This is a genomic window from Mesorhizobium sp. 2RAF45 (assembly GCF_052115225.1).
Lineage (GTDB): Bacteria > Pseudomonadota > Alphaproteobacteria > Rhizobiales > Rhizobiaceae > Mesorhizobium > Mesorhizobium jarvisii.
In genome coordinates, this window is record NZ_JBFRGG010000006.1 from 1 (window position 1) to 57,157 (window position 57,157).

Annotated in this window: 52 protein-coding genes and 1 pseudogene (1 of these 53 cut by a window edge); 9 read left to right on the forward strand and 44 right to left on the reverse strand. The window is 63.0% G+C overall.

Annotated features, from left to right (window positions below):
• A pseudogene (locus AB4Z43_RS17605) lies at nt 1-127 on the forward strand (IS110 family transposase); the annotation flags it as partial.
• Nucleotides 128-210: 83 nt separating this feature from the next.
• Here the strand turns inward: AB4Z43_RS17605 and AB4Z43_RS17610 are convergent.
• The 14 genes from AB4Z43_RS17610 to AB4Z43_RS17675 form a co-directional block, all read right to left on the reverse strand.
• Nucleotides 211-837 (reverse strand): sarcosine oxidase subunit gamma, encoded by a 627-nt coding sequence (locus AB4Z43_RS17610; protein ID WP_027046593.1) that lies wholly within the window; start codon nt 835-837, stop codon nt 211-213.
• Nucleotides 830-3,811 (reverse strand): sarcosine oxidase subunit alpha, encoded by a 2,982-nt coding sequence (locus AB4Z43_RS17615; RefSeq protein WP_019856853.1) that lies wholly within the window; start codon nt 3,809-3,811, stop codon nt 830-832. The genes AB4Z43_RS17610 and AB4Z43_RS17615 overlap by 8 nt, the downstream gene beginning before the upstream one ends.
• Complete coding sequence (locus tag AB4Z43_RS17620) at nt 3,811-4,086, reverse strand: sarcosine oxidase subunit delta family protein (protein WP_441938618.1); 276 nt, start codon at nt 4,084-4,086, stop codon at nt 3,811-3,813. Before AB4Z43_RS17620 ends, AB4Z43_RS17615 begins: the two co-directional genes overlap by 1 nt.
• Before the next feature lie 16 nt (nt 4,087-4,102).
• Entirely contained in the window at nt 4,103-5,356 is a 1,254-nt protein-coding gene (locus AB4Z43_RS17625; RefSeq protein WP_038645276.1) for a sarcosine oxidase subunit beta family protein, read from the reverse strand.
• Between the two features lie 93 nt (nt 5,357-5,449).
• Complete coding sequence (glnT, locus tag AB4Z43_RS17630) at nt 5,450-6,757, reverse strand: type III glutamate--ammonia ligase (RefSeq protein ID WP_441938619.1); 1,308 nt, start codon at nt 6,755-6,757, stop codon at nt 5,450-5,452.
• 34 nt (nt 6,758-6,791) lie between these two features.
• Nucleotides 6,792-8,120: an FMN-binding glutamate synthase family protein gene (locus AB4Z43_RS17635; protein WP_019856857.1), complete on the reverse strand. Its 1,329-nt coding sequence runs from the start codon at nt 8,118-8,120 to the stop codon at nt 6,792-6,794.
• Nucleotides 8,121-8,126: 6 nt separating this feature from the next.
• Nucleotides 8,127-8,858, reverse strand: a complete 732-nt coding sequence (locus AB4Z43_RS17640) for a GXGXG domain-containing protein (protein WP_019856858.1) — start codon at nt 8,856-8,858, stop codon at nt 8,127-8,129.
• A 4-nt stretch (nt 8,859-8,862) separates the two neighbouring features.
• Complete coding sequence (locus tag AB4Z43_RS17645; protein WP_019856859.1) at nt 8,863-9,759, reverse strand: class II glutamine amidotransferase; 897 nt, start codon at nt 9,757-9,759, stop codon at nt 8,863-8,865.
• An 85-nt stretch (nt 9,760-9,844) separates the two neighbouring features.
• Nucleotides 9,845-10,174: a hypothetical protein gene (locus AB4Z43_RS17650; RefSeq protein ID WP_019856860.1), complete on the reverse strand. Its 330-nt coding sequence runs from the start codon at nt 10,172-10,174 to the stop codon at nt 9,845-9,847.
• Nucleotides 10,171-10,860 (reverse strand): hypothetical protein, encoded by a 690-nt coding sequence (locus AB4Z43_RS17655; RefSeq protein ID WP_064983215.1) that lies wholly within the window; start codon nt 10,858-10,860, stop codon nt 10,171-10,173. Before AB4Z43_RS17655 ends, AB4Z43_RS17650 begins: the two co-directional genes overlap by 4 nt.
• Nucleotides 10,861-10,904: 44 nt before the next feature.
• Nucleotides 10,905-12,302 carry an APC family permease gene (locus tag AB4Z43_RS17660; protein WP_019856862.1) on the reverse strand — a complete coding sequence of 466 codons (1,398 nt, stop codon included), beginning with the start codon at nt 12,300-12,302 and terminating at the stop codon, nt 10,905-10,907.
• Between the two features lie 13 nt (nt 12,303-12,315).
• On the reverse strand, nt 12,316-12,477 hold the full coding sequence (locus tag AB4Z43_RS17665) for a hypothetical protein (protein ID WP_019856863.1): 162 nt from the start codon (nt 12,475-12,477) through the stop codon (nt 12,316-12,318).
• A 32-nt stretch (nt 12,478-12,509) separates the two neighbouring features.
• A complete protein-coding gene (locus tag AB4Z43_RS17670; protein WP_019856864.1) occupies nt 12,510-12,887 on the reverse strand; it encodes a hypothetical protein in 378 nt (125 codons plus the stop codon).
• A 12-nt stretch (nt 12,888-12,899) separates the two neighbouring features.
• Nucleotides 12,900-13,187: a hypothetical protein gene (locus AB4Z43_RS17675; protein ID WP_027046594.1), complete on the reverse strand. Its 288-nt coding sequence runs from the start codon at nt 13,185-13,187 to the stop codon at nt 12,900-12,902.
• A gap of 287 nt (nt 13,188-13,474) precedes the next feature.
• Between AB4Z43_RS17675 and AB4Z43_RS17680 the strand changes: the two genes are divergently transcribed.
• The 4 genes from AB4Z43_RS17680 to AB4Z43_RS17695 are packed head-to-tail and all read left to right on the forward strand — an operon-like array spanning nt 13,475 to nt 17,258.
• Nucleotides 13,475-14,608, forward strand: a complete 1,134-nt coding sequence (locus tag AB4Z43_RS17680; RefSeq protein ID WP_441938620.1) for an aminomethyltransferase family protein — start codon at nt 13,475-13,477, stop codon at nt 14,606-14,608.
• A gap of 41 nt (nt 14,609-14,649) precedes the next feature.
• Nucleotides 14,650-15,246 carry a dimethylamine monooxygenase subunit DmmA family protein gene (locus tag AB4Z43_RS17685; RefSeq protein WP_441938621.1) on the forward strand — a complete coding sequence of 199 codons (597 nt, stop codon included), beginning with the start codon at nt 14,650-14,652 and terminating at the stop codon, nt 15,244-15,246.
• Complete coding sequence (locus tag AB4Z43_RS17690) at nt 15,243-16,208, forward strand: PDR/VanB family oxidoreductase (RefSeq protein ID WP_441938622.1); 966 nt, start codon at nt 15,243-15,245, stop codon at nt 16,206-16,208. The genes AB4Z43_RS17685 and AB4Z43_RS17690 overlap by 4 nt, the downstream gene beginning before the upstream one ends.
• Nucleotides 16,209-16,217: 9 nt before the next feature.
• On the forward strand, nt 16,218-17,258 hold the full coding sequence (locus AB4Z43_RS17695; protein ID WP_019856866.1) for a heme-dependent oxidative N-demethylase family protein: 1,041 nt from the start codon (nt 16,218-16,220) through the stop codon (nt 17,256-17,258).
• Here AB4Z43_RS17695 and AB4Z43_RS17700 read toward each other — a convergent pair.
• Nucleotides 17,255-17,968, reverse strand: a complete 714-nt coding sequence (locus tag AB4Z43_RS17700; RefSeq protein ID WP_064983208.1) for a helix-turn-helix domain-containing protein — start codon at nt 17,966-17,968, stop codon at nt 17,255-17,257. The two genes, AB4Z43_RS17695 and AB4Z43_RS17700, sit on opposite strands and share 4 nt — an antisense overlap.
• Before the next feature lie 263 nt (nt 17,969-18,231).
• Between AB4Z43_RS17700 and AB4Z43_RS17705 the strand changes: the two genes are divergently transcribed.
• Entirely contained in the window at nt 18,232-19,590 is a 1,359-nt protein-coding gene (locus AB4Z43_RS17705; RefSeq protein WP_441938623.1) for an NAD(P)-binding domain-containing protein, read from the forward strand.
• Between the two features lie 141 nt (nt 19,591-19,731).
• Here AB4Z43_RS17705 and AB4Z43_RS17710 read toward each other — a convergent pair whose 3' ends face one another.
• The 6 genes from AB4Z43_RS17710 to AB4Z43_RS17735 all read right to left on the reverse strand — a co-directional run bounded on the left by AB4Z43_RS17710 (nt 19,732) and on the right by AB4Z43_RS17735 (nt 27,806).
• On the reverse strand, nt 19,732-21,711 hold the full coding sequence (locus tag AB4Z43_RS17710) for an ABC transporter permease (RefSeq protein ID WP_441938624.1): 1,980 nt from the start codon (nt 21,709-21,711) through the stop codon (nt 19,732-19,734).
• Nucleotides 21,708-22,781, reverse strand: coding sequence for a quaternary amine ABC transporter ATP-binding protein (locus AB4Z43_RS17715; protein ID WP_441938625.1), 1,074 nt, complete (start codon nt 22,779-22,781; stop codon nt 21,708-21,710). The genes AB4Z43_RS17710 and AB4Z43_RS17715 overlap by 4 nt, the downstream gene beginning before the upstream one ends.
• Before the next feature lie 76 nt (nt 22,782-22,857).
• On the reverse strand, nt 22,858-23,832 hold the full coding sequence (locus tag AB4Z43_RS17720) for an ABC transporter substrate-binding protein (protein WP_019856871.1): 975 nt from the start codon (nt 23,830-23,832) through the stop codon (nt 22,858-22,860).
• 421 nt (nt 23,833-24,253) lie between these two features.
• Nucleotides 24,254-25,018, reverse strand: a complete 765-nt coding sequence (locus AB4Z43_RS17725) for an SDR family oxidoreductase (RefSeq protein ID WP_441938626.1) — start codon at nt 25,016-25,018, stop codon at nt 24,254-24,256.
• Nucleotides 25,019-25,106: 88 nt separating this feature from the next.
• Nucleotides 25,107-25,904: a DUF427 domain-containing protein gene (locus AB4Z43_RS17730; RefSeq protein WP_244748244.1), complete on the reverse strand. Its 798-nt coding sequence runs from the start codon at nt 25,902-25,904 to the stop codon at nt 25,107-25,109.
• 246 nt (nt 25,905-26,150) lie between these two features.
• Entirely contained in the window at nt 26,151-27,806 is a 1,656-nt protein-coding gene (locus AB4Z43_RS17735; RefSeq protein WP_441938627.1) for an ABC transporter substrate-binding protein, read from the reverse strand.
• 116 nt (nt 27,807-27,922) lie between these two features.
• Here AB4Z43_RS17735 and AB4Z43_RS17740 point away from each other — a divergent pair, with 116 nt between their 5' ends.
• A complete protein-coding gene (locus AB4Z43_RS17740; RefSeq protein WP_202360441.1) occupies nt 27,923-28,843 on the forward strand; it encodes a LysR family transcriptional regulator in 921 nt (306 codons plus the stop codon).
• Nucleotides 28,844-28,968: 125 nt separating this feature from the next.
• Here the strand turns inward: AB4Z43_RS17740 and AB4Z43_RS17745 are convergent, their stop codons facing one another.
• From AB4Z43_RS17745 to AB4Z43_RS17780, 8 genes are all read right to left on the reverse strand, one after another.
• Nucleotides 28,969-31,011 carry an ABC transporter ATP-binding protein gene (locus AB4Z43_RS17745; protein WP_441938628.1) on the reverse strand — a complete coding sequence of 681 codons (2,043 nt, stop codon included), beginning with the start codon at nt 31,009-31,011 and terminating at the stop codon, nt 28,969-28,971.
• Complete coding sequence (locus tag AB4Z43_RS17750; RefSeq protein ID WP_019856877.1) at nt 31,004-31,882, reverse strand: ABC transporter permease; 879 nt, start codon at nt 31,880-31,882, stop codon at nt 31,004-31,006. Before AB4Z43_RS17750 ends, AB4Z43_RS17745 begins: the two co-directional genes overlap by 8 nt.
• Nucleotides 31,879-32,832 (reverse strand): ABC transporter permease, encoded by a 954-nt coding sequence (locus tag AB4Z43_RS17755; protein ID WP_441938743.1) that lies wholly within the window; start codon nt 32,830-32,832, stop codon nt 31,879-31,881. The genes AB4Z43_RS17750 and AB4Z43_RS17755 overlap by 4 nt, the downstream gene beginning before the upstream one ends.
• 71 nt (nt 32,833-32,903) lie before the next feature.
• Nucleotides 32,904-34,568 (reverse strand): ABC transporter substrate-binding protein, encoded by a 1,665-nt coding sequence (locus AB4Z43_RS17760; RefSeq protein ID WP_441938629.1) that lies wholly within the window; start codon nt 34,566-34,568, stop codon nt 32,904-32,906.
• 265 nt (nt 34,569-34,833) lie between these two features.
• Complete coding sequence (locus AB4Z43_RS17765; protein WP_441938630.1) at nt 34,834-36,018, reverse strand: mandelate racemase/muconate lactonizing enzyme family protein; 1,185 nt, start codon at nt 36,016-36,018, stop codon at nt 34,834-34,836.
• Nucleotide 36,019: 1 nt separating this feature from the next.
• Complete coding sequence (locus AB4Z43_RS17770; protein WP_019856881.1) at nt 36,020-37,123, reverse strand: mandelate racemase/muconate lactonizing enzyme family protein; 1,104 nt, start codon at nt 37,121-37,123, stop codon at nt 36,020-36,022.
• 37 nt (nt 37,124-37,160) lie between these two features.
• On the reverse strand, nt 37,161-37,853 hold the full coding sequence (locus tag AB4Z43_RS17775; protein ID WP_441938631.1) for a GntR family transcriptional regulator: 693 nt from the start codon (nt 37,851-37,853) through the stop codon (nt 37,161-37,163).
• A gap of 120 nt (nt 37,854-37,973) precedes the next feature.
• Nucleotides 37,974-38,762, reverse strand: a complete 789-nt coding sequence (locus AB4Z43_RS17780) for a HalD/BesD family halogenase (RefSeq protein WP_064983197.1) — start codon at nt 38,760-38,762, stop codon at nt 37,974-37,976.
• Between the two features lie 101 nt (nt 38,763-38,863).
• On the opposite strand from AB4Z43_RS17780, the gene AB4Z43_RS17785 reads away from it, so the two are divergent.
• Nucleotides 38,864-39,778 (forward strand): LysR substrate-binding domain-containing protein, encoded by a 915-nt coding sequence (locus AB4Z43_RS17785; RefSeq protein ID WP_032920999.1) that lies wholly within the window; start codon nt 38,864-38,866, stop codon nt 39,776-39,778.
• A 38-nt stretch (nt 39,779-39,816) separates the two neighbouring features.
• Here the strand turns inward: AB4Z43_RS17785 and AB4Z43_RS17790 are convergent, their stop codons facing one another.
• Nucleotides 39,817-40,971: an efflux RND transporter periplasmic adaptor subunit gene (locus AB4Z43_RS17790; protein ID WP_019856885.1), complete on the reverse strand. Its 1,155-nt coding sequence runs from the start codon at nt 40,969-40,971 to the stop codon at nt 39,817-39,819.
• Between the two features lie 15 nt (nt 40,972-40,986).
• Nucleotides 40,987-44,172 (reverse strand): efflux RND transporter permease subunit, encoded by a 3,186-nt coding sequence (locus AB4Z43_RS17795; RefSeq protein ID WP_171880399.1) that lies wholly within the window; start codon nt 44,170-44,172, stop codon nt 40,987-40,989.
• Between the two features lie 480 nt (nt 44,173-44,652).
• Between AB4Z43_RS17795 and AB4Z43_RS17800 the strand changes: the two genes are divergently transcribed.
• Complete coding sequence (locus AB4Z43_RS17800; protein WP_027046599.1) at nt 44,653-45,243, forward strand: TetR/AcrR family transcriptional regulator; 591 nt, start codon at nt 44,653-44,655, stop codon at nt 45,241-45,243.
• A gap of 448 nt (nt 45,244-45,691) precedes the next feature.
• Here AB4Z43_RS17800 and AB4Z43_RS17805 read toward each other — a convergent pair whose 3' ends face one another.
• The 13 genes from AB4Z43_RS17805 to AB4Z43_RS17865 all read right to left on the reverse strand — a co-directional run.
• Nucleotides 45,692-46,714, reverse strand: coding sequence for a LacI family DNA-binding transcriptional regulator (locus tag AB4Z43_RS17805; protein ID WP_038645303.1), 1,023 nt, complete (start codon nt 46,712-46,714; stop codon nt 45,692-45,694).
• Nucleotides 46,715-46,847: 133 nt separating this feature from the next.
• Nucleotides 46,848-47,639, reverse strand: a complete 792-nt coding sequence (locus tag AB4Z43_RS17810; protein ID WP_202360434.1) for an ATP-binding cassette domain-containing protein — start codon at nt 47,637-47,639, stop codon at nt 46,848-46,850.
• Between the two features lie 3 nt (nt 47,640-47,642).
• A complete protein-coding gene (locus tag AB4Z43_RS17815; protein WP_020628799.1) occupies nt 47,643-48,629 on the reverse strand; it encodes an ABC transporter permease in 987 nt (328 codons plus the stop codon).
• Nucleotides 48,630-48,749: 120 nt separating this feature from the next.
• Nucleotides 48,750-49,685: a substrate-binding domain-containing protein gene (locus AB4Z43_RS17820; RefSeq protein WP_019856893.1), complete on the reverse strand. Its 936-nt coding sequence runs from the start codon at nt 49,683-49,685 to the stop codon at nt 48,750-48,752.
• A 228-nt stretch (nt 49,686-49,913) separates the two neighbouring features.
• Nucleotides 49,914-50,054 (reverse strand): hypothetical protein, encoded by a 141-nt coding sequence (locus AB4Z43_RS17825; protein WP_019856894.1) that lies wholly within the window; start codon nt 50,052-50,054, stop codon nt 49,914-49,916.
• 18 nt (nt 50,055-50,072) lie between these two features.
• Nucleotides 50,073-51,230 carry a fumarylacetoacetate hydrolase family protein gene (locus AB4Z43_RS17830; protein ID WP_441938632.1) on the reverse strand — a complete coding sequence of 386 codons (1,158 nt, stop codon included), beginning with the start codon at nt 51,228-51,230 and terminating at the stop codon, nt 50,073-50,075.
• A 160-nt stretch (nt 51,231-51,390) separates the two neighbouring features.
• On the reverse strand, nt 51,391-52,260 hold the full coding sequence (locus AB4Z43_RS17835) for an aldose 1-epimerase (protein ID WP_069091639.1): 870 nt from the start codon (nt 52,258-52,260) through the stop codon (nt 51,391-51,393).
• 16 nt (nt 52,261-52,276) lie between these two features.
• Nucleotides 52,277-53,032, reverse strand: coding sequence for an SDR family oxidoreductase (locus AB4Z43_RS17840; RefSeq protein ID WP_069091640.1), 756 nt, complete (start codon nt 53,030-53,032; stop codon nt 52,277-52,279).
• Between the two features lie 15 nt (nt 53,033-53,047).
• The gene (locus AB4Z43_RS17845; RefSeq protein WP_010914799.1) at nt 53,048-53,779 is read right to left on the reverse strand and encodes an ATP-binding cassette domain-containing protein; all 732 of its coding nucleotides are present in this window, start codon (nt 53,777-53,779) and stop codon (nt 53,048-53,050) included.
• Between the two features lie 3 nt (nt 53,780-53,782).
• Nucleotides 53,783-54,760 (reverse strand): ABC transporter permease, encoded by a 978-nt coding sequence (locus AB4Z43_RS17850; RefSeq protein ID WP_019856899.1) that lies wholly within the window; start codon nt 54,758-54,760, stop codon nt 53,783-53,785.
• 78 nt (nt 54,761-54,838) lie between these two features.
• Nucleotides 54,839-55,816 (reverse strand): sugar ABC transporter substrate-binding protein, encoded by a 978-nt coding sequence (locus AB4Z43_RS17855; protein WP_069091641.1) that lies wholly within the window; start codon nt 55,814-55,816, stop codon nt 54,839-54,841.
• A gap of 25 nt (nt 55,817-55,841) precedes the next feature.
• Entirely contained in the window at nt 55,842-57,044 is a 1,203-nt protein-coding gene (locus AB4Z43_RS17860; protein WP_019856901.1) for a mandelate racemase/muconate lactonizing enzyme family protein, read from the reverse strand.
• Nucleotides 57,041-57,157, reverse strand: partial view of a FadR/GntR family transcriptional regulator gene (locus AB4Z43_RS17865; protein WP_051726751.1) — the end only. The gene runs 606 nt beyond the window's last position; the window shows 117 of its 723 coding nt (coding positions 607-723); its start codon lies off the right edge, out of view; the stop codon is at nt 57,041-57,043. Before AB4Z43_RS17865 ends, AB4Z43_RS17860 begins: the two co-directional genes overlap by 4 nt.

A 57,157-nucleotide genomic window follows, 5' to 3' on the forward strand; every position in this document is an offset into this window, starting at 1 on the left:
CAAGCAACGGTTGCAGACTGCCGGAAAGGAGAAAATGGTCATCCGCATTGCGCTCGCCCGCAAGCTGCTCGTCATTCTCAATGCAAAAGCACGCGACGCGCGTAACGAATTCGCAAATGCAACTTGACACCTCAGATAGTCGCTCATCCCACCGAGCTTCGCTCGGCCACCTTCTCCCACAAGGGGAGAAGGGAGGAGCGCGCACGAGCGCTACGCCAAATCTTCTGAATGCCCGACAACCACGCCATACTCAGCAGCCGAATCCAGCATCGTGTGCCATAGGCTTTCGGCGAAAGTCGCGAACACCAGCACGTTGAACACAGCCTGCCCATCTGCCTGATCATTTCCGCGCCACAGCGTGACACTGGTGTGATCCATCGACGTGGCCGCCGCCGCACCGACAGCAAACACACTGGGATGCAGATCGATAGACGACATCTTGGCCAACATCGCTCGCGCCTTGGCGCCGGAGACGGCGATCAGCACCCGCGCATGCGATTGGTCGGACAGTGAAGCCGATCCAGCACGGAGAGGAGCGAGCGCCGCCATCGCGTGCTTGCGTCCCTTCGACAGAATGAAAAACTGATCCGGTCCCGACCAGATCAGCGTGGCATCAGCCGTGCCGACCGCCTTCGGCGTTTCTGGAGCGGCAACACCAAAGCGACCTTTGGCGGCCTTGGCCAGCTCCGCCGTCTTGCCGCGCCGCGCCATCACCTGGACGAGGTCGAAATTGCGGATCTCGGTCAGCGTCACGCCGGCATCGCCATGCGCGCCATACCGCCCCACCGCGAGCACGCGATCGAGCGGACTGCGAACGTCCCAGGAAAACTCAGCCACGCTGGCGCCCTCCATCCGGATCGTAGAAAACGGGATTGCAGAGCTCGACGTCATAGTCCTCGCCGCGTATCGGGTCATGCGCATGGACGATCTCGCCGATGCGCTCGCGTCCGCGCTCGACAAGCGCGAGCCCGATCCACTGGTCTGATGTCGGCGAGAAGCAGACCGAGGTGACATAGCCCTGGTCGTTGCCTGGTCCGGGCGTCTGCCCCTTCGGGATGATGTGCGCGCCCGAGCGCAGCCGGCGCGCTCTGTCCGTCGGCTTGATGCCGACCACGACCTGCCGGTCGGGCGCGGCCAGCGCCTCGCGGCCGGCCATGACGCGGCCGATGAAGTCCTTCTTGGTCGACATCATCTTGCCTAGGCCGAGATCGGCGGCCGTTGTCGTGCCGCTCAGTTCCGGTCCGGCGATGTGACCCTTTTCAATGCGCATCACGCCGAGCGCCTCGGTGCCGTAAGGCGTGACGCCGAACGGTTTGCCGGCCAGCATCAGATTGCGCGCCATCGCCTCGCCGTAGCGTGCCGGAACGGAAATCTCGAACGCCATCTCGCCGGAGAAGGAGATGCGGAACAGCCTTGCCTTGATGCCGCCGCGCAAGGCGACTTCGCGCGCGCCCATGAACGGAAAGCCTTCATTGGACAGGTCCTCCGTCGGGTCGACGATCTCCTTCAGCAGGTCGCGGGTCTTCGGGCCGGCAATGGAAAACTGCGCCCACTGGTCGGAGACGGAGGTCAGCTGCACGTCGAGCTCGGGAAACAGCACCTGCCGGCAGAATTCGAGATGCTGCATCACCAGCCCGGCCTTGGCCGTGGTGGTGGTCATGAAATAATGATCCTCGGCCAACCGTGAGGTCGTGCCGTCATCATAGACGATGCCGTCTTCCCGCAGCATCAGCCCATAGCGCGCCTTGCCGACCGCGAGGTTGGAGAAGGTGTTGATGTAGACGCGGTCGAGGAAGGCGCCGGCATCCGGGCCAAGCACGTCGATCTTGCCGAGTGTCGAGACATCGCAGAAACCGACGCCGCTTCGCACCGCCTTGACCTCGCGCGTCACCGATTCCAGCCAGTCCTTCTCGCCGGCGCGGGGGTACCACTGCGCCCGCTTCCAGAGTCCTGTGTCAACGAAAACAGCACCCTGTTCGGCGGCCCAGTGATGCGACGGCGTCAGCCGCGTCGCATGAAAGGTCTCGTCGCGATGATGGCCGGCAAAGGCGCCGATGGCGACCGGCACGTAAGGCGGCCGGTAGATGGTGGTGCCGGTCTCAGGAATGGACTTGCCGGTCACCGCAGCCATGATGGCGAGGCCGGCGACGTTGGACGTCTTGCCCTGGTCGGTCGCCATGCCGAGCGTGGTGTAGCGCTTCAGATGCTCGACCGATTCAAAACCCTCGCGCTGCGCCAGTTCGATGTCGGAGGCGGTGACATCGTGCTGGTAGTCGACGAAGGCCTTGCCCTTGCCGGTGACGTGCCAGAGCGGCGTCAGCGAAAAGGCTTCGTCGTCGGCGACAGGCGCGGTGCCTGCCTTGCCATTGTGTCCGGCATCGTGCGCCGCGCCCGCGCCGGCGGCAAACCCTTGGGCGAGGCAGACGCCAAGTCCGAAATCGCCGTTGGCGGCGCCCGCCGCGACCATGCCGGGAGGCGCGCCGTCGGGCACGAAGGCGGCGATGTCGTCGCGCCATTTCGGCCGGCCGCGATGATAGGAGGTGAGCCCGACCGCCGGGTTCCAGCCGCCGGAAACCGCCAGCCCGTCGGCCTCGACTTCGGCGCGTGCGCCGCCGGTCAGCGACACCGCGATCTTTTTGACGCCGTCCTTGCCGCCATCGACGCCGGTCACGGAGCCGTGCAGCACCGGGAAGCCACCCTTGGAGGCGAGCGAGCGATGTGCGGGCGACACGTCAGGCCGCGCGTCGATCACCGCCGCGATTTGCAATCCCGCGCCGAGTGCTGTCTCGACCGTGCGCCAGCCATCCTCATTGTTGGTGAACAGCCCGATGCGCTTTGCAGGAGCGGCGGCATAGCGTCCGACATAGGTTCGCATTGCCGAAGCCATCATCACGCCGGGGGTGTCGTTGCCGGCAAAGACGATCGGTCGCTCGAGGGCGCCGGCCGCGACCACGCAGCGCTTGGCCACGATGCGCCACATCCGCTGGCGCACCTGATGTTCGGGTGGCGAGGGCAGGTGGTCGTTGACCCGCTCCAGCGCGCCATAGGTGCCGCCGTCATAGACGCCGAACAGCGTCGTGCGGGTCATGATGCGGACATCGGGCATTGCCGCCAGTTCGGCCAGCGTCCGCGACAGCCATTCGGCGGCCGGCAGGCCATCGATCGTGCCGCCATCCGACAGCAGGCGGCCGCCGAACGCAAAATCCTCTTCGCACAGGATGACGCGGGCGCCGCTGCGGCCGGCGGCCAACGCCGCCGCCAGACCGGCCGGACCGGACCCGGCGATCAGCACATCGCAATGCGCCCAGGCCTTGTCGTAGTGGTCGGGATCGGCGACGCCCGCAGCGCGGCCGAGGCCGGCGGCGCGGCGGATCGCCGGCTCATAGATGGCTTCCCAGAACTTCGCCGGCCACATGAAGGTCTTGTAGTAGAAGCCGGCGACGAAGATCGGCGCGAACAGCTGGTTCACCGACATCACGTCGAAGCGCAGCGACGGCCAGCGATTCTGGCTGGCGGCCTCGAGCCCCTCATAGAGTTCGGCCGTCGTCGCCTTGGTGTTCGGCTCGCGCCGTGCGCCGGTGCGCAGTTCGACCAGCGCGTTGGGTTCTTCCGAGCCTGCTGTCAGGATGCCGCGCGGCCGATGATATTTGAACGATCGGCCGACCAGCTTGACGCCATTGGCAACCAGCGCCGATGCTAACGTGTCGCCCTGGAAGCCGGAAAAGCTCTTGCCGTCGAAGCGGAAGTTCAGCGGCGCCGAGCGGTCGATTAGGCCGCCCTTGTCGAGCCGGTTTGTCTGCGCGCCGGCCATCACGCGCCGACCTTCGCCGCACCGGCGCCCGCAGCCGGCTCGACCACAGAAATCTCATGCGTCAGCGTGTTGCGGGTGACCTTCAGCCATGCCCGGCAGCCGCCGCCGTGATACCAGTTCTCGCTCATCACGCCGGCGACATTGTCGCGCAGATAGACATAGTCGTAGACCGCTTCCTCACCGGCATCCGCCGCCGGCCGCGCCGGTTTGGCGTCGCCGAGATAGGTGAACTCGCCGAGTTCGCGTTCGCCGCAGAAGGGACAGACAATGCGCATGATTTTCCGGCCGTCCTCAGTGCAGGTTCGGTTGGGCGCCCTGGCCCTTTTCGTCGATCATGGCGCCAGTCCGGAACCGGTCGAGGCGGAACCGTGCAGCCTCTTCATGCGGCGTGTCGCGGGCCAGAAGATGGGCAAAGACGAAGCCTGAGCCGGGCGTCGCCTTGAAGCCGCCATAGCACCAGCCGGCGTTGAGATAGAGGCCTTCAACTGGCGTCTTGTCGATGATCGGCGAGCCGTCCATCGACATGTCCATGATGCCGCCCCACTGGCGCAAAAGCCGCACGCGCCCGATCATCGGCATCAGCGCCATGCCGCCCTCGCAGACATCCTCCATCACAGGCAGATTGCCGCGCTGGGCGTAGGAATTGTAGCCGTCAATGTCGCCGCCGAAGACAAGGCCGCCCTTATCCGACTGGCTGACATAGAAATGGCCGGCGCCGAAGGTCATGACGTTGGGGATCAGCGGCTTGATCGCCTCGGAGACGAAGGCCTGCAGCACGTGGCTTTCGATCGGCAGGCGCAGGCCCGCCATATCAGCGACGCGCGACGAGGAGCCGGCGACCGCCATGCCGACCTTGCCGGCGCCGATCCTGCCGCGCGAGGTTTCCACGCCGCTCACCTTGCCGTTGGCATCCCTGACAAAGCCGGTCACCTCGCAATTCTGGATGATGTCGACGCCGAGCTCGCTCGCCGCATGGGCATAGCCCCAGACCACGGCATCGTGCCGCGCCGTGCCGCCGCGCCGCTGCAACAGCCCGCCTTGCACGGGGAAACGCGCATTGTCGAAGTTCAGGAACGGCATCATCTTCTTGACCGCCGCGAGGTCGAGCAGTTCGGCGTCGATGCCGTTAATGCGCATGGTGTTGCCTCGCCGCGCATAGGCGTCGCGCTGCGCGTCGGAATGGTAGAGGTTGATGACGCCGCGCTGGCTGACCATCGCATTGTAGTTGAGGTCTTGCTCCATCCGCTCCCACAGCTTCATCGACAATTCGTAGAAGCCGGTATTGCCGGGCAGGCCGTAATTGGAGCGGATGATTGTGGTGTTGCGGCCGGCATTGCCGGAGCCGATCCAGCCTTTTTCCAGCACCGCGACATTCCTGATGCCGTACTCGCTGGCCAGGAACCAGGCGGTGGCTAGGCCATGACCGCCACCGCCGATGATCACCACGTCGTAGCGATCTTTCGGCGTGGCGTCGCGCCAGGTGCGCTGCCAGTTCTTGTGGCCGGACAAGGCGGCGCGGGCGAGCGAGAAGATCGAGTATTTCATCAGTTCATTCCGAGGTCGCTCGCACCGGCAGGGAATTTTCTTGACGCATCGGATTTGCCCGAAAACCGTGTGACACTTTTCGGTCCGATGCGCCTAGATATCCAGCGTGTGGTCGCGCTCCCATTGCGTGAAGTGCGAAGCATAGGAATTCCATTCCTGGTGCTTCAGCTTTAGGTATGCCGACGAGAATTCCTCACCCAGCGCCGCCTTGAGTGATTTGTCCTTGTCGAACTCGCGCAGTGCGTCGAGCAGGTTGAGTGGCAGTTTCGGCGCGCCCTTCACCGTGTGGCCGTGCTGGTACATGTCGATGTCGTAGCGCTTGCCGGGATCGGCCTTGGAGCGGATGCCGTCGAGGCCGGCGGCAATGATCACGGCCTGCAAGAGATAGGGGTTTGCCCCACCATCGGGCAGGCGCAGCTCGAAGCGGCCGGGGCCCGGCACGCGCACCATGTGGGTGCGGTTGTTGCCGGTCCACGTCACCGTGTTCGGCGCCCAAGTCGCGCCGGAAATCGTGCGCGGGGCATTGATGCGCTTGTAGGAATTGACCGTCGGGTTGGTGATCGCGGCGAGTGCGGAGGCATGCTTCATGATGCCGCCGAGGAAGTGCTTGCCCTTGGCCGATAGGCCGAGCTCCATCGAATTGTCGGCGAAGACATTGGTCTTGCCCGCCTTGTCCCACACCGAGATGTGGGCATGGCAGCCATTGCCGGTCAGGCCCTGGAAGGGTTTCGGCATGAAGGTGGCCCGCAGGCCGTGCTTCTCGGCCACCGACTTGACCATGAATTTGAAGAAGGAGTGCTTGTCGGCGGTGGCGAGCACGTCGTCGAAGGCCCAGTTCATCTCGAACTGGCCGTTGGCGTCCTCATGGTCGTTCTGGTAGGGGCCCCAGCCGAGTTCCAGCATGTGGTCGCAGATCTCGGCGATGACGTCGTAGCGGCGCATCACCGCCTGCTGGTCGTAGCAGGGCTTCGAGGCCGTGTCGTATTGGTCTGATATAACGCTGCCGTCCGGCGAGATCAGGAAGAACTCGGCCTCGACGCCGGTCTTGACATGCATGCCGTCGCCAGCCGCCTCCGCGATCAGCCGCCGCAATGTGTTGCGCGGCGTCTGGTCGACCTCCTTGTCGTCCATGATGCAGTTGGCGGCGACCCAGGCCACTTCCTTTTTCCATGGCAACTGGATGACCGAGTCCGGATCCGGCACCGCGAGCATGTCGGGATGCGCCGGCGTCAGGTCGAGCCAGGTGGCGAAGCCGGCAAAGCCGGCGCCATCCTTCTGCATGTCTGATATCGCCTGCGCCGGCACCAGCTTGGCGCGCTGGCCACCGAACAGGTCAGTGTATGAAATCATGAAATATTTGACGCCGTTCTTTTTGGCGAAAGCGGCGAGATCGTTCCCCATTATAGTTCCTCGCTTATGGTATTTGGATGCTGTTTTAGAAGCCGTTCTTCCCCGGTATCCAGTTGGTGCCGGCGAGCGGCACGCCGGCCATGGCGGCTGCCTCGATCGTCAGGGCGACGAGATCCTCGGGTTCGAGATTGTGCAGGCTGTTCTTGCCGCAGGCCCGCGCAATCGTCTGCGCCTCAAGCGTCATCACCTTGAGATAGTTGGCGAGCCGCCGTCCAGCAGCGATCGGATCGACCCGCTTCATCAACTCCGGGTCCTGTGTGGTGATGCCGGCGGGATCGCGGCCTTCATGCCAGTCATCATAGGCGCCGGCCGTGGTGCCGAGCTCGTTGTACTCCGCCTCCCAGCGGGGATCGTTGTCGCCGAGCGCGACGAGAGCAGCCGTGCCGATCGAGACCGCATCGACGCCGAGTGCAAGCGCCTTGGCGACATCGGCGCCGTTGCGGATGCCGCCGGAGACGATCAGCTGCACCTTGCGGTGCATGCCGAGATCCTGCAGCGCCTGCACCGCGGGCCTTATGCAGGCGAGCGTCGGCTGGCCGACATTCTCGATGAACACTTCCTGCGTTGCCGCCGTGCCGCCCTGCATGCCGTCGACGACGACGACATCGGCGCCGGCCTTCACCGCAAGCGCGGTATCGTAATAGGGGCGGGCGCCGCCGACCTTGACGTAGATCGGCTTCTCCCAGTCGGTGATTTCGCGCAGTTCGAGGATCTTGATCTCGAGATCGTCCGGGCCGGTCCAGTCGGGATGGCGCGAGGCCGAGCGCTGGTCGATGCCCTTGGGCAGGGTGCGCATTTCTGCGACGCGGTCGGAAATCTTCTGGCCGAGCAGCATGCCGCCGCCGCCGGGCTTGGCGCCCTGGCCGACAACCACCTCGATCGCATCGGCGCGGCGCAGGTCGCGCAAATTCATGCCATAGCGTGACGGCAGATATTGATAGACCAGTTGCTTGGAATGGCCGCGCTCTTCCTCGGTCATGCCGCCGTCGCCCGTGGTGGTCGAGGTGCCCGCCAGGGTCGCGCCGCGTCCGAGCGCTTCCTTGGCCGGGCCGGAGAGCGAACCAAAGCTCATGCCGGCAATGGTGATCGGTATCTTCAACTCGATCGGCTTCTTGGCATGGCGCGAACCGAGCACGACTGATGTGTCGCAGCGCTCGCGATAACCTTCGAGCGGATAGCGCGAGATTGAGGCGCCGAGGAACAGCAGGTCGTCGAAATGCGGCAGCTTGCGCTTGGCGCCGGCGCCCCGGATGTCATAGATGCCGGTCGCCGCGGCGCGACGGATTTCGGAAAGCGTGTAGTCGTCGAAGGTCGCGGATTTGCGCGGCGTCGTCGGCGGGTTGCGATAGGTCATGCTGCCTCAATACGCGTCGGCGTTGTCGATATTGAAATTGTAGAGGGTGCGCGCCGAGCCGTAGCGCTTGAACTCCGATGGCTTGACGCCGGTGACGCCGGCGCGGTCGAGCAGCCCCTGAAGCAGTTCCAGGTGTTCGGCCCGCATCTCCTTGGCGATGCAGTCGGCGCCGAGGCTGTCGACCTTGCCGCGCACGAACAGCCGCGCCTCGTAGATGGAGTCGCCCAGCGCATCGCCGGCATCACCCAGCACCACCAGATTGCCGGACTGCGCCATGAAGGCCGACATGTGGCCGATATTACCGTGCACGACGATATCGATGCCTTTCATCGAGATGCCGCAGCGCGACGAGGCATTGCCCTCGATGACCAGCAGGCCGCCCTTGCCGGTGGCGCCGGCATATTGGCTGGCGTCGCCTTTCACGATGATCGAGCCCGACATCATATTCTCGCCGACGCCGGGTCCGGCCGAGCCGTGCACGGTGATCGTGCTGCCTGAATTCATACCGCCGCAGTAATAGCCGACGCTGCCGCGCACATCGATGGTGACGGGCTGGTCGACGCCGACGGCGACCGAATGGCTGCCCTTTGGATGCAGCACTTCCCACGCCGTTTCGTTGGAACCGGGCGTCAGATTGTGCAGCGCCTGGTTAAGCTCGCGCAGCGACGACACATCGAGATCGAAGATCCGGGAGGCCTGGTCGTGCGACGCCGCCTTTGAAAGTTTGGTTGCCGGCATGAACTCAATGCTCCCAGAAATAGACGGTTGCGGGTTCCGGTTCCCAGACCCTCGCATTGTCTATGCCGGGCAGTTTGGTCAGCGCGCGATATTCCGAGCCGAAGGCGACATACTGGTCGGTTTCGGCCATGACGGCGGGCTTGCAGGCGATCGGGTCGCGCACCACGCCAAAACCGTTCTTGGTGCCGACGACGAAGGTGAAGAAGCCGTCGAGGTCCGAAAGCGTGCCTTCCAGCGCTTCGCCGAGGTTCTTGCCATGCGCCATCTGCGAGGAGAGATAGGCGGCCGCGACCTCGGTATCGTTCTCGGTCTCGAATTTCATGCCCTCACGGATCAGCTCGCGGCGGACATTGTTGTGGTTGGAGAGCGAGCCATTGTGCACCAGGCACTGGTCGGCGCCGGTCGAGAAGGGATGCGCGCCCATCGTCGTCACCGCGGATTCCGTCGCCATGCGGGTGTGGCCGATACCATGCGTGCCGCTCATCTTGCGGACGTCGAAGCGATCGACAACCGCCTCCGGCAGTCCGACTTCCTTGTAGATCTCGACGACGTCGCCGGCGCCCATGATGCGGATGTCGGGGCGCAGCGCCTGGATCGCCTCGCGCGCTTCGTCGATCTTGGCAGGCGCGGTCCTGACAACGGCATGGGTCGACTTCACCGCAATGCTCACGGGCGCACCGATGGCCTTGGCAAGCTCGGTATCGAGGTCGCGAAAATCGCGCGCGGGCTTCGCCGACTGGATGGTGATCTTGGCCTCATTGCTGGAAGGCGCGCCATAGATGGCGATGCCTGCGCTGTCGGGCCCGCGGTCGCTGAGCGATACCAGCATCTCCGACAGCATCGCGCCGAGCTTCGGCTCCAGCGACTTGTCCTTTAAAAACAGTCCGACAATTCCACACATGTCAGCCTCCCGGCGTTTGTAGCTAGAAGATGATGTATCGGATGAGTCCCGCAAATTCAATCATATGAAAAAAATTTTCCTGTAGTTACGTATGTGGCGCAATGCCGCTTTGCGAATTATCACTGCCCTGCGCGGCATTGTGAACCCATTGGGCATGGCGGATACGGGCGAGCTTGTAGGCGTCCAAGATGGATAGCGCATAGATCAGCAAGCCGCCGGCGTGACGGCCGATGAAGCTGGCGTCGGGCGGCGCGATCTTGGCGGTCACCCAAGCCAGGATCACCATGAAGAAAAGGAACTGCAGCCCGCGCACCGGCACGCCCAGAATGACATGGCCGCTTGCCGGCAGCACGATTGACGCGCCGAGGACGAGATAAGGGCTCACCGGTGCCGGCTGCGTATTCAAACTGGTCATGCGGCTTGCCGTTCGCTTTGGTTGATGGCGTCGCGCAGTGCCGAGAGCGAGGTGAGCAGCCGCTCGATCAGCGCTGGATCGATCTGTGCCTCACCGAACGCGGCCTGCCGGAAAACGCCGTAGCGCGCCCGTTCGGCCTCGGCCAGCAGCCACACGATGCGCACGCCGTTTGGCGTGATCAGCAGTTCCTTGGCGCGCCCTTCCGAAAAGGGTTCCAGATGTTCGGCGATGATGCCTTGCGGGAAACGCGTGCCGCGGCGGTCGGTCCGCAGCACCGCCTCGGCCGGAAATCCCGGCGCCTTCGGCAGCGTATGCTGGAGGTGATCGAAATTGGAGAAGGTCGTCGGCGAGCCCGGCCGCATCATCATGTCGAACGTCGCTGGCACGGCTACCTTTTCGGTGATCGAAACGCTGAGCCAGCGCGCCGGGAGTTTTCGTGTCGCCAGCGTGTCGACGATGGTGCGCAACTGGACGCGCTGGCCGTTCCACGAGCCTTCCCAGGTGACGACACCGGCGGTGCCGTCCAAAACATCAGCGGCGTCGGCGACAATGGTGCGTATGCTGGCCTCCTCGGCGGCGAGTGCCGCCAATGCCCTGTTGCGGCTGCGCCGCGCCAGCCACGCAAGATGGAGGACGAGAGCCAGGACAATGACCCCGGCGAGCAGTGCTGATGTCACTTCGGACATTTGTCATGTCTGGCCCGCCAAGGATCGGGACGGGCCGTCTCCCATCAATAGCCCTGCGGTTTCGGCCACGGCATGGTGAACTGGTCGCCGCGCCGCACGAATTTGTAGCGGTAGAAATGGAACCACAGCGAGATCAGGAAATAGAAGATGGTCATCGCGATCAGCTGCGAGCCGAAACCGAGGAAGATGGCGAAGAAGGTCACCACGCAAAGGCAGAACAGCACGATCGCCGGCAGCGGATGGAACGGGTGCGTGTAGCCACGGCGGATCGTGCCGAGGGGCCACTTCTTGCGGAACATCATGATGTTGATGCTCATGAAGGTGTATTGCAGCACGCCCGACAGGATCGAGAAGGTGATCGCCTGGTTGAGGTCGGCAATGAAGGCGAAGGCAAGCGCGATCGGCAGCAGGAACAGGATCGAGCGGTAGGGCGTGCGGTATTTCGGATGCACCGCCGAGAACCAGCTCGGCAGATAGCGGTCGCGGCCGAGCGAGAACCATGCGCGCGCTGCATCGTTGATGCAGCCATTGGCGGAGGCCAGCGCCGCCAGCAGCGTTGCGATGAACAAGAGGTTTTCCAGCAGCGGGCTGCCGGTCAGCTTGCCGGCGTCCCACAAGGGATAATAGGTGATGCCGAGATATTCCCAGGGCATCAGCGAGGCGCAGACATACCAGGTCATGGCGGCGGCGATCAAAAGCGTGATCATGCCGGCCATCGTGCCGTAGGGCAGCGAGCGGGCCGGCGAACGCACTTCCTCGGCCGCCTGCGTGGTGCCTTCGATGCCGAGATAATACCAGATGCCGAACTGGAAGGCGGCGATGACGCCGATCCAGCCATAGGGCAGCGCATTGCCCGGCGTCACCAACTCGTTGAGCTTCAGCACCGCGCCTTGCGTCCACGGGCTGACCGAGAAGAACAGGATGACGATCGAGACATAGGCAATTGCGGTGATGACGAAGTTGACGTTGAGCGTCATCAGCACGCCGCGATAGTTGAGCCAGGCCAGCACGACGATGGTGGCGGCGATGAAGGAATTGTGCGTGAGCCCTTCGACGCCGGCCTTGGCGACGATGGTGTCGCCCAGCAGGATCGCGTCCGAGACTTCGAGCATCGTGTAGGCGAAGACCAGGAACAGCGCGACGTTGAAGGCCATCAGCGGCCCGACAATATGCTTGGCCTGCGCGTATTGGCCGCCGGCCGCGGCGACCGTCGACGTTACCTCGGAATCGATCATGGCGACCGAGGTATAGAGCAGCCCGACGATCCAGCAGACGATCAGCGCGGCGAGCGCGCCGCCCTTGTCGGCCGAAAAATTCCAGCCGGTGAATTCACCGACCAGAACGATGCCGACGCCGAGTGCCCAGACATGGGCCGGGCCGAGCACCCGCAGCAGTGAAACCCTGTCGCCGTGAATTGCCGGTTCAAGTACGGTCGTCGTCATTGTTCGTCCCCACTCAAATCCGGTGTTTCTCGGAAACGGCTTCAAGCTCGCCTTCGCGTGACGAGGTCAGAACGTCTTCGGAATAGGTCGTGTCGACCTTGAACCAGTCGTAGAGCATCCACAGCGCGAGCACGATCGAGATGCCCCAGCATGCGTAAGAGAGTGAAATCCACATGGTGCGTCCCCGATTGCTTGTCTTCGGAACTCTTACTTGTCGTCGAATTTTTCGTTGATGACGTCGCGATATTCGCGGTCGGAGGCTCGGAACAGGAAGACGAAATAACCGATCAGCACCGCCGCCATGATGATCAGCGTCGGCCAGTCGATGACATAGTGGAACCGGTTCTGGATGACGTCATGCGCCGTCTCGGGCGTGTAGCCGAGCTTCTCCCAGATGGCGGCCATGGTCGGGTTCTGGCCAAGCGCTTCCCAGGTCTTGGCATCGAGCGCGTCGATGGATTTGGCGGCTCCGGCAAGGCCGAGCTTCAGCGGCAGCCACAACGCCACGAAGATGGCGACCACAACGACGACGATATCGAAAACCTGGCCGGCCTTGCTCTGCTCCGGCGGCGTATAGCGCGACATTTCTTGTACCCCTCAGGACTGGCGGTTGCGGGATGCGTCGGCGTTCTTGATGTCGAGGCCGTAGATGAAGTCCTTGTCTTCCTTGTAGTGTTTGACCATCGCCAGGATCGCGGCCGTGTTGAAGATCAGCACGGCTGCAGCGGCGATCGCGACGACGGCCTTGATGCCGGCGTGCGGGATGTATGGCCACGTCATGAACAGGACGAAGAGGATCGTCGCCCACAGGCAGATGATCAGCAGCGCGGATCCGCGCAAATCGGAACGGTACAGCACCTCGATGCGCTGCTGCAGGTCTGACATCGGTTTTTCCCCTTTTTTCGACGCCCCGGTTCCGAATCCACCGCGCATCGCTCTCTTTCAAGAGAGTGAAATTTTTTTCATAAATTCAGGCCGTTTACCGCAATTGTCAAGACGAATTTACGCTGAGTTAACCGTTTGCTTGGGGTGATGAATTTTGCCTGACAATGAAATTATTTGCTTTCAGGGGATTGCGGCCCTCCCGCGTTTGCGGTCAATATTCAACCCAAAGCTCCGGCCTCCAAGCCAAGGAGCGGGGAACAGTGGATTTTTGAACGGAGGACGATCGGATGACGGCATCCTGGAGATTTTCGACCCTGGCGGATCGCCATCGCGCGCTGGGTTCGAAGCTCGAAGACTGGAGCGGCATGGGCACCGCCTGGACCTACGACAAGGATGCTGACGAAGAGTACATCGCCATCCGCACCAAGGCCGGGCTGATGGATGTGTCGGGCCTGAAGAAGGTGCACATCACAGGGCCGCACGCCTCGCATCTCATCGATCTCGCAACCACCCGCGACGTCGAAAAGATCTATCCCGGCAAATCGGCCTATGCCTGCATGCTCAACGAGGCGGGAAAATTCACCGACGACTGCATCCTCTACCGCACCGGCCCGAACAGCTGGATGGTCGTGCATGGCTCGGGCACCGGCCATGAGGAATTGCAGCGCGCCGCGATGGGCCGCGATGTCTCGCTGCGCTTCGACGACAATCTGCACGATCTGTCGCTGCAGGGGCCGACCGCGGTCGACTATCTCGCCAAGCATGTGCCGGGGATTCGCGACCTCAACTATTTCCATCACATGCAGACGCAGCTGTTCGGTTTCCCCGTCATGATCTCGCGCACCGGCTATACCGGCGAGCGCGGCTACGAAATCTTCTGCCGCGGCCAGGATGCTGGCACGATCTGGGACAGGATCCTCGACGAGGGCAAGAGCGTCGGCATCATTCCCTGYCGCTTCACCACGCTCGACATGCTGCGCGTCGAAAGCTACCTGCTGTTCTATCCCTACGACAATTCGCAAAAATATCCGTTCGAGAATGAAGGTCCTGGCGACACGCTGTGGGAACTCGGCCTCGACTTCACCGTCAGCCCCGGCAAGACCGGCTTCCGTGGGGCCGAGGAACATTACCGCCTGAAGGGCAAGGAGCGCTTCAAGATTTTTGGCGTGCTGCTCGACGGCAAGGAGCCGGCCGACGAGGGCGCGCCGGTCTATCGCGACGGCAAAAAGGTCGGCGTGGTGACCTGCGCCATGTATTCGCCGCTGGTCAAGAAATCGATGGGCATCGCCCGCCTCGACGTCGACTGCGCGGTCAAGGACACCAAGCTCGAAATCCGCAACAAGAGCGGATCGATCAAAGCGACCGCGCAGCCACTGCCGTTCGACGATCCCAAGAAGACCAAGCGCACGGCGAAAGGCTGAGGCATAATCAACAGCGAGAGGTTCGAGGCACGAAGATTTAAATGGCAGCCAAAAACATCATCAGCCGGCCGGTCTACGGAACACTCTCTCCGCAGCCGGGCAAGCACCATCTTTTCATCGCCGATGCCGAAGGTGCGCTCGCTATTTCAGATATGGCCGCAAAAACGCCTGCCGGGTTTTTCGATGGCGCCGAAATCGACTTTATCCCGGGTCCGGACAACAAACACGTCGCCACCCTCGAAGCGCTGAAGCCGGCGCAGTTTCATCTCGCGCCATCCTTTGCCAGCCTGCTGCCGAGGCTGAAGCAGACGCTGGGCAATGCGCATATGGGCCTACGCCTCTACCTCGCCGGCACCGAGGGATTGATCGGCCAGGCCATGCAGGTGGCGCTCGAAGCCGGTATCGACCACACCTCCATCCAGACCGAGCATCGCGGCTCGCTGGCCAGGCGCATGCAGTGCGTGCACTGCAAGGGCATCACCGAGAACGTCACGACACAGCCAGCAGCCTGTTCGCATTGCGGCCTGCTGCTTCTGGTGCGCGATCACTATTCGCGGCGCCTCGCCGCTTTCCAGGGTGTCTGCATCAACGCCGAGGATCGCTCGGAGATCCCTCCAATCGAGGAGGCCTTCCCATGAGCACCGGCACCACCAAGCTCGATGTCGTCGTCAGCGATGTCGTCCCGGTCAACGAACTGGTCACCCGCTTCCATTTCCGTCGCCGCGACGGCGAGCTGTTGCCGACCTTTTCCGGCGGTGCGCATGTCGTGGTGGAGATGCGCGATGGCGATCGCACGAGGCTCAATCCCTATTCGCTGATGGGTTCGCCGCTCGACACGCGCGAATACACGATCTCGGTGCGCCGCGACGATGTCGGCCGCGGCGGCTCGCTGTTCATGCACCGGTCCGTCAAGCCGGGCCTGGAGATGGTGATAAGCTATCCCGTCAATTTGTTTTCGCTCGATCTCAGGGCGAAGAAGCACTTGATGCTGGCCGGCGGTATCGGCATCACGCCCTTCATGGCGCAGACAGCGCAACTGGCGGGCGAGGGCGGCAATTTCGAACTGCACTACACCTGCCGGACCGCCTCTCTGGGCACTTATGCCGACGTGCTGCGGGAGCGCTACGACAGGCGCATCCGGCTCTACCATGACGACCGTGACGAGCGCATCGATCTCGACCGGCTGCTGTCGACGCAGCCGCTCGGCACGCATCTCTATGTCTGCGGCCCCGCTGGCATGATCAACTGGGTGCGCGACCGCGCGGCCGCCTTGGGCTGGCCATCGGAGGCCGTGCATTTCGAGCATTTCGCGGCACCCCAGCCCGGCCTGCCTTTCGATGTGACGCTGGCTGTCAGCGGCAAGTCGATCCGCGTCGATGAACAGCAGAGCCTGCTGGAAGCGATCGAGGCCGCCGGTGTCGATCCGCCCTATCTCTGCCGAGGCGGCGTCTGCGGCCAATGCGAAACCAATGTCATCTCTTACGATGGCAAGTTCATCCACAACGACCACTGGCTGAGCGAGGAAGACCACCGCTCGGGCTGCAAGATCATGCCATGCGTGTCGCGCTTCGAGGGCCGGTCGCTGGTGCTGGAAAGATAGGAGGCGAGCTTGGGCATCACCTTTCGCAAGGAAACCTTCCGCGACGATTTCACCTTCAGGAACAGCCCGGAGCACATCAGGCGGTTCCCGTTCCCGTTCCATGAAGACGCCTACATGTATGCGGTCAACATCGAGCCGCACGTCGTCGGGCCGAAGGGCAGCGTGCTGGAGAATCTGATCGATGTCGACGAGCACTACGTCGCCGAGATGCAGGACCGCGCTTTGGTGCTCGCCGAGGATCCGCTGCGCTGCCAGTCGCTGCCGCATATGACGCTGGCCGGCTGGGATCTGCTCGAACTGCTGATGGAACAGCAGGCGCTGGGCTATCCCGAGCATTTCACGCTGACGCGGGACGGCGACCGTTGGCGCTGGATCAACCGGCCGCTCGGCATCGACGACACCTTCACATTCGGCGACACCTCGACCCTGCCTTACGGGCCGATGGAATACATCACCCGCCAGAGCCAGGGCGATTTCTGCATCCTCGATCAGCGCGACGGCAATCTGTGGATGGATGCCGGCATGGTCACCACCCAGGCCGACTGGTCGCTGGATTTCGACATCGGCATGAATTTTTTCGAGTGGCATGCACCGGTGCCGCTGGCGCATGAGAAGGGGATTTTCACGCGGGCGCTGAAATTCCTCACCAACATCCAGCAGGGCAAGCCGGCGCGGCGCCTCAACTGGACGATGACCATCAATCCGCGCCTCGATACCAGCCCGGAAAATTACCACAAATGGGGTCCGGACCGGACGACCGTGACGCCCGAGAATGTCGGCGACAAGGTGCATCTGCGCGTCGAGCTGCAAAGCTTCTGGCGGCTGCCGCGCTCCAACGGCATCGTCTTCCCGATCCGCTGCTACCTGATCAAGATGGACGAGCTGGTGACGCAGCCGAAATGGGCACGCCGCCTGCACCGCGTCATCCGCGACCTGCCCGAGGAACTCGCCACCTACAAGGGTCTGACACGGTACCGGCCGACGCTGGTCGAGTGGCTGTCGAAGCTGGATGATGGCAGCGCGACCAGCCCGGGTTTTGGGCCCGATTAACCCGCGCTGTTCTGCGGATAGCAGATGATCGACAGATACCGCATCGGCAGTTTCGTCAGCTGCTCCGGGCCGTGCGGCGCGTCGGCGTCGAAGAACAGGCTGTCGCCCGGCTTCATCGGATAGAGGTTGCTGCCGTGCCGGTAAACGACTTCGCCCTCCAACATATAGAGGAACTCCATGCCCTCGTGCTGGAAGGTCGGGAACACATCCGAATCCTCGGTCAGCGTGATCAGGTAGGGTTCGACGACGACACCGCTGGTGTTCGACCCGATATGGCCGAGCAGATTGTACTGGTGGCCGGCGCGCGTGCCGCGGCGCTCGACATCCAGGCCTTCGCCGGCCTTGACGAAGACAGCGCTGCGCTCCTCCTCGAAGCGGCGGAAGAAGGCGGTGACGGGAACGCCGAGCGCCCGCGACAGCGCCTGCAGCGTGGTCAGCGACGGCGAGGTGATGCCGTTCTCGATCTTCGACAGCATGCCCAGCGAAATGTCGGTGGCGACGGCGAGATCGGCGACGGTGATACCGAGCTTCTTGCGGAACGCCCGCACCTCGCGGCCGATAGCCACCTCCAGAACTTTCTCGCGTGTGTCGCGGATGGCGTGCGGGTTCTGCGTCAGCGGTGCGCGGATGGTCTTGCCGTCCGCCGAGACCTTTGGCTGGGGCTTCGGCTTGGCACCGGCAAGCCCGGCCTTGGAACTGTCTTTCGCCATGTCGCTCCCGGATTTCGCGGATTAATTTCACTCAAGGTGAACATCAGAGCTGGCGATACAGCAGCGCGGCGGTGTCGGCAAGCCGTCTTAAGTGCCATCGGACGATCCCATGGATTCTGTCCGCGTAGGTTTTTCGCCAGGAATCCTTTGCGGGCAAACGCTGTTCCCGCAGATGTCAGTTGACAGCACCGAAGGGCCAATTAGTGTCACTGTCAGTGAAATTTGTTTCGCTGGGGAAATCAAAAAATGAGGAGGCCCTTGAAATGAAAACGCGTGTTGCCGTCATCGGCGCCGGACCGTCCGGCCTGGCACAGCTCAGGGCCTTCAAGTCGGCTGAGGACAAGGGCGCCGACATCCCTGAAATCGTTTGCTTCGAAAAGCAGTCGGACTGGGGCGGCCTGTGGAACTATACCTGGCGCACCGGCCTCGACGAGCATGGCGATCCCGTGCATGGCTCGATGTACCGCTACCTCTGGTCGAACGGGCCGAAGGAATGCCTGGAGTTCGCCGACTATACGTTCGAGGAGCATTTCGGCCGGCCGATCGGCTCCTATCCGCCGCGCGCCGTTTTGTGGGACTACATCAAGGGCCGCGTCGAAAAATCGGGCCTGCGCAAATGGGTGCGCTTCAACAGCCCGGTGCGCATGGTGACCTTCTCGGACGAGACCAAGAAATTCACCGTCACCGCGCATGACCGCGCCAACGACGTCACCTATTCCGAAGAGTTCGACAACGTCGTCGTCGCCTCAGGCCATTTCTCCGTCCCCAACGTTCCCTATTTCGAGGGCTTTGCCACCTTCAACGGCCGCATTCTGCACAGCCATGATTTCCGCGACGCGATGGAATTCAAGGGTAAGGACATATTGATCATCGGCCGCTCCTATTCGGCCGAGGACATCGGTTCCCAATGCTACAAATACGGCGCCAAATCCATCACCTCCAGCTATCGCTCCAAGCCGATGGGCTTCAAATGGCCGGAGAATTGGAAGGAGGTGCCGCTGCTGCAGAAGGTCGTCGGCAAGACAGCCCACTTCAAGGACGGTTCGACCAAGGACGTCGACGCCATCATCCTGTGCACCGGCTACCTCCATTCCTTCCCCTTCCTCACCGACGACCTCAAGCTCAAGACCGCCAACCGCATGTGGCCGCTCGATCTCTATGAAGGCGTGGTGTGGGAAAAGAATCCGAAGCTGTTCTATATCGGCATGCAGGACCAGTTCTACACCTTCAACATGTTCGACGCGCAGGCCTGGTTCGCCCGCGATGTGATCATGGGCCGCATCAAGCTGCCGTCAGTCGAGGCGATGGCCGAGCACAGCGCCAAATGGCGCGCCCGCGAGGAAACGCTGGAAGACGCCGAGCAGATGATCTGGTTCCAGGGCGATTATACCAAGGAATTGATGGACCAGACCGACTATCCCGGCTTCGATGTCGAGGCGGTCAACCAGACTTTCATGGAATGGGAACGCCACAAGGCGGAAGACATTATGGGCTTCCGCGACCACGCCTACCGTTCGCTGATGACCGGCACCATGGCGCCGCTGCACCATACGCCCTGGCTGCAGGCGCTGGACGATTCCATGGAGAGCTATCTCGAGGTGAAGGGCGTCGCGGCGGAGTAGCCGCGGCGCATCTTCCAACCTAGAGCCGCTCACCGCTCACCGCTCACCGCTCACCGTTTAACGGAAACGGTGAGCGGCTCTAGCGCTTTGTTTTTGAAGAAATTCCGGACGGAAAACCGCTCACACTTTCCTGGAATTGCTCTAACCCAGCCTTGCCCGCGCCTTCGCCGTCCAGGCGTTGAACAGCCGGTCGGCGACGATGCCGATGAAGGCGATTGCCAGGCCCGCGACAATGCCGCGGCCGGAATCGGCTTTGGACAGCGCGATGAACACCTCCTGCCCGAGGTCGCGCGTGCCGACCATGGCGCAGATGATGATCATCGCCAGCGCCATCAGGATGGTCTGGTTGACGCCGAGCATGATCTCGGGAAGCGCCAGCGGCAATTGCACGCGAAAGAAGGTCTGGCGCGGCGTGCAGCCCGACACCTTGGCCGCCTCGATCAGAGCCGGCGGCACCTGTCTTATGCCGTGATTGGTGTAGCGGATCGCCGGCACCACGGCGAAGGCTATCGTTGCAATCATGGCGGTCACGTCGCCGACTCTGAACAGCATCACCACCGGGATGATGAAGCAGAAGGACGGCAGTACCTGCAGCGTGTCGATGATGGGCGTGACGATCTTCTCGAAGCGGTCGCTGCGCGCGGCCATCAGCCCGACCGGGATGCCGATCAGGCATGCGATGAAGGCCGAGATGCCGCAGAGATAGACGGTGGCCATGGTCTTTTCCCACAGTCCGGTGACGGCGCAGAAAGCGGTCAGCGCGGCGACCAGGGCCGCCAGGCGCAGGCCCGAGAGCTGATAGCCGGCAAGGCCGAGCAGGAACACCGCGCCCAGCCACGGAAAGCCTTCGCAGAAGGCGCGCACCGGGTTGAGCACGTTGAGGATCAGCGCCACGCGAAAGGCTTCGATCGCATCGAAGAAGTTGATCGTCACCCAGTTCACCGCCGCCTTCCACAGCGGCGCGGTGGTGAAGGTGATCGCCTTCGGCACCGCCGCGAAAGCCGGGACGAACAGGCCGAGCAGCGTGGTGACGGAAAGGATGGCGATGGCCAGCGACAGATTGGGATGGCGTCGCCAGAAGCTCGGGTTCGCCGCCTGATGAACATGGCCCTTCGCCTGCTTGTGGGCTATGGCCTGGCTCAGCCGGTCGAGTGCGATCGCCAGCGCCACGATGGCGAGACCAGCCTCCATCGCCTCGCCAACCTTCAGCGCGCGCAGCGCCAGAAGCACGTCGTAGCCGAGGCCGCCGGCGCCGATCATCGAGGCGATGATCACCATGTTGAGCGCCAGCATGATGACCTGGTTGACGCCGACCATCAGCGTCGGCCGCGCCGAGGGCAACAGCACCCGCCACAGTTTCTGCCGCGCCGTGCAGCCGGCCATGTCGCTGAATTCGCCGATCTCCAGCGGCACGCGGGTGAGGCCGAGCATCGTCGCCCGCACCATCGGCGGCGTGGCGAAGATGGCGGTGGCGATCATCGCCGATACCGGGCTGTTGCCGAACAGGAGCAGCATCGGGATGAGATATGCGAAGGTCGGGATCGTCTGCATCAGGTCGAGGGCAGGGGAGACGATGAGCCTTTCCGCCCAAGGCTTGCGCCAGGCCCAGATGCCGGCGAACAGGCCAGTGACGATGCAGAACGGCACGGCGATGGAGATCAGCGCCAGCGTCAGCATGGCGCTGGTCCATTGGCCGAACAGCGCGATGTAGAGGAAGCAGCCGCCGACCAGCAGGCTGAGTTTCCGACCGCCTGCGGCATGTCCGGCGATGAAGGCGACGGCGCAGACGCCAACCCAGGAGAGGCGCGGCAGGACATAGGCGTCCGCGCCATGGCCGATCTTGAAATTCTTGGCCAAGAGATTGAGCGCGAAATCGAGCGGCACGCCGAGCACCGCGGTGATCGAGCGCGTCAGCCAGGACAGGTTCGACTTGATCCAGCCCATCAGCGAGCTCACCCAGTCGGCGACCGGTACGACGGCGCTGGCCGGATAGTTGACAGCCCAGGGGACACTGTCCTGCAGCAGGAACACCAACAGCACAGCGGCAAGGGCCGCCGCCCAGACGAGCAGCCACCGCTGAAGTGGCGGCCTGGCCTCGCTGGCGCTTGCCGCCACCGTCATGCGCCGGCTCTCGCGTGCTCGATGCCGGCCAGCAGATCGATGACCGCTTGCGGCGTCACTTCGCCGATCGGCTTGCCGGTGCCGTTGATCACCGCGAACGGCTTGCCGGCCGAGACGATGCTGGCCGAGAAACTGGCGATCTTGGCATCAGGCGAAACCGTGCCGCCATGCTCCGAACCATCGCAAGTCCGCATCAGGCTGCGCGCCGAAATCACCTTGGCGCGGTCGACGTCGCGGGTAAACTCTGCGACATAGTCGGTCGCCGGATTGACCACCAGTTCCTCCGGCGTGCCGATCTGGATGACCTCGCCGTCCTTCATGATGGCGATACGGTCGGCCAGCCTGATCGCCTCGTCGAAATCATGGGTGATGAAGACGATGGTCTTGTGCAGCATGGTCTGCAGCCGCATCAGCTCGTCCTGCATTTCGCGCCGGATCAGCGGATCGAGCGCGGAGAACGGCTCGTCGAGGAACCAGATCTCCGGTTTGGTCGCCAGGCTGCGGGCTATGCCGACGCGCTGCTGCTGGCCGCCGGACAATTCGCGTGGGTAGAAATGCTCGCGGCCGCGCAAGCCGACCAGCTCGATGACCTCGCGGGCGCGCGCCTCGCGCGTTGCCCGGTCCTGCCCCTGGATGCTGAGCGGAAAGGCGATGTTGTCGAGCACATTGAGATGCGGCAGCAGCGCGAAATTCTGGAACACCATGCCCATGCGGTGGCGGCGCAATTCGATAAGCGCCGCATCGGAAATCTTGAGCAGGTCCTTGCCCTCGAATTCGATCTTGCCATGGCTCGGCTCGACCAGCCGCGACATGCAGCGCACCAGCGTCGATTTGCCGGAGCCCGACAGGCCCATGATGATGAAGATCTCGCCCTGGCGAATTTCGAGATCGACGGCGCGCACGGCGCCGACCAGTCCGGCAGCATTGACATCGGCCATGCTGGCCTTGCCGTCGCGCTCGCGGATGAAACTGGCCGCGTTCGACCCGAACAGCTTCCAGACATTGCGGCAGGCAAGTTTTACCGGGCGATCGTTGGTGCCTGGTTGGGTCGATCCCTGTTCAGTCGTCATCCAATCGTCCTTCTGGAACATCAAGACTTGGGACCCGGCCGATCAACGGCCGGGTCTCGCTTTCCAGTCGGAACGATCACTGCGCCCAGGCTTTCCAGTCTGCCTCGTGGGCGGCGATCCAGGCGGCGGCGACATCTTCCGGCTTCTTGCCGTCAAGGTCGATCTCTCCGCTCATCTTGTTGAGCTCGTCGGTATCGATCGTGAAGGCCTTGGCCACCTTGTAGGCGACCGGCCATTTGTCCTTCATGCCGTTCCAGGCATATTTCCAGATCTCGCCATGCGGCTTGCCGCAATCATATTTGGCGTCGGGGTTCACGCCCCATTTCGGATCGTTGTAGCATTCAGGCGTGTATTCGGGGAACTGCACCCATTCGCCCTTGTACTTGGCCGGCGCCCAGTGCGGCGAATAGATCCACAGCATGATCGGCGCCTTGCGCTGATAGGCGGAATCGAGTTCGGCGAACATCGCCGCATCGGTGCCGGCATGGATGACGGTGAAGGGCAGTTTCAGTGCCGCGACGCGCTCGTCGTCAAAGCCTTCCCAGGTCACTGGGCCGCCGAGATAGCGCCCCTTTGGTGCGGTCTCCGCCGTCGAGAACGAAGCCGCGCATGTGGCGTCGAGCAAGGCATGCCAGTCTGGCAAGGTTGGGCATTTCTCCTTCATGTATTCAGGAAACCACCACTCTTCCTTGGCCTTCGGGCCGAGCTTGCCCAGCCGCTCGGTCTGGCCGGTCGCATCGGAGGCCTTCATCGCCTCGCCGGCTGTCGTGTCCCAGAACTCCAGGCCGACATCGAGGTCGCCATTGGTGAGGCCGGTGGTCAGGCTGGAGAGGTAGTCGGCGGTCGGGTATTCAACGGTATAGCCGAGCTTTTCCAGGATGCCGCCGAGGATCTTGGCGTTGAGATTGACGCTGGTCCAGTCGAACAGCGCGATCTTGATCGGGTCGTTGGATTCCGGTGCGGCGGCCTGGGCGGAAGGTGTCAGCAGACTCAGCGTTGCGAGCGCAACGGCGCCCATCGATAGTTTTGAAACTCGACTGCGAAATGACATGCTTGTTCTCCTTCAAGCTGTGACGGTTATCGGTCGTTCCCTTCTTGCGGCTTTTCTTGATTGTGTTGGAAAGGCGGTTCGCTGCGCAAGTCCGTCGGCGCCAAAATTGTCGCCCTGGCCTTGGCCAGCGCAGGCAAGATGGTGCTCAATTCTCGTGATGATGGAATATGCCGTCCGCGTCATGGCTGCCGACAGACCGCTGGTGGAGCGATCATCTGCGGATCAATTGCCAGTCTTGCGGCGCCCGGCAAGGTGCAAGCCATCAAGGTCCCATGATCTCGGCTGTCGGCATGGCAAGCCCCATCTCGCCAAGCCCTTTCATAGGATGAAATTATATATACCAACGTTCATCTCGCGCAACGACTAACGCTTCGCAGATGCACAAATTCAGACTGCAGGCGAAGTTCGGCGAGATGTGGCCCTACCAGCAGACGTAGCCGCCATCGACGATCAGGTCGAGGCCGGTGACGAAGCTCGACGCGCGGCTGGCCAGGAACACCGTCGGCCCGACCATTTCCTCCGGCGCGGCCATGCGCCCCATCGGCGTGTCGCGCTTGAAGATCTTGATCTCCTCCGCCACCTCCGGCCGCTTGTTCATCGGTGTCAGCGTATAGCCTGGGCTGACGACATTGACGCGCAATCCGCGATCAGCCCACTCCATGGCAAGGCTCTTGGACATGTGGATGACGGCGGCTTTCGAGGAGTTGTAGTGCGCCTGCGTCAATCCGCGATTGACTATAGTGCCGGACATCGTGGCGATGTTGATGATCGAGCCTTTGCGGCGCGCCAGCATCTTGCGGGCTTCGGCCTGGCAGGACAGGAACACGCCGGCGACGTTGACCTCGTGCACCTTCTGCCATGTCTCGAGCGACAAGGTCTCGGCCGGTTCCGAACCGGCGATGCCGGCATTGTTGACGGCAACGGTCAATGCACCGAGTTCGGCCTCGACGCGATCGATTGCCGCCGCCAGATCGCTCGCCGAAGCGACCGTGCCGGTCAGCACCAAAGCCCTGCGGCCAAGTGCCGTGACTTGGTGCGCGGTCTCCTCAAGCCCACCTTTCGACGCATGACCGAAACACGCGACGTCGGCTCCTGCCTCGGCCAATCCAATTGCGATTGCCTGGCCAATGCCGCTGCCGGCACCGGTGACCAGCGCGACATCGCCATCCAGCTTGAAAAGATCCATCGATAGCCCTCCCGTTTCAGGGAAGGTATGCGCTGGGCCATGTTTCGATCAAGCGCTCAATGCGCAAGCCGGCAAGGGGCGGCGATGCCTAGAAATAACCGTCCGATGCCGCCGTCGCCTCTTTCGGGATCTCGACGCCGTCGACCAGGATCTTGTCGACCAGTTCGTGGTGGAAGCAGACCAGTCCCTTGATGCGCTCGGCCTCATGCACCGGCTCGGGATAGTACCAGACGAGATTCTCGTGCCGCTTCTTGGGCGTCGTCACGTGATAGTAGTTGGAGATGCCCTTGTAGGGGCAGCGCGAAATGTAGCGGCTGGGCGCGAACATATCGAGCCGCGTGTCCGAGATCGGCAGATAGTGGCGCACCGGATGGCCGGTTTCGAACAGAAATATGCCACGGCGTGAATCGGCGACCTGTTCGCCGTCGAGAATGACCTGCACCCGCCGCGAGGAGGGCAGGCAGTCGACCCGGCGGAACGGGTCGCGGGCGTGGACGAAGATCTCTTCGTCTTCCTCGTACCAGTGCGTCATCTTGGGCCAATAGAAGGACATGTAGTCCGATAGGTCAGGCGATCCCTTGACCGGATCCAGATAACGCCAGGCGGCATCCTCGACCAGCGTGATGCCGGTGTTCAGCGAATAATGCGTGGCGACGCCCTTGAACGGGCTTTCTGTCGTCGTCCTGCTCGGCAGCAGGAACTCCTCGCGCACGTCGCTCATCGGAAAGTAGTAAACTGGCAGATGATCGGATTCGTAGAGCACCAGCGCCTTGGTCGTATCGGCGACGATCATCGATCCCACCTGCACGCGCAGCCGCTTCTGCATCGGCATGGTGAAGGCGACATAGCCCGGCTCGAACTCGTACTGCACGATACTGTCGAGCAAGGGGAAATGCGGTCCGCGACCGCGCAAATGAGGCTTGCGAATGGTAGTCTCCCGTTTCTTGTCTTTTGTCATCGAGCGTTGGCGCACAGCGAGATGAACCTGGATTGAGCCATGGTGCCAGAGAAGGTTTCCGGGCGGCGGGTTTCCGTTGCATCGAGCCGCTCGAACGATGGCCCCCCATCGCTTTTCGCAGCCTTGCCAGCGGATAGCCTCACCGCCCGAAAGCAGAATTGTCCAATCCAGCCTCTATCCCAGCGACACACGATCGAGCAGCAGACCGGCTGCGATCGGCGGCAGGCCGCTGACATTCTTGCGCACCGGCACCAGCAGGTCCGGAAAATAGCTGAAAATGACCGGTGTCTCGTCGAGCAGCAGCTTCTGGATGTCGGAGGCCGCCGCGCGCTGTGCGCCGATATCGAGCGCCTTGAGGTAGGAAGTGACCATGCCGTCATAGGCAGTGTTCTTGAAATGCGCCGCGTTCCACGGGCCGTCGCTGACCAGCGGGCTCTTGAGGAACACATTGGGCACGCTGCGGTGCGCGTAGTCGGTGATGCCGAGAGGGCTGTCCAGCCAATCCGACTGGCCGAACACCGCCTTGCCGTAATATTTGTCCTGGTCCTCGATGTTGAGCGCGATGCGGGCGCCGATCTCCTTGGCGAAATTCTGGAACAGCTGCGCGTAGCCTGGAATGTCGGAATAGCGCAGCGTCGTCAGCGTGATGTCGAAGCCGCTGGCGAGGCCGGCCGCCTCCATGAGCTGCTTGGCCTTGGCGATGTCCTGGACACGCTGCGGCACCGTCTTGTCGGTGGCGGGAAAGGCCGGCGCGAACGGGCTGTCATTGCCCGTCGCCGCCATGCCGCGGCACAGGCCGTCGACCAGCTTGGAGCGGTCGATGCTGAGCGCCAGTGCCTGGCGCACGCGCTTGTCGGTGAAGGGACCGGTGTCGCAGCGCATGTGCAGCTGGCGGTGCGCGGTCGAGGCGACACGCAGCACCGTGATGTCGGGGCTGTTGACCACCACCTGGCTGACATCGAGCGGCACGGCGTCGAGGACGTCGACCTCGCCGGCCTGCAGCGCCAGGATGCGCGGCTGCACGTCGCCGTAGAATTTGAATTCGAGCCGGTCGGGCAGCGCCTTCTCGCCCCAATAGTCCTCGTTGCGCACGAAGGTCGCGCCGACCTTCGGCGTGTAGCTCTCCAGCCGGAACGGTCCGGTGCCCTCAAAGGTCTTTTCGTAATCGCCCTTGTAGCTCGCCGGCAGGATGACGGCGTTGTAATTGTCGATCGACACCGAATAGGGAAAGCTGCCGTTCGGCGCATCGAGATGGAAGGCGACAGTGTGGTCGTCGACTTTCTGCGTGCCGCCCTTCGACAGCAGACCCTTGAACACCGAAAGCGCGTTCGAGGCGCCGTTGGGATCGGCGAGGCGATCGAAGGTCGCCACCACGTCGTCGGCTTTAAAATCCTCGCCATTGTGGAACTTCACGCCCTTGCGCAGCTTGAAGGTCCAGACACTGCCATCCGCGTTCGGCGACCAGCTTTCCGCCAGCACCGGCTTCAGGGTGAGATCCGGCTGCGTGATGCACAGGAATTCGGCGGTCTGGAAAACCAGCTGGTAGCTGCCGCTGTCATAATAGGTGACGGGATCGATGGCGCCGCCAGGCGTCGCCACGCCGGCGCGCACCGTGCCGCCGGGCTTGCCCTCGGCGCGGGCCTTCGGGGTGCCGAGGCCGGCGGCCGCGACAAGGCTGGCCAGGAACGGCAGGGAAAGGCCGAGCACGCTGCCATGGCGCAGGAAATCGCGGCGGTCGAGCCTGCCGGCCAGCAATTCGTCGACAGCGGAATTTTCGATTGCCGTCAGGTTTTTGCGAGCGGCGTCGATCGTCATGAAATGCCTTGGCATGGCTGCATTCCTCGCTTGCCCTTGAGGGACCAGCCATTTAGGTCATTGTTGACCGCGACCGGAAAGCGATATTTTTTGATAGGGTCCATCGAAATCTTCGATGCAAGGTCTAAGCCATGGATACAGAGAACCTGCGCAGTTTCCTGGAGGTCGCCGAACATGGCAGCTTCACCGTGGCGGCCAGCCGGCTCAATCTCGCGCAGTCGACCGTCAGCGCGCGGATCAGGGGGCTGGAGGAGCAGTTGGGGCGCCGGCTTTTCGTGCGCGACCGCGACGGCGTCAAGCTGACGCCCGCCGGCCGGCAATTCCTGCCGCACGCCTCGTCCATCACCCGCACCTGGGAGCAATCGAGGCAGGATATCGCCGTTCCCGATGGCTATGACAGCCTGCTGCGGCTGACCGCTCCCGCCTACCTGTGGGACCGGATCACTTCGCCATGGGTCGAGTGGATGCGCGCCAGGCGGCCGAACGTGGCGCTGCGCCTCGAGGGCAGTTTCCCGGATCTGGCGATCGACCAGCTGGCGGAAGGCCTGCTCGACATCTGCATCCTCTATCTGCCGCGCCCGCATCCCGGCATCGTCTATGAGACGCTGGCCGTCGATCAGGTCGTGCTCGTCCAGCATGCGGCGCAGACCAAGCCATGGACCGAAAACTACATACTGATGGATTGGGGGCTCGAATTCCGCATCGAGCATGACCGCGCCTTTGCCGGCATGGTGAAGCCAGCCATCTCGGCTGGCCTGGTCTTCATCGGCCTGCAGCATGTGCTGTCGCGGCAAGCGGCCGCCTATCTGCCGCTCAGCGCCGTCAGCACTCACATCGAGCGCGGCGAGATGCGGCGTATGGACAACACGCCGGTGTTCCAGCGGCCGATCTATCTCGCTTATCCATCGAATCCCGTCTCGTCGGATGTTCTGGATGTCGCCCTGACGGGCTTGCGCTCGCTGGCCAGGGACTGGACCAGCGAACAGGGTTTTTCGGAAGGCGACCGTTCCTTAGAGCAGTTCACATTTCGCGGAAACGATGAACTGCTCTAACTCCTTGTTTTGACGCAATTCCCTAGGGAAAGCGCTACGCGCTTTTCCCGGGAAAACCGTTTCACACTTTTCCTGGAATTGCTCTAGGCATGGCCGGCCTGAGGTAGCCGGCCGGCAATATCCTGCTATGCCGGTTCAATCACGGCGGCCTTCTGCAGCCTGGCAAGTTCCGGGTAGGGGATATGGCAGCGGATGGAATGGCCGGGCTGCGCTTCGGCCAGCGGCGGCTCCTGCTGCTCGCAGATCGGGCCGATCTTGCGCGGGCAGCGTGTGTTGAAGACGCAGCCCGGGGGCGGGTTGGTGGCGCTGGGGATTTCGCCGTCGAGCCGGATGCGCGCCGTCTCGGTCTGGTCGAGCTTCGGCACAGCCGACAGCAATGCCTCGGTATAGGGATGATGCGGACCGGAGAAGACTTCCTCCGAAGGTCCGATCTCCATGATGCGGCCGAGATAGAGCACGGCGATCTTGTCGGAGAGGTAACGCACCACCCCAAGGTCGTGCGAGATGAAGATGTAGCTGACATCTTCCTTCGATTGCAGGTCGGCGAGCAGGTTGAGGATCGCCGCCTGGACCGAGACGTCGAGCGCCGAGGTCGGCTCGTCGCAGACGACGATGCGCGGATCGCCGGCAAAGGCGCGCGCAATGGCGACGCGCTGCTTCAGGCCGCCTGACAGCTGGCGCGGCTTGACGGCGAGATGCCGGTCGGTCAGGCGCACCGAGCGGACGAGATCGTCGAGGCGTGCCTCCTGCGCCTTGCCGGAGAGGCCGGCCAGCCGCTTCAAGGCGCGGCCGAGAATGTGGCGGATCGAATGCGAGCGGTTAAGCGCGGAGTCCGGGTTCTGGAAGACGATCTGCATCGCCTTGACCTGGTCGTCGCCACGGTTCTCCAGCTTCGGCGCCAGCGCCTTGCCCTCGAGTTCGATGGTGCCGCCGTCATCGGGCGGCACAAGGCCGAGCAGCAGCCTGGCGAAGGTGGTCTTGCCGCTGCCGGATTCGCCGACCAGCCCCAGCGTCTCGCCGGGCCGCAGATCAAGCGAGACATCCTTGACGGCGCGCAAGGGATGGCCGTGGCTGGCATAGGTCTTGTTCAGTCCGGCAACGCGCAGCACCGGCGCGGTTGTCGGCTTGGGCGCTGTCGCAACATCGCTCGGTGTGGCGCGCGGCAGAGCCTGCGCCTTGTCGTGATGGAAGCAGCGCGACAGGCGCTTGCCGCGCTCGTCGCTCAAATCATAGAGCGGCGGCAATTCGGTGCGGCAGCGATTGTCGGCGAGCGCACAGCGGTCGGCAAAGGCACAGCCCTTGATGTCGGCACCTATGCCGGGCAGGAAGCCCGGAATGGTGTCGAGCCGGCCCTGGTCCTTGCGCTGGCCGCCGCGTGGCAGGCAGCGCAGCAGCGCGACCGTATAGGGATGGCGCGGATCGTTGAAGACGACATCCGTCGGCCCTTCTTCCACCAGCATGCCGGCATAGAGCACGCCGACGCGGTCGCACATGTTGGAGACGACGGCGAGGTTGTGGCTGATGAACAGGATCGAGGCCGAGAGCTCTTGCCTGAGCTGCGCAATGAGGTCGAGCACCTCGGCTTCGACCGTCGCATCAAGGCCGGTGGTCGGCTCGTCGAGGATCAGCATCGAGGGATCGTTGGCCAGCGCCATGGCGATCGCCACGCGCTGCTGCATGCCGCCGGAGAGCTGGTGCGGATAGCGCTGCATGACGCTTGGCGGATCGGAGATGCGCACGCGGTTGAGCATGGCGATGGCGCGATCGGTCGCCGCCTGTCCCGTGATGCCGCCGAGCTCGAAGATCTCGGTCAGTTGCCGGCCGATGCGAATCGACGGGTTCAGCGCCTTGCCGGGATCCTGATAGACCATCGAGACGCTTTCGGCGCGCGCCCGCCGCAAGGCCTCGGCATCGAGCTTCATGACGTCCTGGCCGTCGAGCGAGATCGCGCCGCCCGATATCGAGCCGTTCCTTGGCAGATAGCGCACGACGGTGAGCGCCACGGTGGATTTGCCGCAGCCGGATTCGCCGACCAGCCCATAGGCCTCGCCTTGCCTGATGTTGAGGCTGAGATTGCGCAGCACGGCGCGGTTGCGCCCGGCGACCCGGTAGGCGACCGACAGGTCGTGCAGTTCGAGGGCGTTTTCAGCCTTTGCGGAACTAGTCATTGAGCGCTCCATGCACGCCGTCGGCCACAAGGTTGACACCGATCACCAGCGAGGCGATGGCGAGCGCGTCGAACAGCACTGTCCACCAGAAGCCGCCGCCGATCATGCCGTAGTTGCTGGAGATCGACAGCCCCCAGTCGGGTGAGGGCGGCTGGATGCCGAAGCCCATGAAGGAGAGCGTGGCGACCGCGAAGATGGCGTAGCCCAGCCGCACGGTGGTCTCGACCAGGATCGGCGGGATGACGTTGGGCAGGATCTCGACGAACATCGTGTGGAAGGCGCTCTCGTGCCTGAGCTGCGCGGCGGCGACATAATCGAGTTCGCGCTCGGCCAGCACCGCCGAGCGCACGGTGCGGGCGATGATCGGCGCGAAGCTCAGGCCGATGACGACGATGACGGTGGCCTTGGAGGTGCCGAGCGCGACGATCGCGAGCAGCGCGACAATGACCACGGGGATGGCCATGAAGGCTTCCAGGATGCGGCTGACGACATCGTCGACGATACCGCGGAAATAGCCGGTGAGCAGGCCGAGTGCCGTGCCGGCGACCGTCGCCAGCAAGGTTGCCAGCGGGGCGACGGTGAGGATGTCGCGCGAGCCGACGATGACGCGCGAGAAGACGTCGCGGCCGATCTGGTCGGTACCGAACCAGTGTTCGGACGAGGGCGGCGCCAACGCATTGATGATGTCGTCGGCAAGCGGGTCGTAGGGTGCGAAGTGCTCGCCGAACAGTGCGCAGGCGACCCAGAACAGCACGATTAAGAGACCGACAAGGAAGGTCCGCGAGCGCATGAGCGAGAAAAAGACTTCCGCCATGGGGCTGCGCCGGCGCGTATCGTCTTGCGGAGGGGAGGTGGTCTGGACGGCGCTCATTGGTCTGACCCCAGCCGGATACGCGGATTGAGTACGGAATAGAGGAAGTCGGCGATCAATGTCGCCACGGCATAGACGATGCCGATGGTGAGGATACCGGATTCCAGCATCGGGAAATCCTTGCCGCGCGCGGCGGTGAAGATCAGCGAGCCGATGCCCTGGTAGCGGAACAGCGTCTCGATCACCACCAGGCCGCCGATGAGATAGCCGGTCTGGGTGGCGATGACGGTGATGGTCGGCAGCAGCGCATTGCGCAGCACATGGCGCCAGATCACCGTGCGCCAGGGCAGGCCCTTGAGCACCGCCGTTCGCGTATAGTCGGAATCGAGCGCTTCGATCATGCCGGAGCGCGCCATGCGCGCTATATAGCCGAACAGCACCAGGAACAGCGGCAGAGACGGCAGGATCAGATAGTAGAGCTGGGTGAAGAAGCCGGCGTTCTTCGGCCATGCCGCCGATATCGGCAGCCAGCGCAGCCAGACGCCGAAGATCAGGATCAGGATGATGCCGGTGACGAATTCCGGCAACACCGTCACCGACAGGCCGCCCAGGCTGATGATACGGTCGAGCGGGCGGTTAAGGTTGAGCGCGGCCACGACGCCGCCGAGGATGCCGATCGGCACCACCAGCACGAAGGCGACCGCGGCCAGCTTCATCGAATTGCCCAAGGCATCGATGACGAACGGCGCCACCGGCGAGCGGAAGATGTAGGATGTGCCCATGTCGCCGCGGATGAAATTCCAGATCCAGGTCGCATATTGGGTGAGCAGCGGCCGATCGACGCCCAGCGTGTGATTGAGCGCGTCGACAGCGCGCTGGTCGGCAAACGGCCCCAGGATCGCGCGCCCGACATTGCCGGGCAGCACCTGGCCGCCCAGGAACACCATGATGCTGAGCAGGAACAATGTAACCAGCGACAGCGACACACGCCGTGAAAAGAAGGAGAGAATGGCTAAGACTCCTTGTGGAGCCAGCCCCCACGCGGGAGCTGGCTGTTAGAGGATTGGCTTTCCCTTTCGTTTTAGGCCTTCGATGCCTTTTCGAGGAACAGCTGCGACATGGCGGTCGGCTGCACGCCGGCCACGCCCTTCGCCGTCGCCGTCAGGTAGTCGTAGAAGTAGCCGAAGATGACGGGCGTTTCCTCGAGCAGCAGGTTCTGGATCTTGCCCGCCGTCGCCTTCTGCGCTTCGAGATCGAGCGCGGCGATATAGCTGGTCGCCAGCGTGTCATAGTCCTTGTTCTTGAAGTGCGCGGCGTTCCAGGTGCCGTCGCTCTTCAGCGGTGCTGCAAGGTACACGTTCGGCACGCCGCGGTGGCCGTAGTCGGTGATGCCCATCACCGAATCCAGCCAGTTCGATTTGCCGAATACGGCGTCGCCGTAATACGCGCCCTGGTCGAGGATGTTGAGCTCGAGCTCGATGCCGATCTCCTTGACCCAGTTCTGGATGAGCTGGGCGTATTCCGGTATTTCCAGGTAGCGCTCGGTGGTCAGGGTCACCTTGAAACCCTTGCCGGCGCCGGCCGCTTCCATCAGCTGCTTGGCCTGCGCGATGTCCTGCTTGCGCTGCGGCACGCTGGTATCGGTCGAAGGATAGGCAGGCGCGAACGGGCTGTCATTGCCGGCCGAAGCGCGGCCCTTCATCAGGCCGGCGACCAGCTTGTCGCGATCGAGGCTGAGCGCGATGGCGCGGCGCACGCGCGGGTCCTTGAACGGATCGGAATCGCAGCGCAGATGCAGTTGCTGGTGCGCGACCGACTTCAGGCTGATGATGTCGACGCTCGGATCATTGAGCAGGGCGACGCCCGCGAGCACCGGCATCTGGTTGATGATGTCGATCTGTCCGCCCTGCAGCGCCAGGATCTGCGGCTGCATGTCGGCGAAGAAGGTGAACTCGGTGCGCTCCGGCAGAGCCTTTTCGCCCCAATAGTCCTCGTTGCGGACGAAGGAGGCGCCGACCTTGGCCGTGTATTTTTCGATCTTGAACGGCCCGGTGCCGTCGAAGCTTTTCTCGTAGTCGCCCTTGTAGCTCGCCGGGATGATGACGGCGTTGTAGTTGTCGGACGACACCATGTAGGGGAAGTTGCCGTTCGGGGCGTCGAGATGGAATTCCACCGTGTAGTCGTCGACCTTCTTGGTGGCGCCCTTCTGCAGAATGCCGGTGAACACCGACAACGCGTTGGACGAGTTTGCCGGGTCGGCGAGGCGGTCGATGCTGGCTACGACGTCGTCGGCCTTCATCTCGCCGCCTGAGTGGAATTTGACGCCCTTGCGCAGCTTGAAGGTCCACACCGTGCCGTTGTCGTTAGGCTTCCAGCTTTCGGCCAGTGCCGGCTTGAGCACCAGGTCGGGGCCGTCGACGCAGAGGAATTCGGCAACCTGCTGCATGATCAGCAGGCCGCCGGCATCGGCGATGGTGACCGGGTCGATGGTTGCCGCCGGCACGCTGCTGCCGACACGGATGGTCGCGCCGGGCGCGCCCTGGGCGCGGGCGAGCGACGGTATGCCACTAAGGCCGGCAGCGGTGGTGATGCCGCCCAGAAGCGGCAGCGACAGGCCGAGCAGACTGCCGTGGCGAATGAAGTCGCGGCGGCTGACACGGCCGTCGACGAGACCGTCGATGAGATGGTTTTCGAGCGGCGAGCGATTGCGACGGATCAGGTCGAGAATGCGGTAGTTCTTGCTCATGGGTTTAACCCTTTCCCCTTGTTTCTTATGGCTGAAGAATGCACTTCCAGTTGACGAAATTCCGTGGAGTTCTCCTTGTCCCGGTCATCAACGAAGTCGGTCGACCGGGACTGTAGCATGCTGTCTTTTCTGGTCCATCCGATCCTGGCGGCGCAGGGTTCAGATTTTCTTGAGGCCATGCTTTCACCCGTCAGGCCCTGCCGTGGCGATCCAAATTGCCGCGGCCGACCCTTGTGTTGGCTAGTCTCCTTTCCTTCTCGGTCTCCTAGTTCAGCGGCAGGCGGCGATATGTTCCGGGCTTCGCCGGGTCATGATATTTGTTGCACGGGCCGTTCTCGACGAAATCGCGATGGCAGGCCGTGAGGTTTTTCCGCGATAAGGTGACGCCGAGACCGGGGCCTTCCGGGACGCGCACGACATTGTTCCTCGGCGAAAACGGCCCTTCCTCGGTAATGTCCATGGGCTGCATGCGAAACAGCGACTGGTTCGGCTCCCGGATCCAGCCAAGCGCCGCGCACAGATGCAGATAGGCCGCGCTGCCGATGCCACTGTCGCCGCTGTAGCACCAGAAATCGACGCCGGCGTGCTCGCAGGCGCCGACGAAACGCGTGAGGCGGCCGATGCCGCCATGCGCCGTCGGATTGCCGACGAAGGCATCCGGAACCTTGAGGTCCATGGCGCGCGCAATGTCGATGTTGTGGGTCGAGAACGGGATCGAGCAATGCTGCCGCAACTGGCGCATCTCCTCGATCGTCGCCACCGGATCCTCCCAGTTGCGCACGCCGAGCTCTTCCAGCGGCCGCGCCAGCCGCCGCGCCGTCGCCAGCGAATAGGCCTGGTTGGAATCGATGCGGATCATCGCCTCGTCGCCGAGTTTTTCACGGATCAGCTCGACCATTCTGAGCGAGACTTTCGGGTCTTCGGTCGAGAATTTGCCTTCGAAGAAGGTCGTGCCATGCGTCTCGTGCAGCTCGACGCAATAGTCGGCGACTTCTTCCGGCGTCGTCTCGCCCTTCACCTTGGGTCCATGGCCGCGCAGCGAAAAATAGTCGGTGAACGGGATATCCTTGCGCACGGCGCCGCCGAGCAGCTGATAGAGCGGCTGCTTCCACGCCTTGCCGCGCAGGTCCCACAGCGCCATCTCGATTGCGCCGAAGGCCATGATGCGGGTGCGGTCGTTGATCGACTGCACGCCGGTCCAGTAGGGCAGGCAGACATGCTCGGCGCCGGCGATGTCGAAGGCATCGCGGCCCGCCAGGCGCGCGGCCAGAACATCGTTGATGATCGCGGCCGCCGCTGGCGTCGGCGCCTCGCCGAGGCCGATCAGCCCTTCCTCGGTCTCGACCTCGACAATGGTCTGCGAAAACCCGTCGAGCTCGCCGAACACCCAGCCATAGGGCGCTTCGAGACGAAGATTGATCGGCGTTGCCGTGATACCGCGGATTTTCATCTCAGCCGATCTCGAAGAAAGGCTTGCCGAGCAGGCTCGGGTCCACGTCGATGCCGAGGCCGGGTCCGTCTGGAACGCCCATATGGCTGCCGGTGACCGGCGGGGCGTTGAAGGCCGTGCGCACCGTCACCCATTGATGGAAGGCAATGGCATGCAGCCGGCGCTCCTCCGGCGTCGACAGCGACAGATGCGCCATCGCTGCCGTGTCGATCTCGGCGCCGCCTGTGTCTTCGACAGTGATCATGAAGCCGAGGTCGACGGCAACGTCGCGAATCTGCCGGGTCTTGGTCACACCGCCCAACCGCGAGATCTTCAGCGTCAACCCGTCGGCCGCGCCCAGGCGGTGAATCTCCAGCATCGCTTCCAGCGAGGTGACGGATTCGTCGAGCACCATCGGCTTGTCGAGCATGCGGCGCACCGACATGTTCTCCTCGATCGTCGTGCAGGGCTGCTCGAACGTGTAGTCGATGCCGCGCGTGGCATCGGCGAACTGCCGTGCCTGATAGGGTGTCCAGCCGGCATTGGCGTCGCAGAAAATCACCGTACCTTTCGGCACGGCCGAGGCGACCGTCGTCACCCGCTCGATGTCGTCGTGCACATTGCCGCCGACCTTGACCTGCAAACGCCGACAGCCCTCCGCGATGATCCTTTTTGCCAGTGCCGCCATCTGATCGAGCGTGCCGTGGGTGACGACCCGGTAGGTCTCCGCCATGTCGCTCTCGCGGCCGCCTAGCATGGTCACCAGCGGCACGTCGGCGGCGCGCGCGGCGAGATCCCAGCAGGCCATGTCGAGCGCCGACTTGATGTAGGGATGGCCCTTGAACACCGTGTCCATAAGCCGGCCGATGCTGGCGAGGCCGCGCGGATCGTGGCCGATGAGATGCGGCGCGATTTCCGGCACGCCCGCGCGTGTTCCTGCTGGAAACGCGGCCGAGTAGAAATTGCCGAGCGGCGCCATTTCACCCCAGCCGGTCAGGCCGCTGTCGGCGGTGATGGCGACGATCACCGCGTCAAAGGCGTCGGCCTGGCGCCCCTTGGACATGCGGTAGGGGCCGTCCACGAAGGGCTGCACGACATGGTAGGCTTTGATGGATTTGATCTGCACTTCTGTCTGTCCGCTGGCTGCGATGTCTGGGAATTGGTCAGGCGCCCTTTGACGGACGCTGTTCGAGGCTGCGCGCATAGGAGAGCAACTGCTCGAAGTCGAGATTGATATGTTCGCGTGCATGACGCTGGGCAGCGCGCATATCGGCGCCCTTCATCAGTTGCACGTAGATCTCATGGACGTCTTCGGCCGGCACCGGCTCGTTGCGCGCATGCTGGTGCAGCGCGAAATACATCTGAAGCCGGCTGGTCAGTCGTTGCCAGGTTTCCAGAAGCACTGAATTGTCGGCCCATTCATAGATCAGTCCGTGCAGTTGCAGCGCGGTTTCGATCTGCCTTGTGGTTTCGAGGTTGCGTGTCGCCTGCTTCACCGCTTCGTGGCGCCGGTCAAGTTCATCGAAGAAACGCTGGTCGCGCAGGGGCCATGTTCGTTCGATGGCGAACTCATCCAGCACCTGGTTGAGCGAATAGGCATCGTCGATGTCCTTGGCGGTGACGTCGATGACGAAGGTGCCAGCATATGGAATGCTGGTCAGGATGCCTTCCTGCACCAACTCGCGCATCGCCTCGCGCAATGGCGCGCGGCTGACCCGCATCTGTTCGGAGATTCTGAGCTCGTTGAGCTTCTGGCCAGGTTGCAGTTGCCCGGTCAGGATGGCGCGCCGCAGGAGCGCGACGATTTCGGCGCGACGCGTCGTATCGGCAATCGGGCTGAAATCCGTCGTCACCATCCGGCCCACTCCAGCGAGTACAGTGGGCAAGACAATCAGATTGTCGACAATCTAACAAGATGGCATTTCGGATTTTTCATCGTCGCCCGGCATTTCCGATACGGACGCGGTTTGGGCGGCTCAGGCCGCGCGGCCGTAGAAGCCGACCCGCTCCTCGGCGCTGAACATCACGCCTGGTTTCTCGTAGTAGGAGAACACCGCGATCATGCGTTCGCGCTCGCCTTCGACCGTGGTGACGCGGTGCGCGGTGTTCTTGCCGCGGAACACATTGAGCGTACCCGGCTTCATGCGCAGGATCTTGGCGTCGGGATCACGGCCTTCGAGCAGCCTGGCGACGCCCTCATAATTCGGGTCGTCATCCGATCTGAGATCGGTGCGGTATTCGAGGTCGCCGCCACGTTGCGATTGCTGCAAAAGCAGCGTCGTGGTGAATTCCGAGCGGTCGAAATGCCAGTTCAGCGCCTCGCCGGCGCGATAGGCCATGACATTGGTGCGGGCCAGCGGATCCTGCATGACATGCAGTTTTTCCTTGCCCATTGTCGCCGCCAGGAAATGCACGAGCGGCTCGTATTCGTAGATGGCAAGCACGGTGCTGTCCGGAATCTGGTCGGCGCACACAGTGTGACTGATGGTTTCGACCTTGCGCAAAGCGGGGTGGTCGGGTGCGAGCTCGGGAATGCTGGGCTTGAAGTAGATGTTGTGCATGCGCTTGTGGACATGGGACTGCGTGTCCATCACCGGCTTGATTTCCCGCACCGCCTGTTCGGCGACGCCGGGCCGCAGAAAACCTTCGAGATTGAACATGCCGTCGGTCCGGAGGGCTTCGATCGACTGTTCGACGAGGCGCTTCCATTCGGCGCTGCCTTCGCGGTCGAGCGGATAACGGTCGAGATCGAGAATGTCTTTCATGTCGCGTGCTCCATCGGTTGGGCACAGAAGATCGCAAAAAATTCTTTCTCTCAACGGCGAAAATTATTAGGAATGAGCAAGAAAAACTTATGGAGATTGGCATGGAAAAACTGCCGCCACTGAACGCGATCAAGGCCTTCGAGGTCGCGGCCCGCGCCGGCAGCTTCACTTTGGCCGCGAGCGAGCTCGGCGTATCCTCGGCGGCGGTCAGCCAGCAGATCCGCAATCTCGAAACATGGTTCGGCAAGCAGCTGTTCGTACGCACTGGCAACCGCATCACCCTGACAGACGCCGGTCACGCCATCTACCCGCAGACCGCGCGAGCATTGGGTGACATTGCCGCCATCGCCCAGCGCATGCTGGAAGGCGGCTTGAGGACACGGCTTGTCGTGAGCGTGCCGTTCTCGCTGGCAGAGCTGTGGCTGGCGCCGAGGCTGGCCGCTCTTCTCGAGGCCTTCCCGCATATGGCGATCGATGTGCGGGCCGAAGACGATCCGATCGATCTGGTACGCCAGAATGTCGACCTGCGCATCTCCTATGGCGATTATCACTATCCCGGCCTGAGGATGGTGCGCCTCGTCCATGACGATGTGCTACCGGTCTGCGCGCCGGAATTCTGGCACCGGCACGGCAATGGCGATCCGGGGCTCACGGACCTGCATGAGAGCCTGTTCATCCACACCAATTGGGGGCCGAACTATGCCTCGCACCCAAGCTGGGCGGACTGGTTCGCGGCATGTGGAGGCGGCCGCTCGCCCGACCCGTCGCATGGCCGGCGCGTCGGCCTGTCCAGCCTGGCGATCGCCTCGGCGAGGTTGGGTCTGGGCATTGCGCTCGGCCAGCGTGTGATGGCGCAGGCCGATCTGGAGGCCGGGCGCCTGATCGCGCTGTCATCGGTCTCGGTGCGCCTCGGTAACCCCTATTGCGCCTTCATGCCGCCGGCCAAGGCCGACCGTGCCGATGTGGCCGCTCTTGTCGGCCTGCTTGTGAATACGGCGCCCACGACCCGTGGGTAGGTCGAGGGCGCCGCGCGGAAACCGGGCCTGCGGGGGTGTCAGGTAGCCGGTTTCTGTGGCAGTGGCGAGATCGGCATTCCGGGTCCGATCTTCTGCAGATTGCCTGTGATCACCTGGTCGCCTTCCGAGACGCCGCTCAAGATAGCTACAAGGTCGCCGCTGGTCGGCCCGAGCGAGACCAGCCGCTGGTCGACCGTGTTGCCCTTGCCGACGACGTAGAGATATTTGCCGAGCTGGCTCGAACCCAGCGCCGTCTGCGGCACCATCAGCGCGTCCGGCTGTTGCCTGATATGCAGCCGCACGCGGACGTACTGGCCAGGCATGAGCGTGAACTTCGCATTGCCGATGGTGGCACGCGCGGTGATGGTGCCGGTCGAGTGATCGACCGTGTTGTCGATGAAGGTGAGTTCGCCCGTCTGGCTGGTCTCGGTCTGACCCGGCAGCAGGACTTCGACATCGACCGGGCCGGCCGCGCGGGCCTGCTCGATCTCGGCCAGATCCGTCTCGCTCGGATTGAAGGTGACATAGATCGGGTCGAGTTGCACCAGCGTGTTGAGCACCGTGCCGGCGACGCTGACCAGCGTTCCGACCGAAGCCTGGTTGCGGCCCAGGCGCCCGGGGAACGGAGCATGGATCTCGGCGTAGCTCAGATTGAGCTCCGCCGTGCGCACGGCCGCCTGGTTGAGCGCCAGCGACGCCTGCGCTTCGCGCAAGGTGCTGGTGCGCTGGTCGAAGCTGTCCTTGTCTAGGTAACCGCTCTTGGCAAGCTCGGTGCCGCGGCCGAGATTGGACCGCGCATAGTCGAGCGTCGCCGTATCGCGCTGGACCTGGGCTTTCGCCTGGTCGAGCGCGGCCTGGAAGTCGTCGGGCGAGATCCTGTAGAGAACGTCGCCTTGCCGCACATCCGCGCCGTCCTGCGCCGTCTGTTCCTGCAAATAGCCGGGCACGCGCGCCTGCAGCGTGATGCTGCGGATAGGCTCGATGCGGGCGGCATAGTCCAGATAGATCGGGATCGTCTTCTTGACCACGCTCGCCACCGGCACCGGCATGACGAATGCCGCCGGAGCGGGCGTTGCCGCACCGGCCGTGCCGGTGCTCAGCCTGAGATTTCCCATATCGAGCAGGTGGACGCTCGCCACGGAGATCGCGCCCAGCGCGACAGCCGCTCCCAAAGCAATTTTCCATTTACGCATAATATTTCTCCAATCTTATTCGGCCGCTTCCGCCAGGGGAGGGAAGGCGGGTTCGGCAGTTGGTTCAGTATGCTTGGAGGCGGGTTCGCCGCTTTCGCGGCGCTCCCGCAACTGTTCGATGACCGCGTAGAAGACCGGCACGAACACCAGCGACAGGATGGTCGCGGCGACCATGCCGCCAAACACCGTGGTGCCGATCGACTGGCGGCTTGCGGCACCGGCGCCAGTGGCGAACATCAGTGGCAGCACGCCAAGTATGAAGGCGAAGGCCGTCATCAGGATCGGCCGCAGCCTCAGCCGCGCGGCTTCCATCGCCGCCTCGACGATGCTGAGGCCCTCCTCGCGTCGCCGCCTGGCGAACTCGACAATCAGAATCGCGTTCTTGGCCGCCAGGCCGATCAGCATGACGAAGCCGATCTGCGAGTAGACGTCGATCTGCATGCCGCGCACCGACAGGGCCGCGAAGGCGCCGAACAAGGCCAATGGCACCGCCAGCAGCACCATGAACGGCATCGCCCAGCTCTCATACTGCGCCGCCAGGATCAGGAAGACGAAGACGATGGCGAGGCCGAAGACGACGGACGCGATCGATCCCGCCTTGAGTTCCTGGAAGGTGATGCCGGTCCATTCGAAACCGAAATCCCTGGGGAGCGCGGTGGCAGCCGCCCGTTCCATGGCAGCGACAGCCTGGCCCGAGGAGAAGCCCGGCGCGGCACCGCCATTGATCGAGGCCGAGGCGTTGTTGTTGTAGTGCGGCACGGTTTCCGGCCCGACGAACGGCACCAGCTTGCCCAGCGTCGAGAGCGGCACCATGCCGCCCGAGGCATTGCGCACATAGAGCCTCGATATGTCGGCGGCGCCCGCACGTGCATCCTTGTCGGCCTGGATGGTCACCCGGAAGGTGCGGCCGAACAGGTTGAAGTCGTTCACGTAGAGCGAGCCGAGATAGATCTGCAGCGTGTTGAAGACATCGGGCAGGTTGAGGCCGAGAAGCTTGGCCTTGCTGCGGTCGAGGTCGTAGTTGAATTGCGGCGTCGAGGTCGAGAACGGCGAGAACAGCTGCTGCGGATTGATTTCCGGCTGCTTGCGCGCCTCGGCGATCACGGCTTGCGTCGCGTCATTGAGGGCCGTGCTGCCGCGACCGGTGAGATCCTCGACGACGAATTCGAAGCCACCGGTCGTGCCGATACCCGGGATCGAAGGCGGATCGAAGGAGAGCGCGAAAGCTTCCGGAATCTGCATCAGCTTGCCGCGCACATCGGCGACGAGTTTCGACGCGCTCTGGTCGGGGCCACGCTCTTCCCATGGCTTGAGGATGGCGAACTCGACCGCCGAGTTCGACTGCGCCGCACTGGTCAGGAAGTTCAGGCCGCTGATCGAGCCGACAATGTCGACACCGGGCGTCGCCTGCAGGATGTCGCGCGCCTTCTGGGCCACCGCGTCGGTGCGCTCGAGCGAGGCACCGTCGGGCAACTGGATGACGACGAAGAAATAGCCCTGGTCCTCGACCGGAAGGAAGGTCGAGGGCAGCTTCTGCCAGACGAAATAGGTAGCGACCAGCCCGGCCGCAAACAGGCCAAGCATGATCCAGCGCAGGCGGATGAGGAAGCGCACGCCATGGGCGTAGGCATGCGACAGCTTGTCGAAGCCGGTGTTGAACCAGCGGAACAGGAAGAACTGTGGCCCATGCCTATGGCGCAGGAAAGCGGCACTGAGCGCGGGGCTCAGCGTCAGCGAATTGAAAGCCGAGATGCCAACCGAAATCGCCACCGTCAGCGCGAATTGGTTGTAGAGCCGACCCGAGACGCCCGGAATGAAGGCGACCGGCACGAACACGGCCATCAGCACGGCGGTGGTGGCGATGATCGGACCGGTGACTTCGGCCATGGCGGCCTTGGTCGCCGCCAATGGTTTCAGCCCGGCCTCGAGTTGTCGTTCAACATTCTCGACCACGACGATGGCGTCGTCGACGACAAGGCCGATCGCCAGCACCATGCCGAGCAGGGAGAGCATGTTGAGCGAGAAGCCCAGCATCTCCATGACGACCAGTGTCGCCACCAGCGACACCGGAATGGCGATGGTCGGGATGATGGTCGTGCGCCAGCTCTGCAGGAAGATGAACACCACCGCGACGACCAGCACCAGCGCTTCGCCGAGCGTGATCAGCACGTCATGCATCGACGCCGAGACGAAGCGCGTCGTGTCGTAGTGCATGGCGTAGGACACGCCCTTCGGGAAACGCGCCGACAGTTCCTGCATCTTGTCCTTGACGCGCTGCTGAAGGTCGAGCGCGTTGGAACCGGGCATCTGGTAGACCGCGAGCACCACGGTCGGGTCCTTGCCGAAGAAGGCCGAGGACGAATATTGCAGCGCGCCGAGTTCGATGCGCGCGACGTCGCGCAGCCGCACCAGCGAGCCGGTGTCGGTGTTGGCGCGCACCACGATGTCGCCGAATTCCTTCGGGTCGCTCAGGCGGCCGACAGCGTTGACCTGCATCTCGAAGGCGGTGCCGGCGGGCGCCGGCGACTGGCCGATCTTGCCGGCCGCCACCTGGACGTTCTGCTCGGAGATGGCATTCTGCACGTCGACGGCGGTGATGCCGAGATTGGCAAGCTTGTCCGGATCGAGCCAGACGCGCATCGAATAGCGCCGCTCGCCGAAGATCTGCACATCGCCGACGCCTTGCAGCCGCTTCAGCGGATCGACAACCTGCAGGTAGGCGAGGTTCGACAGCGCCACCGGATCGACCGACTTGTCGGGCGAGGTGAGGTTGACGATGAGCACGAAGTTCGGGTTCTGCTTCTTGATCGTCACGCCGCCCTGGTTGACGATCGCCGGCAGCGACGAGGCCGCCTGCGAGACGCGGTTCTGGACGTCGACGGCGGCGGTGCTCAGGGAGTAGCCGACATCGAAGGTGATGGTGATGGTCGAGGAGCCGTCATTGGAGCTCGTCGACGACATGTAGGTCATGCCCTGCACGCCGTTGATCTGCTGCTCCAGCGGCGTCGTCACCGTGTCGGCCACGACTTGCGCGCTGGCGCCCGGATAGTGGGCGCTGACCACGACCTGGGGCGGCGTGATGTCTGGAAACTGCGAGACCGGCAGCAGGAAATAACAAATCGTCCCGGCGAGCACCATGATGATGGCGATCGCCGAGGCGAAGATCGGACGGTGAATGAAGAAGTTTACCACGACACACATGCCTCGCCGGCTGCTCTTGCCCGCCCGAAGGCGCTGGCAACTCTGGATAACTGGCCGTGCCCGTCACGGGAGACTTCCCGTGAACGCAGCAACGGCACCTCGCGACGCTGCCCATCGGCAAGCGAGCGAAGCATCTTCTCGAGGGCGCGGGGGTCGACCCCATCTGCCTTCATGACCAGCCGGATCATCGGATCCCGGACGGCCTCATCTATGGTAAGATCGCGGCGCTGTGGCATTGGCCGGCTCCTTGTCTGTCGATTCGCAGCCCATACTCGCGAACCGTTTTTCATTTCCTCACCGGCCGGAGCCGCATGATTGGCAGTTTCTCGTCCGTCTCATCTGGCAGGACCAGTTCACGGCCTTGTTATTGACGGCGGGCGACATAGGTGTTACCAGTAAGTAACATTCTGGAAGTTACAGACCGGTAACACCCTAGTCAAGAGGTGGCCGAGGGTTTTTTGGAAACGAAAGGAGATCATGATGACAGACGGCGTCGTGGAGCGCTCTCGTCCCCGGGATCGGATTCTGGAGACGGCACGCGACATGTTCCACAAGCACGGCATCAAGGGCGTCGGCGTCGACGCCATCACCGAAGCTGCCGGCACGAACAAGATGACGCTCTATCGTCACTTCGAATCCAAGGACGAACTGATCGTCGAGTGCCTGCGCGCCAATGCGGCCAAGGCCGGCGCCATGTGGGACGCTTTCGAGGCCGAGTTTCCCGGCGACAAGCTCGCGCAGCTGCATGCCTGGGTTGGCAAGGCGGCTGCCATGCTCAATACCGACGGCCGCGGCTGCGACATGGCCAATGCCGCCGCTGAGCTGACCGAGCCAGACCATCCGGCGAGGCTGGTGATCAAGGAACTCAAGGAAGCCCAGCGCGAACGCCTTGTGACGCTATGCCGGGGTGCGGGCATCGGTCAGGCCGAACTGCTTGCCGATACGCTGTCGCTGCTGTTCGAAGGCGCGCGTGTCAGCGTGCAGACCGTGGGCGCCGAAGGTCCGAGCACGCAGTTCGTGCGCATGGCCGAAGGGTTGATCGTTTCCTTCCGGGGCACCGCCGCCGGTTGAAATCCGCCGCGACTGTTGGCGATTTGCCGGCGTATGATCGAGGCGATGCTTGGCGCCCTTTGGCGTGGGCAAAGGAATTTCCGATGCTGAATGAAAAAAGCCCGCTGCCGGGAGGAGGTGGCAGCGGGCTCGATTTCGAATGTGGCGCGGGAGGAGGTGCACCCCATTCATCGTCGGCATCGCATCTGGGAGGAGTAGATGACCGACAACCAGAACTTACGAGTTGCCCAATGATTCGGCAACAATGAATTGTGCATAGCAGCTGTGCAGATTTGCCGTGTCAATTATCAGACAAATCCAGGAACCGGCTTTACCCTGAGCAATTCCAGGAAAAGTGAAACGGTTTTCACGGGGCGCATAGCGCTTTCCCTTGGGAATTGCGTCAAAACAAAGAGCTGGAGTAGGTTGCCGTTTCTGTGAAACGGTGAACTGCTCTAGGCGCCCGGCCTTATTGCACCGGCACGTTTTCCCTGAAGATCAGGCGCGGCTCGATGAATTTCCGGGTGAGATAAGGCGCCGATGAGGCGATGGAGCCGAGCAGGCGGATAACCGACTGTTCGGCAATCAGCCTGGCGTTCTGGTCGATGACGACGTCGACGAGGTCGTCGACGAGATAGCCACGGGTTTCCCGCGTCAGGTCGTGGCAGATGAACACCGGCTTGCGGTTGGGCCTGGCTTCCCGGATGGCTTTCGCAACGCCGGAGCGTCCGGCCCCGACGCAATAGATGCCGAGCAGCTCCGGTTCGTTGTGCAGCGCCTTCATGGTTTCGGCGTAGCTGGCATCCGGTTCGTCGTTGATCTCGACGGCACTGGTCACGGTGAGGTTGGGAAACTCTTCGCCGAGCACTGAGCGAAAGCCCATTTCACGCTCCTCATGGCCGCGATAGGAGCGCGAACCGACGACCATCGCCAGATGGCCCTCGCGGCCGCCGAGGAAGCGGCCCATCAGAAGTGCCGCCGTTCGGCCCGCTACCCGGTTGTCGATGCCGATATAGGCCGAGCGGGGAGCGGCAGGAATATCGGACACCAGCGTCACCAGGCGGATGCCGGCTTCGACAATGTCGCGTAGGATGTTGCGGGTTCGCGGATGGTCGATGGCGATGACACCGACGCCATTGGCCCTCAGCGACAGATTTTCTACGGCGCTCTGCAGTGCGTTCGGCGAGATGCCGGCGAGGTTGTGGATCCGGCACGAAGCGACCAGCGGCAGGCGCGATGCATAGTCCTCGATGTGCCTTGCCAGATCCTGCATGAATGCGTTGCCGCCGATCGGCAGGAAGAATTCAAGGTTTGCGGGCTTGGAGGGAAGCGTAACCTGGTCGGCGACCGGCAGATAGCCGAGCTGCTTGGCGGCTTCCATGACGCGCTGCCGGTTGGCGGCGCTGGCGCCCGGCCTGTTGTTGAGCACCCTGTCGACCGTCGCGGTCGAGAGTCCGCAATTCCTGGCGATGTCGGAGACGGTGGCCTTCATGCCGCAACCCTATGCGCCGATGCGATCGTGCGCCAGACAAGCAATTTCGCAGCCGATGCGATCCGAGGGACGGGTGATCGACATCCATCACCGCGATGCGCGTTTGGCTGTTTCGACAACGCGGCTTCCGCCCTCAGTGCGGCGGCTTGCCGTCGGCGATGGCTTCGCGAATTTCCTTGTCCGACATGCCGGTGATGATCCGTTCGACTTCCGTCACGGTTGTCTTCTTCGGGTCGATGTCGTCGGCGACCACCTTGCCCCGGCGCATGACGACGATGCGGTCGACCACCTGGAAGACATGATGGATGTTGTGCGCGATGAAGATGCAGGAATGGCCGGAATCGCGAGCGTTGCGCACGAAGCTCAGCACGCCTTGTGTCTCGGCGACGCCGAGATTGTTGGTCGGCTCGTCGAGGATGATGAGGTCGCTGTCGAAATGCATGGCGCGCGCGATCGCCACCGCCTGGCGTTCGCCGCCGGAGAGCGAGCCGATCGGCGTCGTCGGCGGAATGTTCTTCGAAATGCCGACCTGTTTGAGCAGGTCGCGGGCGACGGTGTTCATCGCCTCCTGGTCCATGCGGTTGAGGAAACGCGGCGGCTTGATCGGCTCGCGCCCGAGAAACAAATTGCGGGCGATCGACAGTTGCGTGACCAGCGCGGAATCCTGGTAGATCGTTTCGATGCCCTGCGCGATGGCGTCGCTGGTGCTGCGCAAGGTGACCTTCTTGCCGCGGATGAAGATGTCGCCGCTGGTCAGCGGCACCGCGCCCGACAAGACCTTGATCAGCGTCGACTTGCCGGCGCCATTGTCGCCGAGCAGGCCGACGATCTCGCGCTCGTTGACATGGAAATTGGCGTCCTCGAGCGCCTGCACGCGGCCGTAGGACTTGCGGATGTTCTGCATGCGGATCAATGGCTCGGCCATGGTTCAAGTCCCTGCCTGGTGCCGGCGTTCCAGCCATGAGTGGAGCGCCATCATGCCAAGGATGATCGCGCCGATGAAGATATTGTAGGCAAGACCGGGCACGCCGATCAGCACGATGCCGTTGCGCATCACGCGCAGGATCAGGATGCCGAGCACGGTGCCGATGATGGTCCCGCGTCCGCCGGTCAGCGCCGTGCCGCCGATCACCACCATGGCGATGACTTCGAGTTCGTAGCCGGTGCCGCTATTGGGATTGGCGGCGGAAGTTCGCAGCGAGGAGATGACGCCGGCCAGCGAGGCCATGAGCGACGACAGCACGAACAGGCCGATCTTGACGCGGTTGACATTGACGCCGCGGGCGCGCGCGGCGTTGGGATTGCCGCCCGCCGCCTGGATCCAGTTTCCGGTCCGGCTTTGCGTCAGCACATAGCCGAGCGCGATCGCCGCGGCGATGAACCAGAACAGCGACATGTAGATGCGGAACGGCCCGATGAAGAAGTCGCCGACCAGCGCCTCTGCCAGCCAGCTGCCCTCGGCGCTCCAGGTGCGCTGCGGAAAACCGTCGGTGATGAAAAGCGCACTGCCGCGCACCACGAGCAGCATGCCGAGCGTGACCAGGAAGGACGGGATCTTGAGTTGCGTGACGAACCAGCCATTGACCAGGCCGATCAGGGCGGCAACCACCAGCGCGGCAACGAAGCCCATTTCCAGCGAGGTGACGCCGCTGTTGAACAGCGTCCACATCAGCACGGGCGAGAAGCCGAACAGGGATCCGACGGACAGGTCGAATTCGCCTGACGTCATCAGCAAGGTCATCGCCAGCGCGATCAGGCCGAGCTCGACGGTGAAGGCCAGGGTGTTGGAGATGTTCTGCGGCGACAGGAAGTCGTGATTGAAGCCCCAGAAAACGCCGATCTCGACGATGAGCAGCACGAAGGGACCGAATTCAGGCCGCGCAATCAGGCGTTGGACAAGCGAATGATTTTCCACTGGGAACCCGCGACATGGTTTGGAACGGGCCGCGATCTCCACCGCCTCGGATGGATTGTCGCGACGCAAGAAGATATCTGGCGCCGCGAGACAGACGGACACGGCGCCAGGGATCGCGGTTTATTTGCCGGACAGTATCTTGTCGTAGATGCCGGCGGTGTCCTTCTCATAGAGCGCGCCGGTGATGACGTTGAAGCCCGGAGGAATGCCTGACGCCGCCATGTTGGCGAGCGACAGCGCGACATAGCTGGTCGCCTGCGGGTCCTGCCACTGGCCGGCATTGACGTAGCCGTTCAGCACTTCCTGCGTGGTGTCGAGCGAGTTGCCCCAGCCGACAACGGGGATTTCGCCCGGCTTGACGCCGACCTGGTCGAACACCCGCTTGATCGAGCCGGTGACGAGGTCGCCGAGACCGATGATGGCGTTGACCTTGCCCTTGTGGGCGGTGAGGTAGTCGACCATGCGGTTGATCACTTCGGCCTGGTCGAGCGTTGCTTCGGTCACTTCGTAGGTGATGCCGAGCGGTCCAAACACGCTCTTGATGCCTTCCTCTTCCTGGACGCCATAGGTGGCGCCGGGGATCTCGACGGGCATCCAGACGAAGTCGCCCTTCTTCACCAGGCCCTTGTCGACCAGATATTGCGCCCAATGCTTGCCGAAGGTGACGTTGTCGCCGCCGACATAGGCATTGAAATTGGCTTTTGGATCAGGCGTGTTGAAGTTGATGATAGGGATGTTGGCCGCGCGGGCTTCCTTGACGATCTCGACGAGGCTGCCCGGATCGGGGCTGGTGGTGACGATGCCGTCGGCCTTGGCCGAGAGGGCGGCGCGAACCGCTTCCTGCTGGGAGGCGACGTCGCCATTGTGAAACGAGGTGTTGACGGTGTTGCCGGTGTCCTTGGCCCATTGCTTGGCCCCGGCCAGGAAGTAGGTCCAGACCGGGTCGGCCGGGCCGCCGTGCGAAATCCAGTAGAAGGTCTTGGCCTGCGCCGCTGCCGGAATGACCGTCAGCGCGACCAGCAGGCCGTAGAGCACAAGTCTCAGTCTTGTCAGCATTTGATTTCCTCCCGGTTGAAGATGATCCGTCTCTTGTTCCGGCGTCGGCCGGATTGCGTCTTTTGCCAGCGCCGCTCGGATGCCTCAGAGCATTCCCTTTTTCGACGGATGGCAAGCCTCCATCTGCAGATGTAGTTGGCGCCTGACGCGGCGCCATCAACGGTCCCATCAGATTGCATCAGTCGGGGTGATTTTTCCGGGCGGCCGGATGATGATTGGCGGCGAGGCTCAGCCGAGCGGATTGTCCCCGCTGTGTCCGGCGTGCCAGTGGCGCCAAGGCCGGATCAGCCGGTCGATCGCCAAGCCAAGCACGACCAGAGCACCGGTGGTGAAGGCGGCCCAGATGGCATCCACGCCAAGCAAGGTCATGGCGTTGTGGGCAGGTTCTTAGATCAGATCGGCCTTTGCCAGGTCGCGCATGAGATGGCTGGCGCCGTAGGTCCAGTGCGGGCAATCGGGCGACAGCCGCACCCGGTTGACCAGCGCGCCGAACTTTTCCGACGAGATGGTGACGATGTCGCCGACCTTGTGGGTAAACCCCTTGCCCTTTTCGCCGCGGTCTTTCGACGGCACGAACATGGTGCCGAGATAGAGCGCCAGCCCGTCCGGATACTGGTGGTGCGGCCCCATAGCGGCGGCTACCAGTTCTTCGGGCGAACGGCTGATCTCGGCCATCGAGCTTGCGCCCTCCAGCGAGAAGCCATCCTCGCCCCCGACCTTGAGGCGCACCACGGCGCGCTTCACGTCGTCGATCGAGAAGGTGTCGTCGAACAGTCGGATGAAAGGTCCAAGCGACGCCGAAGCGTTGTTGTCCTTGGCCTTGCCGAGCAGCAGCGCGGAGCGCCCTTCGACGTCGCGCAGATTGACGTCGTTGCCGATGGTGGCGCCGACGATCCTGCCGCTCGAGGCGGCGATCATGGCGATCTCCGGCTCCGGATTGTTCCAGGTCGACACCGGGTGCAGGCCGACATCGGCGCCGAAGCCGACCGAGGCCATCGGCTGGCACTTGGTGAAGATCTCGGCGTCGGGACCGATACCGACTTCCAGATATTGCGACCAGGCGCCGCGCGCGATCAGCTTGGCCTTGATCTCCATGGCTTCCGGCGAACCCGGCTTGAGCTTCGACAAATCATGGCCGATCAGCCCGGCAATGTCAGCGCGGATGGCGTCGGCCTTTTCCGCCGAGCCGCGCGCCTGTTCCTCGATCACCCGCTCGAGCAGGCTGACGACGAAGGTGACGCCCGACGCCTTGACCGCCTGCAGGTCGACCGGGGAGAGGAGATAGGGTTTTGCCGGATCGCGATTGGCCGCAAAACTGTTGGCCGCGATGTCGTCGAGCGAGCCGATCGGCTTGCCCTTGGCCGAGCGCACATGACCTGCCGGATCGGCCATTTCGCAGATGTCCCGCACGGTCGGCGCTGCGATCGAGGTGATATCGAAGACGGTGGCGTCACGCACCGTGACCACGAGTGGGTGAGGCACATCAGCCGATCGAGCGCGGCCGAGAAAGACGCCATCGTCAGGCAGAAACGTCATGTTTGTCATTGCACTCTCGTCGTTACGCAGGATGGTTCGATGTTATGAGGTGCGCATGGCCTCTTCAAGCCGACACGCCCTGAAGCAGCATGTACCAAGCGACAGGCGATCAACGAAAATGGCCTTTGTCACGATGTCACTGCACTGCGTCGCGACTTCCGATGTGGCGCTACAGCTCATCCCAACGTAACCGCAAATGCGCGCTTGTCGATCCGCCTTTTTCCAGCGTGGTCAGGCCGCTGCCGTGATGAGCATCCACCACATGTGAAACGGGTTCGAAGCAGAAGAAATCAGCGTCTCGTGCCGGCGAATAGAGGACGAAGACATTCAGCGAGGGCGACGCCTCGATCGTGACGGCGATAGCGTCATCCGGCTGGATGATCGAGGCGTGCCCGTTCCAGCCTTCGAAGGCATTGTTGACCCAGGCGTCGGGAAGCGGCGCGGCTTGCGAAAAATCCCAGTCCGGCCGGGAGGCCAGCGGCACCACCCCCGTCGGCAGGTGTCGGTCGTCCTCCAACCAGACACTGCGCGCCGATGCTTGGAGCAGAGTGCGCGGGCGGCGCGGAAACCAGGGGTGGAAGCCTAGCCCGTAGGGCAGGCGTATGGCGGCTCGGTTCTCGACAGCCAGCACGGCGGACAACGCGCCATCCTCCAATGCATAGCGGACGCTCGCATGGTAGCGGTAGGGTCCGATCGCCCCATCCTCCAGAGCCAGCTCCATTTCAGTGCCGGTTCGCCTCGTCAACCGCCACGGCCTTTGAAATGCGTCGCCGTGGAGTGGGAACGGCTCGCCGTTGACATTGGGCTCTATCGCATGGAAGCGCCCGTCAAACTCGAAGCCGCCGCCGGAAATGCGGTTTGACCAAGGGATCAGCAGTTGGGACCCGAACTTCAGCAGACCCCTCGATGGCTCAAGCACAGGCGTCGGTGCTCGGCCGGTGCGGAGCGCGTCGTAGCGCAGGATGGCAGCGCCCTCGCGGGGGCGCACCACGACGCTCGCACGCCCATCGGCAAGTTCGATCTCATCGCCATTGCTCATTGAAAAGCAGCCATGGCTACCATCCGCCATCGATGTTGATGTTCTGACCGCTGATCATGTCCGATGCCGGGGAGACGAGGAACAGCACGAGATCGGCGATATGCTGCGGCTCGATGCGTCGCTTCAGGCATTGGTTGGCAAGGATCCAGTCATTGTATTCCTCGAGCCGTTCTCCGAAGACGCGCTCCTCTGCCTCGGAAACGACGGCGCCTGGCGACACCGCGTTCACGGTGATGCCGTGTGGTCCCAATTCCCGCGCCAGCGACTTGGTGAGTCCCAGCATGGCTCCCTTCGAAGCCACGTAGGGAACGTAGCCGTCCCAGCGACCGTTCAGCGTCACCGAGCAGAAGTTGACGATCCTGCCCTGGCCTTTCTTCTTCATGCCAGGCGCGCAGGCGCGCGCCAGCGCGAAGGCGGCTGACGAATTCACACGGATCTGGTCCTCGTACTCGCCAAGTGAGAATTCCTCGAACGGACGGTTGATGATGAGCGCCGCGTTGTTGATCAGAATGTCGATCGTGCCTTCTTCGTCGGCGAGCGCCTTGACCGCTGTCTCGGCTTCGGCCAACTGGTTCAAGTCGCAACCGACATAGACGATCGTACCCTTGTTCGCCGCCGACAATTCCGCTGCGATTCCGGGCCCTTCTGCATTCTCCGGCCGGTCAAGCAGAAGCACGCGCGCGCCAGCGCGGGCAAGCGCGGCAGCCTGGGCGCGGCCGAGCGAACCCAGACCGCCGGTCAGGAGCACAACTTTACCGGAAAGGTTCGTCATCACCGTTCCCGCCCCTCAAAGCACGTTGTGAACTTCATCGATGGAGGTTTCCTCGATGCGTTTGTCGAGAACGACCTCGCCGCGCGCCATCGCCACCACGCGATCACAGCAATCAAAAACGTGATGCATGTTGTGGCTGATGAAAACGCCGGTCACCCCTTGTGCCTTCAATCCACGTACAAAGCCGATGACCTTGCTGGTCTCCTTGACCGAAAGGTGATTGGTCGGCTCGTCGAGGATCATCACCTTCGACTTGAAATGCATGGCCCTCGCGATGGCGACGCCCTGCCGCTGGCCGCCTGACAGTTCACCGACCAGTGCGTCGGGCGAGCGCAGATGCAGGTCGACATTGGCGATCGCCTTGATGCTTTCGCTGCCCATCTTCTTTTGATCCAGTATGCCGACGCCGAATACGGAAAACAGCGTCGGTTCGCGGCCGATAAACAGGTTCCTGGCGATCGACATGGTGGGAACCATCGAATTGTACTGGTAGATGGTCTCGATGCCGAGGTTCATCGCGTCGCGCGGCCTGGCGATCCGCACCGGTCTGCCTTCGACCAGGATCTCGCCCTCGTCGGCGGTATGGACGCCCGACAGAATGTTGATGAGCGTCGATTTGCCGGCACCGTTGTCGCCGACCAACCCAAGTGCCTCGCCTCGCTTCAGGTCGAGGCTCACGCCCTTCAACGCATGGACGCCGGAATACCATTTGTGAAGATTGCGGACGGAGATGATTGCGTCTTCCATGGCTCAGCCCTCCATCTTGATCGCCTTGGCGCGCTTGCGCATCCAGGCATTGGCGACGACGGCGAAAATGGTCAGGAAGCCGATCGCGAATTTGAACCAGTTCGCGTCCACATTGGAGAGCACCAGCCCGTTGTCGATGATGCGGATGAGGATCGTGCCGATGATGCCGCCAGCGACCGTACCGATGCCGCCTGCGAGCGAAGCGCCGCCGATGACCGCCGAGGCCACCGCCTGGAGTTCCAGGCCTTCGCCAATGGAAGGCAAAGGAGAGCCCAGCCTCAGCACTTGCAACATGCCGGCGAAACCCGACAGCATCGAGCAAAGCACGAAGCATGCGAGTTTTACTCTCGCTGTCGGGATGCCCATCGAGGCGGCAGCCGGGTGGAAGCCGCCGGTGGCCTTTATCCAATTGCCGAAATTGGTTCTGGAAAGCATCAGTGACGTTAAAAGGGCAATTCCCGCAAACCACAGGAACGACATGCGGAACATGTTGCCGGGGCCGACGAACGACGTGAACAGCCAGTTCGGAAGATCGGCGGGAAGCAAGGGTGGAAACCCGCCCGAGACGACGATCGTCAGCGACCGGGCGATGAAAAGCATGCCGAGCGTGGTGATGAAGCTCGGGATCTCGAACCAGATCGTCACATAGCCGTTGATAAATCCGATCACCGCGCAAACGATAAGCCCGGCCAGCAAGGCAAGTGGGAAAGGCACCCCTTCGACCATGAGGACCGCCATGCACATCGGCATCAGGGCGAACACCGATCCGACCGACAGGTCGAATTCGCCGCTGATCATCAAGATCGTGACGCCGATGGCGACGAGGCCCGTTTCCGGCAGAATGCCGAGTATGCCGCGAAGGTTATCCTGGTTGAGGAACACGCCATTCGAGCGGATCTCGAAAATCACCACCAGAAGCACCAGCAGGATCAGTCCCGCCAGTTCCGGCTTTTCCAGATAGGTCTTGAAGAGGCGTTTCAAGGCAGGCTCCAGGAATTCGAGGCATGGGACCACCCGGCGGTGCGAGCACTGCCGGGCGAACACATGGCGCGCGTGGGCTTAACGCAGACCTTGCGAGGAAAGCGTCATGATCGCGTCGGCCTGATCCGGGCGCACGATGCCTTGACCCGTATCGATGTCGGAGGGGGCCAGACCTACCTTCTTGTTCAGGTAGGCTTCCATGACGGGCATGAAGCCCTGCATGTAGGGCTGTTGGTCCACCAAAGCCTGTACGTAGCCCTTCTGCATCTGCTGCAGAACTTCCGGCACCAGATCGAAACCGCCAAGGAGTACCTTGCCCGGCGCGACGCCGCGGTCCTGCAGCGATCGCGCAACGCCCGCGCACCAGAAGCCGGTGTCGAAATAGGCTGTGGTGTCGGGATGCGCATTGAGATAGGCGCCGACACGATCGGATGTAATCGCGAGGTCCGTTCCGCTGTCGATCCGCTCCCATGAGACCTGGCGGTCGGGATGGGCCGCCTTGTACTCTTCCAGGAACTGCATCACGCCTGCGCCACGGCTTTCGGACCAGTTCTGGCCGGGTGCGGAAATGCCGACCAGAACCTTGATTGGCCCCTCTTTCGGGAAGCTCTCGGAAATCGCCTTGCCGAGCGAATAGCCCGCCGGCTTGAAACCTTGCCCTATGAAGGCCTGCCGCGCATTGCCCTTGGCGCCTTCGGTGTCATCGACATTGACGGCAATCACCAACACACCGGCATCTCGCGCCTCCTTGATGACGTCGTCGAACGCCTTGTTGTCGACAATCGAGGTCAGCAGGGCATCCGGCTTGGCGGCAAGTGCGGCGCGCATGTTGGCGAGTTGTTGCTCGACCGAGCCTTCGGTCTGGGTGAAAATCATGTTGCACTTGGCCTCGACCTTGCCGCAGGCATCGTCAAAGCCCTTTTTCACCGCCTGCCAGAAGGTGTTCGAGGCCGACGAATGGTGTGTAAAGACGATGTTGAGCCCGTCGGCACTGGCGACGGAAGGCCCGGCAAGCAGCGTCGTGGCGAGCAAAAGCGTTGCAGTCAGTCGTTTCATTTCTATTCCTCCCGTTGAGTGTTCTTCAGATGTCCGTCTTGTCGGAGACGCGGCGATGGACGGTGTAGGCCCGACCGAGGTCGGGATTGAGTTCCAGCCCGAGGCCTGGGCCAGGCGGCACGGTGATCATGCCGTCCTTGACTTCCGGTAGCGCGGTCACGAGGTCGCGGTACCAGGTCCTGTAAAATGCCCGCACACTCTCCTGTACGAGCGCGTTGGGCGCGTTGAGGGATAAATGCGTGGATGCCGCCAGGACCACTGGCCCGGTGCAGTCATGCGGCGCGACCGGCAAATGCCAGGCCTCCGCCATTGCGGCGATCTTGCGTGCTTCGGAAAGCCCGCCGCACCAGGAAATGTCCAGCATGACGATGCCTGCGGCGCCGGTCTCCAGAAGGTCGCGGAATGCCCAGCGACTGCCCAGGGTTTCCGACGCCGAGATCGGTGCCGGGCTCGCGGCCTCGTAGCGCTTGAGATCGGCGAGGCTATCCATGCGGATGGGATCCTCATGCCAGTACGTGCCATAAGGCCCGAGCGCCTTGGCGATCTTGATCGCCGGCAAGAGCTGCCACATGGAGTGGAACTCGACCATGATGTCGATCTTGTCACCAACCGCTTTGCGGATCTTTTCGAAGGGCTGCAGCGCGGCTTTGAGGTCGCCGGCGGTGATGTCTTGCCCCCGGCTTTTCTCGGCGGCATGGTCGAAAGGCCAGATCTTCATGGCCGTGATGCCGTCCTCAAGCAGCTCCGCCGCCAATTCGTCGGCGCGGTGGAGAAACCCGTTCAGGTCGTCGTATCCTTGCCTTGTGCCCAGACCATAATTCGCGGTGGTCTGTCCCTTGCCGTCCTTGATGTATTCGGTACCGGCGCAGGTGTTGTAGGTACGGATGGACCGGCGCGAAAAGCCTCCCAGAAGTTGCGCGATCGGCTGGTTCATGGCCTTGCCGAAAATATCCCAGAGCGCGATGTCGAAGGCGGAATTGCCGCGGACTTCGACCCCGCTTGAGCGGAAACCGAGATAGCCAACCAGGTCCGCGGAAAGCAAATCGATCTGAAGTGGATCGCGGCCGATTACGCGTGGCGCGACATATTCATGGACATATTCCTCGACCGTGCGGGCCAAGAAAAAAGTTTCGCCAAGGCCGGTAATGCCTTCGTCGGTATGCACCTCGATCCAGAGCAGATTGGGCCGCTCTTCGATACGAATGGTCTCAAGCGAGCGGATTTTCATGCGATCCCCGCGTCGATCAATGCCTTGACGCTTTTGTCGAAATGCGCGGCCATATGTTCGGCGGCAAGTTGCGGGTTCCCCGCGATGATCGCCCGAGCAATATCCGCGTGCCC

Excerpts from the sequence above, each read along its gene's own strand:
- AB4Z43_RS17615 (WP_019856853.1), bottom strand. The coding sequence starts at position 3,811 with ATGGCCGGCGCGCAGACAAACCGGCTCGACAAGGGCGGCCTAATCGAC.
- AB4Z43_RS17620 (WP_441938618.1), bottom strand. The coding sequence starts at position 4,086 with ATGCGCATTGTCTGTCCCTTCTGCGGCGAACGCGAACTCGGCGAGTTC.
- AB4Z43_RS17625 (WP_038645276.1), bottom strand. The coding sequence starts at position 5,356 with ATGAAATACTCGATCTTCTCGCTCGCCCGCGCCGCCTTGTCCGGCCAC.
- glnT (WP_441938619.1), bottom strand. The coding sequence starts at position 6,757 with ATGGGGAACGATCTCGCCGCTTTCGCCAAAAAGAACGGCGTCAAATAT.
- AB4Z43_RS17635 (WP_019856857.1), bottom strand. The coding sequence starts at position 8,120 with ATGACCTATCGCAACCCGCCGACGACGCCGCGCAAATCCGCGACCTTC.
- AB4Z43_RS17640 (WP_019856858.1), bottom strand. The coding sequence starts at position 8,858 with ATGCCGGCAACCAAACTTTCAAAGGCGGCGTCGCACGACCAGGCCTCC.
- AB4Z43_RS17645 (WP_019856859.1), bottom strand. The coding sequence starts at position 9,759 with ATGTGTGGAATTGTCGGACTGTTTTTAAAGGACAAGTCGCTGGAGCCG.
- AB4Z43_RS17650 (WP_019856860.1), bottom strand. The coding sequence starts at position 10,174 with ATGACCAGTTTGAATACGCAGCCGGCACCGGTGAGCCCTTATCTCGTC.
- AB4Z43_RS17655 (WP_064983215.1), bottom strand. The coding sequence starts at position 10,860 with ATGTCCGAAGTGACATCAGCACTGCTCGCCGGGGTCATTGTCCTGGCT.
- AB4Z43_RS17660 (WP_019856862.1), bottom strand. The coding sequence starts at position 12,302 with ATGACGACGACCGTACTTGAACCGGCAATTCACGGCGACAGGGTTTCA.
- AB4Z43_RS17665 (WP_019856863.1), bottom strand. The coding sequence starts at position 12,477 with ATGTGGATTTCACTCTCTTACGCATGCTGGGGCATCTCGATCGTGCTC.
- AB4Z43_RS17670 (WP_019856864.1), bottom strand. The coding sequence starts at position 12,887 with ATGTCGCGCTATACGCCGCCGGAGCAGAGCAAGGCCGGCCAGGTTTTC.
- AB4Z43_RS17675 (WP_027046594.1), bottom strand. The coding sequence starts at position 13,187 with ATGTCAGACCTGCAGCAGCGCATCGAGGTGCTGTACCGTTCCGATTTG.
- AB4Z43_RS17685 (WP_441938621.1), top strand. The coding sequence starts at position 14,650 with ATGGCAGCCAAAAACATCATCAGCCGGCCGGTCTACGGAACACTCTCT.
- AB4Z43_RS17690 (WP_441938622.1), top strand. The coding sequence starts at position 15,243 with ATGAGCACCGGCACCACCAAGCTCGATGTCGTCGTCAGCGATGTCGTC.
- AB4Z43_RS17700 (WP_064983208.1), bottom strand. The coding sequence starts at position 17,968 with ATGGCGAAAGACAGTTCCAAGGCCGGGCTTGCCGGTGCCAAGCCGAAG.
- AB4Z43_RS17705 (WP_441938623.1), top strand. The coding sequence starts at position 18,232 with ATGAAAACGCGTGTTGCCGTCATCGGCGCCGGACCGTCCGGCCTGGCA.
- AB4Z43_RS17710 (WP_441938624.1), bottom strand. The coding sequence starts at position 21,711 with ATGACGGTGGCGGCAAGCGCCAGCGAGGCCAGGCCGCCACTTCAGCGG.
- AB4Z43_RS17715 (WP_441938625.1), bottom strand. The coding sequence starts at position 22,781 with ATGACGACTGAACAGGGATCGACCCAACCAGGCACCAACGATCGCCCG.
- AB4Z43_RS17720 (WP_019856871.1), bottom strand. The coding sequence starts at position 23,832 with ATGTCATTTCGCAGTCGAGTTTCAAAACTATCGATGGGCGCCGTTGCG.
- AB4Z43_RS17725 (WP_441938626.1), bottom strand. The coding sequence starts at position 25,018 with ATGGATCTTTTCAAGCTGGATGGCGATGTCGCGCTGGTCACCGGTGCC.
- AB4Z43_RS17735 (WP_441938627.1), bottom strand. The coding sequence starts at position 27,806 with ATGCCAAGGCATTTCATGACGATCGACGCCGCTCGCAAAAACCTGACG.
- AB4Z43_RS17740 (WP_202360441.1), top strand. The coding sequence starts at position 27,923 with ATGGATACAGAGAACCTGCGCAGTTTCCTGGAGGTCGCCGAACATGGC.
- AB4Z43_RS17745 (WP_441938628.1), bottom strand. The coding sequence starts at position 31,011 with ATGACTAGTTCCGCAAAGGCTGAAAACGCCCTCGAACTGCACGACCTG.
- AB4Z43_RS17750 (WP_019856877.1), bottom strand. The coding sequence starts at position 31,882 with ATGAGCGCCGTCCAGACCACCTCCCCTCCGCAAGACGATACGCGCCGG.
- AB4Z43_RS17760 (WP_441938629.1), bottom strand. The coding sequence starts at position 34,568 with ATGAGCAAGAACTACCGCATTCTCGACCTGATCCGTCGCAATCGCTCG.
- AB4Z43_RS17765 (WP_441938630.1), bottom strand. The coding sequence starts at position 36,018 with ATGAAAATCCGCGGTATCACGGCAACGCCGATCAATCTTCGTCTCGAA.
- AB4Z43_RS17775 (WP_441938631.1), bottom strand. The coding sequence starts at position 37,853 with ATGGTGACGACGGATTTCAGCCCGATTGCCGATACGACGCGTCGCGCC.
- AB4Z43_RS17780 (WP_064983197.1), bottom strand. The coding sequence starts at position 38,762 with ATGAAAGACATTCTCGATCTCGACCGTTATCCGCTCGACCGCGAAGGC.
- AB4Z43_RS17785 (WP_032920999.1), top strand. The coding sequence starts at position 38,864 with ATGGAAAAACTGCCGCCACTGAACGCGATCAAGGCCTTCGAGGTCGCG.
- AB4Z43_RS17790 (WP_019856885.1), bottom strand. The coding sequence starts at position 40,971 with ATGCGTAAATGGAAAATTGCTTTGGGAGCGGCTGTCGCGCTGGGCGCG.
- AB4Z43_RS17795 (WP_171880399.1), bottom strand. The coding sequence starts at position 44,172 with ATGTGTGTCGTGGTAAACTTCTTCATTCACCGTCCGATCTTCGCCTCG.
- AB4Z43_RS17800 (WP_027046599.1), top strand. The coding sequence starts at position 44,653 with ATGACAGACGGCGTCGTGGAGCGCTCTCGTCCCCGGGATCGGATTCTG.
- AB4Z43_RS17805 (WP_038645303.1), bottom strand. The coding sequence starts at position 46,714 with ATGAAGGCCACCGTCTCCGACATCGCCAGGAATTGCGGACTCTCGACC.
- AB4Z43_RS17810 (WP_202360434.1), bottom strand. The coding sequence starts at position 47,639 with ATGGCCGAGCCATTGATCCGCATGCAGAACATCCGCAAGTCCTACGGC.
- AB4Z43_RS17820 (WP_019856893.1), bottom strand. The coding sequence starts at position 49,685 with ATGCTGACAAGACTGAGACTTGTGCTCTACGGCCTGCTGGTCGCGCTG.
- AB4Z43_RS17825 (WP_019856894.1), bottom strand. The coding sequence starts at position 50,054 with ATGACCTTGCTTGGCGTGGATGCCATCTGGGCCGCCTTCACCACCGGT.
- AB4Z43_RS17830 (WP_441938632.1), bottom strand. The coding sequence starts at position 51,230 with ATGACAAACATGACGTTTCTGCCTGACGATGGCGTCTTTCTCGGCCGC.
- AB4Z43_RS17835 (WP_069091639.1), bottom strand. The coding sequence starts at position 52,260 with ATGAGCAATGGCGATGAGATCGAACTTGCCGATGGGCGTGCGAGCGTC.
- AB4Z43_RS17840 (WP_069091640.1), bottom strand. The coding sequence starts at position 53,032 with ATGACGAACCTTTCCGGTAAAGTTGTGCTCCTGACCGGCGGTCTGGGT.
- AB4Z43_RS17845 (WP_010914799.1), bottom strand. The coding sequence starts at position 53,779 with ATGGAAGACGCAATCATCTCCGTCCGCAATCTTCACAAATGGTATTCC.
- AB4Z43_RS17855 (WP_069091641.1), bottom strand. The coding sequence starts at position 55,816 with ATGAAACGACTGACTGCAACGCTTTTGCTCGCCACGACGCTGCTTGCC.
- AB4Z43_RS17860 (WP_019856901.1), bottom strand. The coding sequence starts at position 57,044 with ATGAAAATCCGCTCGCTTGAGACCATTCGTATCGAAGAGCGGCCCAAT.